Raw genomic sequence first — 56739 nt, forward strand, 5'->3', positions numbered from 1 at the left:
GCGGCCGTGCTGTCGGCGCTGTTCCTGCTCGGCATGGCGCTGAAGAAGCGGGCCCAGCCGGAGGGTTGCAGCCGGCGGCCCAGGGTGCCTCGGGCAGCTTCGCCGCCTCGTCGCGCCCGGTGATCTCGACGGTCGTCGGGGTGCCGAGGCCGGGCATCCGCATCGTCACCCGCCGCAGACCGCCGTCACCGTCGATCCAGTAGGTCAGCGGCGACAACTCACCGTCGGCGCCCGCCCCGTGCGCGGCGTCACCGGAGCGCGGCCCGGAGAACCGGTCGTAGCTCCGGCCGTCGATCAGGTCGCGGCCCAGCCATCGCGGACCGGACTGCGCGAGCAGCAACGGGTTGTCGGGCCGGTCCGCGCCCAGCTGGATCAGCAGTTGGAGGCCGGAGTCCAGGGGGTCCGCCGTGTAACCGCGCGGCGACCAGCCCGGGCGGGGGATGTGCTCGGCCTGCTGCCAGGCCGGGCCGCCGCCTTCACCCGCCTGCGGCGCCAGCCCCAGGCCGGCGCCGTCCCACACGATCAGCCCGTGGTCCAGCTCACCCGTGGGCCCGGTGACCCGGTAACGGCCCGCCGCCCGGTGCGTGCGGTAGTCCACGACTCCCTCCACCCGCACCACCACGCCACCGCCCTCGGCGGCGGTGAGGGTCACCGTCGCCGGGCTCGCCTGGTAGAGGTTGAGGCGCGACACCGCGATGCGCGATGCCTCGTCGACGGTCACCGGCCGGCTGGTGGTGCTGTCGGACACGTTCCGGTAGACGACCACGCCGCCCGTGGCGGCCCCGCACACGGTGACCGCCAGCAGCACCCGGAGCCAGCCGGCCCGCCGCGGCGCGCGGGCGCCGCCGGGCCGCTCCCGCGCCGTGGCGCCGCCGGACTTCCACCGGGCCATGAAACCGCTGGGCTTCCGCCCGGCCGTCTTGTCGCCGCGCTTCGTCCCGGCCGTGCTGTCACCGGGCTTCCGCCCGGCCGTCTTGTCGCCGGACTTGCTCCGGGCCATGACCATGCCTTCTCTCACGTCGGTGACACACTCGGGCGGGTTCGCGAACCCGATGGTCCGCGAACCCGCCCGATCCGCCCCTGCCGGCCGCCGGCCCGTCGGGCTGCGACGGCCGGGCCGGGGTGTTACCGGTGCCGGGCCCTACGCCCGCGCAGTCCTACCAGCACCCCGCCGAGCGCCGTGAGCCCCACGGCGACGAGGGCCATCGGTACGAGCGGCCCCGTGCCGGTGCTCGCCAGGGGCGAACCCGGCGCGGGCCTCGGCGGGCCCGGTGCGGCGGCCGGCACGACGGGCGGCTCCGGCGGGTTCGACGCGGGCGGTACGCCGGCCGTCTCCGTCGGGGTCGGCGTCGCGGCCGGCGTCGTGGGCGACGGGGTGGGCGTGGGGGTGGGCGACGGGGTGGGCAGCAGCCGGTTGACCGCCGTGACCGAGACGCCGTCCGCGAGGTTCTCGGACGTCAGCACCAGCGGACCGAACACCGTGGTGTCCGGCGCCGCGTAGCCCTCGGGCGGGCTGAGCTCCTGCCAGTAGTACGTCCCCGGCTCACCGGCGCCCCGGCACAGGCCGTCGGCGCCGGTGGTGCACGGGCTCCCCAGCTTCGCGTCCGGCTTGTCACCGGTGGGCTGCAGCCCGTCGGTGCCGTTCGTCTCGTGCCACAGCTGGAACCTCGCCCCCGCCAGCGGCTTGCCGTCCTGGTCGTGCTTGACCAGGCGCAGCGCGCCCTCCTGCCGGCGGAACCCGAAGTCGAAGGTGTGGTCGTTCTCGCCCGGCCCGCCGGTGGTCAGCGCCCGCTCGGGGAACCGTCCGCCGTCGGGGACGACGCCCTTGGAGTCGATGAAGTGGTTGTCGCCGACGTCCGCGTCGGTGGGCACCCACTGGTACAGGGGGCCGCCCTTGGCGTAGTCGGCCGGGTTGTCCAGCCTGATGGTGTACTTGGTGCGCGGCTTGAGGCCGCCGTCCACGTCGGAGTCGTCGAAGTAGTACTCGCCGCGGGTGGTCGTCCTCGTCGTGCCGACGAGCTTCCCCGACTCGTCGTAGAGGTGGACGGTCGCGCCCGGGACGGGACGCTGGCCCGGGCGCTGGACGCCGGTGCGCTCCGGGTCGTACCAGACCCGGTTGCCGATCTGCAGCGGCGCCTGGTCGCAGAGGACCTCCAGGTCGCCCATCGACGCGCCCTTGCCGAACGGGGCCACCGTTCCCGGCGGGTTGAGTCGCAGGCCGAACTTCGGGTCCTGCTTCCCGTCGCGCTGGAGGAACGACGTGCCGTACCCCAAGGCGGTGTGGTTGGGGTCGAAGGCGGAGACCGCGATGGTGTTCTCGGCCTTGGAGAGCGCCATGCCGGCGAACGCCGTGTTGCGGTGGCCGCCCCAGCTGGTGTCGAAGAACCGGGTGCCCCGGGGAGAGAGCCCGCAGCCGTTGTTGGTGTCCAGCACAAACGTGCCGCCCGCCGGGCAGGCCTTGTTCAGGTCGCCGCCGGACATGACCACGGCGACGGAGCCCGGTGCGGGGGCGGCCGGGGCGCGGTCGGCGAAGCGGTCGCGGAAGGCCAGCAGCATCGAGCCGTCGCTCTCGAAGGCGATCTCGCCCAGCTCGGGCTCGGGGTTGGCGATGATGGAGGCGCCGCACGGATTGCCGTTCTGCGACGTCGGGTAGGTGCTCGTCCACGGGAACCAGCCCGCGCCGTCGCACGGGCCACCGCCGACGGTCGACTGCCGCGGGTAGTCGAGCGGCTGGTCCAGCACCGGCTTGCCGAACACCCCGGTGGCGAGGTCGAACGGCAGGACGACCGCGCGGAGGTCGGCGACCTTGCCGGTGGACTCGCCGGAGCACACCCCGCCGAGGTAGCCCTTGCCGTCCTGGAGGCCCAGGCCGAAGGGGCGCCAGTCCCCCGCCGCCGGGCAGCCCGGATCCGGGACGGCGTAGGAGGCCTTCGGCGCCGCCGCGGTGGGCGCGGTGGCGTCGTAGCGGTAGAGCCTGCGGTCGTTGAGGTTGACGACGAACAGGTCCCGGCCGTCATCGGTGATCTTGAGGCCGCCCAGGCTCTCCTTGCCCGGCACACCGAGGAAGGCGTCGTCGGTGCCACCGCCGTGAACCGTCGCACCGGCCTCCGGGACGGTGGTGAACAGGGTGGTCCTCTTCTGGGCGAGGTCGGTGACGTAGATCGCCCCGGCGCCGCCCGGACCGTAGTCGGTGGTGCGCTTGGCCAGCGCGGAGGAGAACACCCGCCGGTCGGAGCGGTTCCACCCGATGCCGTAGAGCGTGCCGGTCTCGGCGTCGGTGGCGATGTCCGTGACGTTCACGTCCACGCCGTCCTGGCCGCGCGCGCTGTAGGGGAAGGACACCAGCGTGCGCTGGGCGCCGCCCTCGCGCGAGGTGGGCTGACAGGTCGTCACCAGCGGTGCGTTCTTCTGGCAGTAGTCACCGGGGTTCCACAGCCCCGTGGTGAACGCGACGTTCTTGCCGCCGGAGAGGTCGACGAACTCCTCGTTGCTGCTCAGCTTGTTCGGAGCGCCGTCCAGTCCCTCCCGGGAGGCGAAGGCCGGGAACAGCACGCCCGGCTTCGGATTCACCACCTGGACGCGGTACTTGCCGCCGGACAGCTTCGCCGCCGGGGCGAGGGTGACCGTGCCGTCCGCCGCCGTCGCCCCCTGGACCGCGGTGCCGGCGTCATCGGTGAGCGTCACCGTGACACCCGCGAGGCCGGGTTCCAGCGCCGGCGTCCAGACCCCGCTCGTGTCCACCGCCCGCACCACCCGGACCGTCACCGACCCGTCGCCGGACTGCGGGAACGCCGCCGGCGCCACGGCCAGCGAGCAGCCCGCGATCCCCAGTGCCACTGCCGCGGTTCTCGCCACGGCCCGGCGGCCGGGCGAGCCCGACCGCCCCCAACCCGGCCCGCGCGCGGAGCCGTTCAACCGATCACTTGTAGATGTCATTCCCACTCTCATCGTCGAGGGCCTGCGCCCGGCCGCCTGAGGAGCCGTGTGGAGTGACGGAGCACCCGCCATTCAGCGGAAGCTTAAAGGCGTCGTAAGGAAGGTGCGGGCACAATCGTCATTTTGACGCTCCATCAGGTGACTCTCCCCGATCTCGGCGGCGACCAGGAGGTCCGCGGGCGGTACGTCTGCGGACCGACCCCCGACCCCGACATACCGATGCCGCAAACCTTCCCGGGCAGCTCGCCAGCCGAAGGGGTGAATCCGCCGACGGCTGTCCGCCGCGCACCCTCCCCACCCGACGAGCACCCGCCACCGGCGCGAAGCCGCACGGTCCGCCAGTGCTCGAACGCGCGCTCGCCGCCTGTGCACTGGGCTCCGCCACCCTCGCCGCACTCCCTCGCGACCACCTCGGGGTGTCCCCGGAAGCGCGGGGGGTGCTCGAAAAGTCCCCGTTCGCCCCGGGCACGCCCGACGGAAATCCGCTTGAACGCCGCACTCGAACAGCACCATCATCAGACGCCACCCGACCCGAGGTGACCACGCGAACTCGACCCGTCCACAGCTCACTTGACGCTCACCGCCGGCCAGACGGCGCGCCGGCCGGCCTGAGCACGGGTGCACCGCCGCACCCCGCCGACCACCGCGAGTCCCCGTCAGCCGAGCAGTCCCGGAGGTAGCACCGTGGAGATCCTTCGCCAGGCCGTGTCCGTCATCGTCCACGACCAGCACCGAGATCTGGTCGCGACGCTCCGCTACGCCGCGCACGGCTGGCACGCGACGCCGGCGTGGACGATCCCCGGCGGCAAGGTCGAGGAGGGCGAGCGGCTCGACGAGGCCGCCGCCCGCGAGTTGCGGGAGGAGACCGGGCTGATCACCGATCCCGGGGGCCTACGGCTCGTGCACACGATCCAGGTCCGCCAGGGCTGGGACGGCGAGGGCCCGTTCCTGCTGTCGGTGTTCCTCGCCACCGCCTGGAGCGGTGAACTGACGAACGCCGAGCCGGACAAGCACCTCGGCGCCCACTGGTCCCCGGTCGACGCGCCACCGCTGCCGATGTTCGCCACCGCCCACGCCGCCCTCACGCTCTACCGGGGCGGGGGCCGCGGCTTCTCCACCCACGGCTGGGGCGGCGAAGGGTCCGACCCGCGTGCGCTCGTCGGCGCGTGAGACCGGTGGGCCGACACCGCCGACCGCCCGACCCGCACCTGCCGGACGACGCTGACCTGCGGCTGCGCGCGATCGCGCGGCAGCAGAACGTCGTGGAGGAGGGCGTCGCCGTCCTCCCCGGCAGCGCCGCCCCGTACGCCTACCGGACGGTGCACCGGCCGGACGGCGGAGTCGACCACCACCTCGTCCGCCTCGATCCCCCGCCGCCCCCGCGCTCCCGCCGGCCGGGTGAACCGCGATGACGCCCGCGCCCGCCCCGGCCCCGCCGTGGGACCGCACCGCGGGGATCACCTGCCCCGGTGTGAGGTCCTCGGCGTCGTCTGCCCTGCATATATGACGATTCGTCCTTGTAGGTGCAGTTTCTATACACACCATGGGTAACAGCGCGAATTCGTGCTGTCATAGCTGCGCAAGATCCCCGGCACGCATCGCACCTTCGCGGGAAGGCAGGAAGATGGGCAGATCCACGTTCGCGGCCACGACGATGGCCGCCGCACTGACGGTTTCGGGGTTGCTCGCCGCCGTAGGGAGCCCGGCCCACGCCGAGGCGGGGCAGGACAACATCGGCATGTACAAACAGGAGAAGACCCAGTGGTGCTGGGTCGCCTCCGGGCTGACGATCGCCAAGTTCCAGGGCTACGGCAGCACACAGACGGACTTCTGCACCCGGGCCCAGCCCTCCTACGGCTGCAACAACCAGCCCGCCACACTCGACGACATGGCCAGGGGCTGGAACAGCCTCGGCATGGCCCACCCCGGCTCCGGCCTGAACAGCGCGGCCACGTTCAACCAGGTCTACACCGACGTCAAGGCGGCCCGCCCGGTCGCCGCCCGCATCGGGTGGACGTCCGGCGGTGGCCACATGAACGTCGTCTACGGCTTCGACACGTCGAACAACACCATCGCCGTCGCCGACCCGTGGCCGGACACCGCCACCTACACGTGGTGGAACTACAACGACTACGTCAGCAACAGCTCGTTCAAGTGGACCCACTCCCGGATCGGCATCTCCCGTTAAGGCAGGCGGCATGCACCGAGCAAGAACGTCCAGCAAGGGGGCGGCCTCCCGCCGCTCCCGCCTGACCACCGTCCTGGTACTGAGCGCGGCCGCGCTGCTGACAGTCGCCGGCCCCGCCCACGCGACCGCGCCCATGGACCCGCTCCCGGCGGACATCCCGGACTACCAGGCCGCCCTCGACCTGGTGAAGTCGGCCGACGTCCGCGCCACCATCTGCCGCTTCCTCAGCGTGCCGGTGCCCCAGGGGGACGCGGTCGGCGCACCGCAGGCGATCCCCGACAAGGCCGACCCGTGCGAGGGCCTGCCGACGTTCACCGTCAAGGACCCGTTGGCGCTGAACGAGATCACTCCCGGCTTCGCCGCGGGGACGTCCCTGCCGATCGCCACCGAGGCGGTCAAGCTGAGCTATCTGGTCTCCGCGCTGAACGCCCCGGTCAACGGGCGGAACGCCACCGTCATGCTCGCCCCCACGCAGGGCGGCGGGTGGCATCTGGCGGCCGTGCGCGAGGGCGACAGCGACGCCACGTTCGCGGGCAGTGCCACGGTGGGGACGCTGGTGTTCTCCGAGCCGCAGATCCGCGGCTGGTACCAGCTGAAGCTCACCACGGTCGAACCCCTCAACGACCAGGCGCGGCAGGGGCTGGACGGCCAGTCGGCGGTCTCGCTGAGCGCCTACCAGAAGCTGGTCAAGGCCCGTTACGCCGACAAGCTGCCCGGCTCGGTGTACGACACCACGGGCATGTCCAGCGGCTACGGCGTCGCGAAGAAGTCGGCAGCCACCCCTTCCTCGACACCCGTGCTCGTCGGCGGTTCGGGCGTGGCCCTGGCGCTCGCGGGTGGCGCCTTCGCCCTCCTCCGCCGCCGTCGGCGCGACAACGTCGCCTGAACGCGGCCACCATCGCCCCGACCCCGCCGCCGAACGGGGTCGGGGCGAAGCCGCCCATCGGTGCTGACCCACGACGCCATCGAACGGCACGACGTACCGCAGGGTGAACCCCTCGGAAGAGGTTCGACCGGGACTCGACTTGTCAGGACTGACGAGGCGTCATAGAACGGGGACTGACAGCGACTCAGGTGAATCGCCGGGCGCGCGTCGACGTGATGGCGACGCACGCCCGGCGCCGTCCGTACGGGAGCCGACCATGTCCGACCGGGAGCGGCTGCACGACGCGGTGCTCGAAGTCCGCGAGTCCTACGACCGGCTGAACGAGCAGCGGCTCGGCCGCCGGTGGGACCTCACCGACCACGCGCTCGGTTCCGTGGGCGACGTGGGGGCCCTCGCGAAGCCGGTGATGGCCCACGAGGGCCACCGCACCGACGTGGCGGGCGGCCGCGAGCTGCTCGCCCACGAGCTGTCGGACTGCCTGTTCTCCCTCCTGGTGATCGCCGAGAAGACCGGCATCGACCTCGAAGCCCGGTTCCCGGCCGACATGTCCGCTCTCGCCGCCCGGGTCCGCGCGCAGCTCGCCACGGGAGCGACGCCGCCTCCCGCCACCCCCTGACCCAGCCGGGCGCCACGCGGCACGAGCGACGAACGCCCCGCCCCCGGGGCGGATGCCCCGAATGGTGTTGCGCCTCGCCGACGTGTGGTGGAGCCTCTCAGGCTGGAGGTGGTCCAGGTGACCGACATCAGGGTCTCGCTGTCCGTGCGCGACCTCACCCATGAGGACCTGCCCTCGTGCGGCTGGGCGGGCTCCGCCCTGCACGTGCGCCGGCTCGCCGACCAAGTGCGGCGGGCCGAGCGCGGTGAGGTCGACTACCTGGCCGTGCACGGGCCCGCCGGCCTGCCGGTGGCGATCGGCGGCGTCGACTACACGGTCAGGAGCGGTGCCGGCACGCTCTGGCAGCTCGGCGTCCATCCGGCGCTCCGGTCGTGCGGCATCGGCACTCTGCTGATCGCCTCCGCGGAGGCCCGGATCACCGCCCGGGGCCTGACGGTGGCCGAACTGGGCGTGGAGGAGGGCAACCCCAGGGCCCGCGCCCTCTACGAGCGGCTCGGCTACCGGGCCTACGGCCGCGAACCGGACTCCTGGGAGGTGGAGACCGCGGAGGGCTCGGTCGAACGGTACGAGACCGTGTGCACGTTGATGCGCAAGGACCTCACGTAGCCGAGGACGAGCTGCACCGACGAAGTCGGCTGGGTGCCGCAGGCTCCGCCGAAGTACCCCGTCCCCGTGCGGTGCGTCACCGGGCGGAAAAGCTCACCCCCGGCCGCGGCGCACGCCAGAATCACCTCAGGCCAGTCGGTGCGCCGACACGATCCGAAGGAGCGCCGCCATGACCCGCTACAGTGTCGACCCCGCCCGACACGAGCTGATCGCCGCCTGGGGAACCGGCGGCGGCGACCTCTCCGCCCGCGTCGCCGTCCTTCCCGCCGAGGCCGACACCGCCGCGCTGCTGCGCCTGGCCGGCACGCTCACCCAGCTGTCCGAGGCGGCCTGGCGCACCTACACCCACCCGGCCAGCGCCGCCGACTCCCTGGAGTCCGGCAGCGAGGGATGGCGGCGCGAGCGGGAGCGCGAGGCCTTCGGCGAGGTCGCCGCCGCCGTCGCCCGCCCCAACCTGCCCCAGGGCGGGATGCTGACCGTCTCCTACAGCCCCCTGGTGGAGTCCGCGAACCGGATCGGCCGCGCCCTGGTGGCCCTGGGCGACCCGGAACTCACCGCCACCGTCCTGGCCGAGGCCGCCCAGGAGCTCGCCGCCGTGGAGAGCGCCGAACTCGGCGACCTCTCCGGCCGCGCCCAGCAGGCCGTCCTGCTCAGTCGCGAGGACGCCTCGCCCGCCCAGGTCGCCGCCGCCGACCACCTCTTCCGTCAGGACCCGTTCGGCCCCGCTGAGCTGTTCTCCGGCATCGACCCCACCGCCGCGGCCGTCGCCGCGGCCCACTGGCTCACCGCCGCGGCCGAGATCGCCGCCGAGGCCTCCGGCCACGACCGCGCCACCGTCGTGCTCGAAGCCGACGCCATCGAGGCGCTCGCCCACGAGACCCCCACCCTCGTCCTCGAACTCATCGACGCCGGAGCGTCCCCGCACGACGCCGTCGCCGGGCTCGTCCGGCACGCCCTGCAGGTGGCCGACGGTCTGCTGCCCGACCCCACCGCCCTGCGGGACCAGCTCAACGACTTCGAGGAGGCCCTCGCCGAGTACGCGGAGGGCGACGGCGACGGGGGCCTCGACCCGGAGGACACCGGCCTGCGCCTGACCCCCCTCGACCCGCGGCGCCCCGCCCGCGACCTCCTCGAAGACCTCCTCGCCGGCATCCACGGCTGCTGGCTCCTCCACGACCAGTACACCGACGCCGACCACGACGAGGACGCGACCCCGGAGACCCCCGCCCACGAGGACGACGAGGAGGCCGCGGAGGAATTGCACCAGCAGCGCAGCCGTGGTCAGTTCGCCGCCCGGGTGCGCGCCGTCGCGGCCCGCGATCGCGACCGGCTGGTCTGACGCCGCAGCCGCTGTCGAACCGCCACCGGCGGCGGCCGCTGCGCCGGCGCGACCCGGCGCGACCCGGCGGCGACGGACCCGACACGCCGTCGGGATCGGGGGTCCGCCCGGAACTCGTCAGCGGCCGGGTCCGGGTTCGCCGTAGCGGCGCCCCGCGCGGTCGCCGAGCACGGTGACGGCTGCGGGGAGCGGCGAGTCGTCCGCGGCCCGGGACCCGCGGACGTTGCGGCGCGGATCCTGCCCCGGCCCCGGCAGGATCCGTGCGGCGAGGCCGAGCAGGCGGGTCGTGGTGGCGGGAGCGAGGCCCTGGAGCCGGACGCCCACCTTGGCCGCCGGGGTGAGGACGAGTTCGGGCCTGCGGCGCTCGGCGGCCCGGACGATGGCGCGGGCGGCGCGCTCCGCGTCCATGGACAGCAGGGGGAGCGACGCCGCCGCGGCGAACCAGCTGTACTCGGCGCCGGGCCTGCCGTGGAAGCGGGCCGCGGTGTGCGAGCCGGTCCGCATCAGGCCGGGCAGCACGGTGGTGACACTGACCGCGGCCCCCTCGCCCGCTCCGGCTCCCGCTGCGGCGAGTTCGGCCCGCAGTCCCTGCGACAGGCCGGCCGCGGCGAACTTCGCGGTGGCGTACGGGAGCAGGTGGGGTGCGGCGATGCGTCCGCCGACGGAGGAGATGTTCACCAGCGTGCCGGCCGTACTGGCCCGTAGGTCGGGCAGGGCCGCGAGGGTCAGCCGCAAGGGGGCGAAGAGCATCGTCTCCATCGCCTCGCGGAAGTCCTCCTCCCGCAGCGCGTCCAAGGGGCCGACCTGGATGATGCCGGCGTTGTTGACCAGCACGTCCAGCGGCCCGAAGCGGTCGTGCACCGCGTCCAGCAACGCGCGCGGGGCGGACTCGTCGGTGATGTCGCAGACCACGGACGCCACCTCGGCGCCCTCGGCACGCAGACGGCTCTCGGCGAATCCGAGCTCACGCGGGTCGCGGGCGCAGAGCATCACCCGGCAGCCCCGCCGGGCGAGTTCCTGGGCGATGAGCAGGCCGAGGCCTCGCGACGAGCCCGTGACCAGGGCGGTCCGGTCGGCGAAGCGGTGCAGCGTTCGGGACATGGGGGCTCCCGGGAGCGGTCACGCCGGTGCGGCGTCGGGGACGGGGATCAGGCGGGGGCGGGATCAGTCGGGGCGGGGGGCGGGATCAGGCGGGGACAGGGATCAGGGATTGAAGAGGATCTTGACGGCGCCGTCCTGCTTCTTCTGGAACAGGCGGTAGGCGTCGGGCGCCTCGGCGAGCGGGAGATGGTGGGTGGCGAAGGCCTCCACGCCCAGCGGGTCGTCGTCGGAGAGCAGCGGGAGGATGTCGTCGGACCAGCGGTGGACGTTGGCCTGGCCCATGCGCAGCTGGATCTGCTTGTCGAACAGGGTGAGCATCGGGAGCGGATCGGTCATGCCGCCGTAGACCCCGGACAGGGAGATGGTGCCGCCGCGGCGGACGATGTCGATGGCGAGGTGGAGGGCGTGGAGACGGTCCACTCCGACGTGCTGCATGAGCCGGGCGGCCAGGGCGCTCGGCAGCAGGGCCGTGGACTGCTGGGCGAGGGTCGCGGCCGGCGAGCCGTGCGCCTCCATGCCGACGGCGTCGATGACGGCGTGCGGGCCGCGGCCCTCGGTCATCTCACGGATCGTGTCGGCCAGGCCCTTGCCGTGCCGGTCGAGGTCGAGGACGGTGGTGCCGCGGGCGCGGACCCGCTCCAGGCGTTCCGGTACGAGGTCCACCCCGATCACCTGGCCGGCGCCGCGGTGGGCGGCGATCCGGGTGCACATGTCGCCGATCGGCCCGAGGCCCAGGACGACCAGGCTGCCGCCATCGGGCACGTCGGCGTACTCCACGGCCTGCCAGGCGGTCGGGAGGACGTCGGAGAGCAGGACGTACCGGTCGTCGGGCGGGCCCTGCGGCACCTTGATGGGCAGCGTGTTGCCGAACGGTACCCGCAGTAGCTCGGCCTGCCCGCCGGGCACCTGGCCGTAGAGCTTCGTGTACCCGAACAGTGACGCCCCGGTGCCGTACTCGCGGACCTGGGTCGTCTCGCACTGCGAGTGCAGACCCTGCGCGCAGGTGAAGCAGGTGCCGCAGGAGACGTTGAAGGGCACCACGACCCGGTCGCCGGGCCGGACGGCGGTGACCTCGGGGCCGACCTCCTGGACCACGCCCATCGGTTCGTGGCCGAGGATGTCGCCCGGATCCAGGAACGGGCCGAGGACCTCGTAGAGGTGGAGGTCCGATCCGCACAGTCCGGTGGTGGTGATCTTCACGATGACGTCGGTCGGGTCCTCGATCACGGGATCGGGCACCGATTCGACCCGTACGTTCCGCCTTCCTTGCCAGGTCAGAGCCTTCACGGCCACTCCTCTCGCTGGATTCCCCCTCGGCGCCGCGGCTCGCACGCGAGCCGCGCGAACGCGCGATGCCGGTGCGCGCCCACCGCGAGGCGACTGTTTCCCGCCGTCCCGCACGGCCCGCGCCTGCCCGGGCGCGGGAACGTGAAACGCCCCCCCCGCGCGCAGGGGGTGCGGGTCGCCTCCGTCGCCCTCGCCCGCCGTGCGCGATCGGGCCGAAACTGTTCTGCTGGGTGCGGATGTGCCTTCCGAGCGGATGCCGGCCGGCGCCGCCCGCTTCGGGATGGTCGTCACCACCGGCTGACCCGTGGCGCCCGCGTGGCTCGGCCCTCCCGGGTGGACCCGGGAGGGCCGAGCCACGCTTCGGGCGGGCCGCTCAGCGCCGCTCCTCCGGGCGCTGCGGCTCCTCCCAGCGGGTGTGGAAGACCCCGTCGCGGTCGACCCGCCGGTAGGTGTGCGCGCCGAAGAAGTCCCGCTGCCCCTGGACCAGGGCGGCCGGCAGCCGCTCGGCCCGCAGGCTGTCGTAGTACGCGAGCGCGGTCGCGAAGCCCGGCGCCGGCACGCCCAGCTGGGCCGCCGTCGAGACCACCCGCCGCCAGGCCGACTGGGCGGACCCGAGCGCCTCCGTGAAGTGGGCGTCGGTCAGCAGGGTGGGCAGCTCCCGGTTCCCGTCGTAGGCGGCCTTGATCCGGTCGAGGAACCTGGCCCTGATGATGCATCCGCCGCGCCAGATGGCGGCCATCTCGCCGGGGTCGATCCGCCAGGAGTACTCGGCGCTGCCGGCCTGGATCTGCTGGAAGCCCTGGGCGTACGCGACCATCTTGGAGGCGTACAGGGCCTGCTCGACGTCGTCGGCGAAGCGGTCCGCGGCGGCGCTGTCCAGCCAGGTCTCGGTCGGTCCGGGCAGGCCGCGGCCCGCCTCGCGCAGGGACACGCCGCCGGACAGCGACCGGGCGAAGACCGCCTCGGCGATGCCTCCGACGGGCACCCCGAGCTCCAGCGCGGTCTGGACCGTCCAGCGCCCGGTGCCCTTCTGCTCGGCCCGGTCCAGCACGACGTCGACGAAGGGCCGGCCGGTGTCCGCGTCGGTGTGGGCGAGGATGTCCGCGGTGATCTCGATCAGGTAGGACTCCAGCCGCCCGCCGTTCCAGGTGCGGAACACCTCGGCGATCTGCGGCGGCTGCAGGCCCGCGGCGTGGCGCAGCAGGTCGTAGGCCTCGGCGATCAGCTGCATGTCCGCGTACTCGATGCCGTTGTGGACCATCTTGACGAAGTGGCCGGCGCCGTCCGGTCCGACGTGCGTGCAGCAGGGCTTGCCGTCGACCCGGGCCGCGATGTCCTCCAGCAGCGGTCCCAGCAGCCGGTACGCCTCCGCCGTGCCGCCCGGCATGATGCTGGGGCCCTCCAGCGCGCCCTGCTCGCCGCCGGAGATGCCGCTGCCGACGAAGTGCAGCCCGCGCCCGCGCAGGGCGGCCTCCCGCCGTCGGGTGTCGAGGAAGTGGGCGTTCCCGCCGTCCACCAGCACGTCGCCCTCGTCGAGCAGCGGGACGAGTTCGTCGATGACCGCGTCGGTCGGCTCCCCGGCCTTGACCATGACGACGATCATGCGCGGGCGTTCGATCGCCGCGACGAACGCCTCCGGCGAGTCGGCCGGGACGAACTCGCCCTCGTGCCCGAACTCCTCCAGCAGGGCGGTGGTCCTGGCCCGGGTGCGGTTGTGCACGGCGACGCGGTAGCCGTGGCGGGCGAAGTTCCTGGCCAGGTTGCGGCCCATCACGGCCAGTCCGGTGACGCCGATCCGGGCCTTCGACTGCTCGGTCATGACGTTCTCCTCCTCGGCGGGCTCCTACTCGGCGGACAGCGAGAGGACCTCGTCCTCGGGGACCTCCAGGTACCGCTCCCCCGCGACCTCGATCTCCGAGCCCGAGAACGTGGCGAAGACGATCCGGTCGCCGACCTTGACGTCCACCGGGTGCGGCTTGCCGCTCTCCAGCGGCCGGCCGGGTCCCACCGCCACCACCTCGCCCGTACGGGTGTCGGCGTCGGCGGCGGGTTCCCCGATCGGCCTGACGACCAGGCGATCGTGCTCCGGGTGGAAGTCGGGCATGGGGTGCTCCTCGGTACTGGGCGGTACGGGTGCGGGCGGTGGAACCGGTGGAATCGGCGGAACCGGGCGGCCGACGCGCGGCCGAACCGGTCCGCCTCCGATTCTCCCGGGGTTCCCGGATCCTGCACGGTCTGGCCGCGCGCCTTCGTCCTCCCGGGGCTCGCCGGGTCCTTCCGTGGGCCTCACCCGGAGCACACGCGGACCACACCGCCACCTCGCCCGGACCACACCCGGACAGCGCAGCGCCGCGGGCGGTCGCTCAGCAGTCAGCGGGGCTGGAGCCGGGTGCGCAGGAGGCAGAACTCGTTGCCCTCCGGGTGTCGGCCAGCACGTGCCAGTCCTCGGCGCCGGCCTGGCCGATGTCGACGGGCCTGGCGCCGAGCGCGAGCAGCCGGGCCGGTTCGGCGTCCTGGTCCCGGTCGGTGGGGCTGACGTCGATGTGCAGCCGGAGCTTCCTTCCTCCCGGGCCGGGGGTCACCACTGGGGCTGAGGACCACGGTGGGCTGCGGGCCGCCGGAGCCGACGCCGGGCGGCCCGATCTCGATGCTCCCGTCGGCCTCCCGGCCGAGTTCGACGCAGCCGAGGACCTCGCTCCGGAACGCGGCGAGTTGCTCGGGGTCGGCACAGTCGATGACCAGCTCACTGATGCGGCATGCCCTGCCCGCCAGTGTACGGAGCCGGGCCGGGCGGCCGGCCTCGGTGCTCCCCCGAGCCGCCGGTTCCGTCCCCGGCGGCTCGCAGGCCTCCGACGGGAGGTGGCGGCCTCCCGTCGGAGGCCGGCTCAGTGCCGCTCCGCCGTACCGCGGGCCCAGCTGCCGAGCACGGGGACGCAGCGCTCGGCGAAGTCCTCGTAGTCGGCGGCCGTGTTGTAGACGTGGGTCGAGAGGCGGAAGTAGCCGACGCCGTCGAAGCTGGTGAACGCGGCCTCGACGCCCAGCTCGGCCGCGACCCGGTCGCGCAGGGCGTCGGCTTCGAGGCGGGTGGCAGCCAGGCCGTCGGGGAGCCGGACCAGCCGCAGGGCGTTCACCGGCATGCCGACGTCGACGGCGGCGCTCTTGCCGGTCAGCCTCGTGACGGCCTCGCCGACGATGCGTTCGGCGTAGTCCGCCAGCTCGCGCAGGTAGTCGCGGGCAGCCGCCCAGCCCCAGGTCCGCTCGATGAAGCCCAGCGCCTCCGGGGCCGCCAGGTAGCTGCTGGCGTCGATCGTGCCCTGGGTGTCGAAGCGCTCGGGGAAGGGGGCTTCGGCCGCCCAGGAGTCGATCAACGGGTAGAGCTGGTGACGGAGTTCGCTGCGGACCACCAGGGCCGAGGCGCCGCGCGGGGAGCAGCCGAACTTGTGCAGGTTGCCGACCCAGACGTCGAACTCCAGCCCGGCCAGGGGGTCTTCGGCCAGGCCCGGTACGTGGGCCCCGTCTATCAGCAGGGGGATGCCCAGCTCCCGGGCCGCCGCGCCGATCTCCTTCACCGGCATCCAGCGGGCGGTGGCCGAGGTGATGTGGTCGAGGACGATCAGCGCGGTCCGGTCGGTGACCTCGGCGAGCACCGCGGCGCAGGCCTCCTCGGCCGTGGCGTCAAGCGGCACCCGTGCCGTCCGGACGCTGCCGCCCCAGCGGCGGGCCAGCCGCTCGGCGCCCATGGTGACGGCGCCGTAGCCGTGGTCGGTGACCAGCACCTCGCCGCCGGGCCGGGCCGGGAGGTTGCCGTACACGACGCTCGCGCCCGCGCTGGCGTTGGGCACGAGGGCGAGGTCGCGCGGGTCGACCCGCAGGAAGTCCGCGACCTTCGACCGGGCGGCCGCCACCCGCCCGGGCAGGGCCGGGAACCACACCACCGGCGCCCGGTCCATCTCGGCGCGCAGCCGCTGCTGCTCCTGCTGCGCGGCCTCCGGGACGGCGCCGAAGGAGCCGTGGTTGAGGTGGGTCAGCGCCGGGTCCAGCGTCCAGGCGCCGGCGGCGGGCCGGCCGTCCGGCAGCAGCAGGGGAAGCGGGGCGGGACTCATGTCGTCTCCAGGAGGGTGCCGTCGGTCGCAGGGTGAGGGTCGTCCGGTGGGGCTGCCGGAGAATCCGGTCCATCATGACGTCCGAGGCCTACGGTGCTTACCGCGGCCCCCGGTTCGGGCCCCGGGCCCGGGCCGGCCCGTGGTGCTCGCGCCCTCCGGTGCGGGCGCGGCGCCCGGCCCGGTAGCGTGCCGGGATGGGAAAGATCGTCACGTATCTGGAGATGACCGGGCGCGAGGAGCTGATGCCGGGTCGGGCGGTGCCCGGGATGGAGCTGCGGCGCGAGGAGGGCTTGTCGGCGCTGGTGCGTTCGGTCCAGGCCCGGGTCGGGGCCGCGTACGGCTGGCGCAGTTCCAGCCGGACCGACCAGCAGTGGACGGAGCTGGCGCGGGCGCACCCGCACCGCCAGTACTGGCTGGTCGAACTGTCGGGCACGACGGCCGGGATCGCCGCCCTGGAGCCCCAGGCCGGCGGGGAGGTGGAGATCGTCACGTTCGGGCTCCTGCCGGAGTACGTCGGGCAGGGGCTCGGCGGCCACGCGCTCACCCTCGCCCTGCGGCAGGCCTGGGCGACCGAGCCGTTCGAGGCGGAGTCGGTCCGCAGGGTGTGGCTGCACACCGATTCGAACGACCACCCGACCGCGCTGGGCAACTACTTGCGCCGGGGTTTGCGCGTCCACCGCACCGAGACCGTCGAGGGCGCCTGACCGGGCCGTCTCCCGCCGGCCGCGGCTGCCCCGGCGCCACACCGCGGCGGCCGCGGCCGCCCCCTCCAGCCGGTCGTGCTGCCCGCGCACCGCCTGGATCGCCCGCCCGTGCAGGCCTGCTGTCAGCGGCCTGTGATGCCGTGTCAGTGAGCTGTGTGCGATCCATCAGTGGCCCGGTGGAAGCTCGGAGTGCCTGAAGGGTTCAGGCTTCGGAGGGGAGTTCCCGTGCATGACGTGGTAATCGTGGGCGCCGGCCCGGTCGGTCTGTTCCTCGCCTGTGAGCTCGGCCTCGCGGGCTGTTCGGTCCTGGTTCTCGAACGGGAGGCCGAGCCCGGCTCCCCCTGGCGGGCGGCGCCGCTCGGGAGCCGGGGCCTCAACACCGCGTCGGCCGAGGCGTTCCACCGCCGGGGGCTGCTGGACCGGCTGCGGAAGGCCGCCGGTCTCGATGACGCTCCCGGGTCGGCCCGGCCGCGCCTGGGCGGCCACTTCGGCGGAATGATGCTCGACCCGGCCAGGATCGACGTCGCCGCCCTGCCGTTCCGGCTTCCCGGCTCGGCCACGGAGAGCATGATGGCGTCCCTCCACGTGGTCGAGGGGCTGCTGTCCGAGCGGGCAACCGCACTCGGCGTGGAGATCAGGCGCGGCGTCACGGTCTCGGCGGTCACCCAGGACGACGAGGGCGTGGTGGCCCGGGCGGGCGAGGACGCGTACCCGGCGCGCTGGCTGGTCGGCTGCGACGGCGGACGCAGCGCCGTGCGCCGGCTCACGGGCTTCGACTTCGTCGGCACCGGGCCGCAGCTCACCGGCTACTCGATGCGCGCCACCCTGGCCGATCCCGACGAGCTGGCTTTCGGCTTCAACCTCACGCCGACGGGCCTGTACGTCCGGATGCCCGGCAAGGGCCACCTCGCCATGATGGACTTCGACGGCGGCGCGTTCGACCGCTCGCAGCCGCCCACCCGCGCGCACCTCCAGTCGGTGCTGCGCCGGGTCTCCGGGACGGACGTGACGCTGGGCGAGGTCGACCTGGTGTCGACCTTCACCGACCGGGCGATGCAGACGACGACCTACCGGCAGGGGCGCGTCCTGCTCGCGGGCGACGCCGCGCACATCCACTCCCCGCTGGGCGGCCAGGGGCTCAACACCGGCATCGGCGACGCCGTGAACCTGGGCTGGAAGCTCGCGGCGACCGTGCACGGGCACGCGCCGGACGGACTCCTCGACAGCTACACCCGGGAGCGCCACCCGGTCGGCGCCGCGGTGCTCGACTGGACGCGCGCCCAGGTGGCGGCCATGCGGCCGGACCCGCACGGGCGGGCGATCCAGGCGGTGGTGCGCGAGCTGATCGGCACCCGTGACGGAGCGACCTTCGTGTTCGAGCGGATATCGGGCGCCTCGGTCCGCTACGACCTCGGCGACGAGAACCCGCTGGTCGGGCGCAGCGCCCCGGACTTCCTCCTCGGGGACGGCACCCGCCTCGGCGAGCTGCTGCGGGACGGCCGGGGCGTCCTGCTCGACTTCACGGCCGACCGGCACCTGCGCGAGGTGGCCGGGGACCGGGAGAGCCGGATCCGGTACGCGGCCGGGCCGGCCGCGAACGACCTCGGGTTCGGCGCCGTACTCGTCCGGCCCGACGGCACCGTCGCCTGGGCGGACGGCCACGACCCCGACCGCAAGTCGCTCGCCTCCGCCGCCGACCGGTGGTTCGGCGCTCCGGCGTCCTGACGCGGTCCCGGCTCCTCCCCTCCTCTCCTCTCCCCTGCTCGACCGACTTCCAGGAGCACGCCCATGACGATCAACCTCCGCCCCGGGAGCACGGTGATGTTCACCGGCGATTCGATCACCGACTGCGGGCGGGCGGCGACCGAGCACGGCCTCGGCTCCGGCTACCCGCTGCGGATCGCGGGCGAGTGGGGGCTGCGGCACCCCGAGCGGGCCGTGACCTGGCTGAACTCCGCGGTCCCGGGCGACAAGGTGCGGGACCTCGAAGCCCGTTGGCAGGCGGACGTGCTCGACGCGCGCCCGGACGTGGTGTCGGTCCTCGTCGGCATCAACGACGTCGGCTGGCACACGATCGCCCCGGAGGGGCACGTGGTCCCCGTGGAGGACTTCGCGGCCGGCTACGACCGCCTGCTCGCTCCGCTCGCCGCGGCCGGCACCGAGCTGATCCTCGTCGAACCGTTCCTCCTGCCGATCTGCGCCACCGTCGAGGCGGGCGACGCCCTGGTCGACGCCGGGATCCGGAAGCAGTGGCGGGCCGATCTGGACCCGAAGATCCAGGTCGTGCGCGAGCTCGCCCGCACCTACGGCGCGCACCTGCTCGCGGCCGACGGCATGTTCGCCGAACTCTGCGCGACGGCTGGACCGGAGCACTGGTCCGAGGACGGCGTGCACCCGACACCGCCCGCCCACGCCGCGCTCGCGGCGGCCTGGCTGCGCCTGGTCGCCTGACCTCCGCCGGCGATCGCCGGTTTCCCGTGAGCAGCCAGCCGGACCGGGTTCCTGCGGGAAACCGGTGATCGCCTGTCATGACCCCACCGTTCCCCCTAGCCTGTGAGGGCTCACGGGAGGGGGACACGTTGGAGCGACTCGGGGCCGGGGACCCACGTCAGGCCGGGCCGTACACGCTGATGGGGCGGCTCGGGGCCGGCGGCATGGGCGCGGTGTATCTGGGGCGGTCGGCCGGCGGGCGGACCGTCGCGGTCAAGGTGGTGCGGCCGGAGCTGGCCGGGGACGGGTCCTTCCGGGCGCGCTTCCGGCAGGAGGTCGCGGCGGCCCGGCAGGTCTCCGGGGCGTTCACCGCCCCGGTGGTGGACGCCGACACCGAGGCCGCCACGCCCTGGATGGCGACCGCGTTCGTGGTCGGCGTCCCGCTCCAGGACGCGGTGGCCCGGCACGGCCCGCTGCCCGGGGTGACCGTGCGGACGCTGGCCGCCGGGCTGGCGGAGGCGCTGACCGAGGTGCACCGGGCCGGGCTGATCCACCGTGACCTGAAGCCCGGCAACGTGCTGCTGGCACTGGACGGGCCGCACGTCATCGACTTCGGGATCTCCCGGGCGGCCGACGGCACCGGGCTGACCACGACCGGCGCGGTCATCGGGTCGGCGCCGTACATGTCGCCGGAACAGGCGCTGGGCGAGCCGCTCACCCCGGCGAGCGACGTGTTCGCGCTGGGCTCGACGGTCGCCTACGCCGCGCTCGGCACCCGGCTGTTCGGCGACGGCGCCGGGGCGGCGGTGCTGTTCCGGGTGGTGAACACCGACCCGGACCTGAGCGGCCTGCCGGACGGGATCCGGCACCTGGTCGCCGGGTGCCTCGCCAAGAACCCGAACCACCGCCCGACACCGCGCCAACTGGTCGAACTGGTGGAGCGGATCGGCCGCCCGGACCCGGCGGACGGCTGGCTCCCGCCGGCCGTCGCGACGGACGTGATCACCGCACGCGGTGTGCTGACCGCCCTGCCCCTCCCGGACCCGGGCCCGCCCGGCGCTCCCCCCGCGACGACTCCGCTGCCCGCCGACCCCGGCCCCGGGGCCCGGCCGCCCGAGGACGCGGTGCCCGCCCGCCGCCCGAGCCGCCGGACGGTGCTGTTCGGCGTCGGCGGCGGCGTGCTCGCGGCGGCGGGGACCGCCACCACGATCGCGCTGCTGAACGACCGGGGCGGCCGCGGCGCCACGGCCGGCAGCACAGGCGGCAGCACGCCGTCCGCCCCCGTCCGCCCCTCGGGCGCCGACGTGCCCGAGATCGGGCCGAGCTGGCAGGCTACCCAGCCGAACCCCTGTCCCCAGGTGCTCTCCGCGGACGGCGTGGTGGTCGGCGTCTCCATCCTCAACATCTGGGGAGTGGACGACACCGGCCGCACCAAGTGGACGGTGGACGGCGCCACCGTGGGCGGCGCCTTCGCGATCGACCCGACCACCCCGCGGTCCGTCGCCGGGCTCGACGGCGACCGGCTCTACGCCTTCGGAGGGTCACCCACGGCGCCCGAGCTCCTGGCGTTCACCCTGGCCGAGGGCAGACTCGACTGGCGGCTGCCGCAGGGCCGGAAGAACGCGGCGGGCGTCCTCTCCTTCGCCGGGATCCGCGCCGGCAAGGCCTACTGGCTCGGCTTCGGCGACGGCAACGACCACGGTGACCTGGTCCCGGCCGGCACCCACGTCTGGGCGGTGGACCTCGCCACCCGGCAGAGCCTCTGGTTCCACGGCGAGGACACCATGCTGCTCCAGTCGACGGTGCCGACGGACGACCGGATCGTGGTCTCCGACCTCGACCAGCTGAAGGCCCTGGACGCGAAGGGCGGGACCGTCTGGGAACGCAGGCTCGCCGCGTTCGGCCTCGGAACCGCCGGGAGGTACGTGCTCGCCCCGGACAAGGACGGCACGCTGACCGCCCTGGACCCGGACACCGGCGGCCCGGCGTGGACGGCGAGCGGCGTCGTCGGCGCCTCGAAGCTCGGTGACGGCTTCGCCACCAGCGAGGACGGCCGCCTGCTCTACCTCCTCTGGCGGGACGGGGACGGCGGTTGCTCGATCGGCACCGTGGACCCGGCGAACGGCCGCCCCGGCTGGCGGACCCCGCTGCCGCCCGACTCCCCCGACGCCCCCTTCCTCGGGGCCCGCCTGCTCCGCGCCGACGGCAACCTCTACCGGATGGGCGCCGACGCCGTGCTGTGGGCGCTCGACCCGGCCGACGGCAAGGCCCGCTGGAAGTACTCCGGGCTCAAGGGCCGGGACGCCACGAAGCTGGCCTGGAGCGCCGGCGCCGGACGGCTCTGCGTCTCCGACACGACGACCCGGACGATCACCTCGCTGCCCGCGAAAGGGGCCTGAGCATGCGCCGGCTGGAACCCGCCGACCCCGCCCGGATCGGCCCGTACGCCCTGCTCGGCAGGCTGGGCGCCGGGGGCATGGGGGTGGTCTACCTCGGCCGGTCGGCGGGCGGCCGGACCGTCGCGGTCAAGGTGGTCCGGCCCGAACTGGCCGCCGACCCGGGGTTCCGCGCCCGCTTCCGGGCCGAGGTGAACGCGGCCCGGGCGGCCTCCTCCGCGTTCACCGCCCCGGTCGTGGACGCCGACACCGACGCGCCCGTGCCCTGGATGGCGACCGCCTTCGTGCCCGGGATCGCGCTGGACGAGGCGGTCCGGCTGGTCGGCGCGTTCCCCGAGCACGTGCTGCGCATCCTGGCGGCCGGGATCGCCGAGGAACTGAGGAACATCCACGCCGCCGGGCTGACCCACCGGGACCTCAAGCCGAGCAACGTGCTGCTGGCGCTGGACGGGCCGCACGTCATCGACTTCGGCATCGCCCGGGCGGCCGACGGCACCGCACTGACCGCCGAGGGCACCGTCCTCGGCTCGGCCGCCTTCATGTCGCCGGAACAGGCGAGCGGCGAACGGGCGGGCCCGCCGAGCGACGTGTTCTCGCTCGGCTCGACGCTGGCCTACGCCGGTACCGGCGGGACCGCGCCGTTCGGCGGCGGGCATCCGCTGCAGGTCCTGTACCAGGTGGTGCACGAGGAGCCGGACCTCGCGGCGGTGCCCGCCGGAGTTCGGTTGCTGGTCGCCGCCTGCCTGGCCAAGGCCCCGGGCGACCGGCCGACGCCGCAGCAGCTCGCCGCCTCCCAGGGCGCGGGACCGCTGACCCCGGGGACGTGGCTGCACCCCGCGCTGGTCGCGGCGATCGAGGAGGCGGCGGCCGTGATGGCCCCGTCGTCCGCCGCGGCGGCCCTGCCGCCGTCCGGGCTGTCTCCCCTGCCGCCCCTGCCGCCGCTGCCGCCCGGGCAGCCGGCGGCGGGCCCGGACTCGCCGCCGACCGCGCGGCAGACGGTGCGGCTCGGACCGGTCGACGTCCGGCCCCGGCCCGGTCGACGCAAACTGCTGCTCGGCCTGGCCGGCGGGGTCGTGGTGGCCGCGGCCGGCGGCGGCACGGTGTTCCTCACCGGCGGCGGCGCGCCCGAGGAGCCGAAGACCCCCGGAGCCGGTGGCCCGCCGGCGACGGCGCCGGCCGCCGACCCGACCGACTCCTCGCGCTCGCTGGACACGGACGTGGTGGCGACCCCGCTCTGGACGGTTCCGCTGGTCGAACCGGTGATCGCGCTGACCGGGAGCGGCGACACCGTCGTGGCCGCCGGGATGACGGGCGTGTGGGCGGTCGACCGCGCCGGGCAGACCCGCTGGGGGCCGTTGACCAACTACACCTCGCCGTCCGGCGCCGGCCTCGGCGACCGCCCGGTGGCCGTCGACGCCACCATGGCCTACCTGATGGGCTATGGCGGCCCCGGCAACCTGACGTACGCCCTCAAGGCCATCGACCTCGCGACCGGCGCCGCCGCCTGGACCCTCTCCCCGCCCGACCTGCACGTCTCGCCGTCCGCCTCGGTGGTCGGCCTCCTCGACGGCCTCGTCTACGTCGCCGGGGAGGCGAAGGGCACCTTCCACCTGGCCGACCCGACCGCCCCGGTCACCTACGCGGCGGCCTTCGTCTGGGCGGTGGAGCCGGCCACGGGCCGGCTCCGGTGGCAACTGGTGCGCCCGCACGACGTCCTGGAGAACTCCAGGCTCTCCGTCCCGTCCGCCGGGACCCGCCTGCTGTTCGAGACCTACGCGATGGACCTCACCACCTACCGGAGGACCGGGAAGCTGGAGGCGCTCGACACCGGCAACGGCGGAAAGAGCCTCTGGGAGCAGCTGGCCCCCGGCAGTGGCGCCCTCGTGCCCGGGCTGCCCTACTTCGCCGACGGCCCGCACACCTCGGCCGGCGGCTACTTCCTCCACCTCGCCGACCGGCTGTACGCGGTCGACCCGGCGGACGGCAAGGTGGTGTGGCAGTCGGCCGGGGAGTGGAACTTCCGGAGCGCCGTGGCGAGCCCCGACGGCACCACCGTCTTCGCCGTGGGATCGCACTACGCGAAGGGAGTGGTGGTCGTCCAGTCCTTCGACGCCCGGACCGGCGCCGTCCACTGGTCGGGCTCGCTGCCGAGCGCGCCGCTCCTCGACATGGCGGCGCACTACGCGGACGGCACCGTCTACATCTGGGTCCACGGCAAGGTCTGGGCCCTGGACCCGGCCACCGGCGCACCCCGCTGGACCTTCGGATTCCACCCCAACGGAGGTTCGACGACCCCCGTGCCGTACTGGGCGGGCGGCGGGCGGATCTACGGCCCGACCGACAAGGGACTGGCGGCGATCGCCGCCGACGGCAAGGCGGCCCACGGCTGAACCCGGCCGCCCCGGCCGGGAGCCGGGCGAGGCGGGGAACCCGGTCGGGGCGAGGAACCCGCCGGGCAGCGGAACCGGCCGGGCCGGGTGCCGCGTCGAAGCGAACGAGGGCGCGCCGGTTCGGCGGCAGCGCCGGGACGGGGGTCCGCACCGGTCATGGCATTCGTCATCCTGCTGCTCGTACTCGCCGGCGGGGCGGGCCTGATCCTGTCCGGCGTCAGCAAGCTGAACACCGCCGTACCCACCTGCTACGGCAAACCGATGGTGCCGGGCGACGTCTGCCACCCCAAGGTCACCGGCTCGTTCTCCGAAGGCATGCCCGAGCCCCGCGACGCCACCTACCAGGAGCAGTTGAACAGCCTGACCAGCGGCGGCTGGACGTCCATCGGGCTCGGCGCGGTGCTGATGGTGCTCGCCGTGGTGATCGGCCTCGCCTGGGCCGCCGCCGCGGGCCGCGCCCAGGAGCCGTGAGGCGGCCCGCCGGCATCCGCGCCTCCCGCACCTCGACCGCGGCCGGGCCGGTGCCGTACCCGGTCGCCCGTCCGCCGGGCTGCGTTTGGAGGGCGATCAAGGGGTAGGCGGGGCATGGTGGCGGCACCGATGTCGCCGCCCCTGTCGTCACCGAGCCGAGGAGCACACCCATGACCGACGACGTACTGGTCGAGGACCTGTACCGGTTCGAGGACCTGCTGGTCCCCGAGGAGGCCGAGGTGCTGCGGCGGGTCCGTGACTTCCTGCGGCGAGAGGTCGCCCCGCACGCCAACGAGTGGTGGGGCCGGGCCGCGTTCCCGCACCACCTGATCCCCCGCTACGCCGAGCTGGGCATCTGCGGCCTCGCCTACCGGGAGAATCCCGCCAGCAGCCTGCTGAACGGCTTCATCGCCCTGGAGATGGCCAGGGTGGACGCCTCCCTGTCGACCTTCTACGGGGTCCACGCCGGGCTGGCGATGGGCAGCATCGCCCGTTGCGGCTCGCCGGAGCAGCGCGAGCGCTGGCTCCCGGCGATGACCCGGATGGAGCAGATCGGCGCCTTCGCGCTGACCGAGCCGCAGGGCGGCTCCGACGTCGCCGCCGGGCTGCGCACCACCGCCCGGCGCGAGGGCGACACCTGGGTGCTCAACGGCGCCAAGCGCTGGATCGGCAACGCGACCTTCGCGGACCTGGTGGTCGTCTGGGCCAAGGACGAGGAGAGCGGCCACGTCCTGGGCTTCGTGGTGCACGGTGACAACCCCGGCTTCACCGCCACCAGGATCGAGAACAAGATGGCCCTGCGCACCGTGGAGAACGCGGACGTGGTGCTCACCGACTGCCTGGTCCCCGAAGCGGACCGGCTGCAGCGGGCGGAGGGCTTCCGCGACACCGCCGACGTGCTGCGGCACACCCGGAGCGGGGTGGCCTGGGAGGCGGTCGGGGTGATGCTGGGCGCCTACCGGATCGCCCTGGACTACACCCGTGAGCGCGAGCAGTTCGGCGGCCCGATCGCCCGCTTCCAGCTCGTCCAGGACCTGCTGGTGCGGATGCTCGGCAACGCCACCGCCTGCCTGGGCATGGTGGTGCGGCTGGCGCAGCTGGAGGACGCCGGCACGTTCCGGGACGAGCACTCCGCGCTGGCCAAGGCGTACTGCACCAGCCGGATGCGGGAGACCGTCGGCTGGGGCCGCGAGCTGCTGGCAGGCAACGGCATCGTGCTGGACTACAGCATCGCCCGCTTCGTCGCCGACGCCGAGGCGCTGTACTCCTACGAGGGCACCCGGGAGATCAACACCCTGATCGTCGGCCGCGCCGCGACGGGCATCGGCGCCTTCGTCTGACGCCCGCCCAGGACCCCCGGGCGCCGCCGGATCCTCGAACTCAACGCGGGGTCCACACCCGTCCGGGACGCCGTCGCGGCCAACCTCCGCTCCTGAGCACCGCGTGCCGGAGCCGGAGCCGGATCCGGCCGGGGAGCCCGGGTGGCGGCGGCGGTCGGTCACCGGCTCGCCGCCGCCACCCGGGCGGCGTGGACGACCCGCGCGACCGCCTGGACGGTGTCGATCCCGTACTCCTCGCTGGGGTTGTCCCGGGTGAGGATCGCGATGCGGTACGGCTCGCCCGGGTCGGTGAAGATCCCGAGGCTGTGCACGTGCCAGGCGTGGCGCTCCCGCGGCGCCCAGCCGTTCTTCACGTGGACGGTGGTGCCGTCGGGGGCGCCGAGCGGGGCGCCCCAGGCCTGGTCCTCCTCGACCTGGTTCATCAGGTCCAGGCCGAACGCGCGGTGCTCCGGGGTGAGCACCGGGCCCGGTGCGGCGAAGACGGCGAGCTGCTTCATCTCGTCACCGGCGGTGATCTGGGTGCGCCCCCACCGGTCGCCCTCCGCGAGGACGGTGTCCGCCATGCCGGAGAGGCGCAGGAACTCTGCCAGCCGCGCCCGCCCCAGGTCCCGCCAGAGGGCGGTGGCCGCGTCGTTGTCCGACTGGACGATCATCGGCCGCAGGTTGTCCTCCTCGAACGGCGTCAGCGCGCGCCGTTCGTCCTGGGCGCGGCGCAGCACCGCACCCATGATCGTCACCTTGATGACACTGGCCGAGTCGAACCGCTCCCGGGCCCGGACCGCGCAGGACAGTCCGGTGCCCGGGTCCTCGACCGCGACGGCGACGGTGCTGTGACGCTCCGACACCACGCGGGTGATCGCGCGGGTCAGCTCCTCGGCGGGCCGGGAGTGGGCCACCGAGGAGCAGCGGCCGGACTCCGGGCCTGCGGGGCCGGTGACGGCCGGTGCGGGTTCCGAGGCCACGAACAGCAGGGTCGCGGCGGTGATCAGCCTGGTCGTGGTGCGGCTGCCGGCGGGGAGCGGAAGGGTCATCGCCCGATCATCGCGGACGGGACGGGCGCCCGGCCGATGACGCACCGTGGCCGCCCGGGGCGGCGTGCCGGGGGCGCCGGCCAGGGTCCCGGTGACGTCGCCCCCGGCCCGGGTGGATGCTGGGAGGAGCGAGGCGGACCGATCGGGATCGAGGAGGTCCGGGATGGGATTCATCGGCACGGTGGGGCTGGTGCTCCACCCCGAACGGACCAGCGCACCCACCGTGGCCACCGTGGTCCGCTGGAGCCGGGCGCGGGACGCCAAGGTCCTCGGACTGACGGCGGAGGTGGCCCGGATCGGGTGCGACGCCGTGGCGGTCGGGGCCGAGGAGATGGCCGCCACCGCCGATCTGCTGATCAGCCTGGGCGGGGACGGCACGATGCTGCGCGCGATGCGGCTGGTCGCCGGGGGCCGGGTCCCGGTGCTGGGCGTCAACGTCGGGCGGCTGGGCTTCCTCGCCGAGGTTGACATCCCGGAGCTGCCGGATGCCCTCGACGCGATCGACGATCTGCGGTTCACCGTGGAGTCCCGCTCCGGTGTCCAGGCCACGTTCGGTGACTCCCGGGAGACGGCGCTCAACGACGTGGTGCTGCTGCGCAGCCCCGGGCACAGGTCGGCGGCCGTGGCGGTCCGGGTCCAGGGGCAGCCCTTCGTGTCGTACACCGCCGACGCCGTCGTCGTGGCCACGCCGACCGGCTCCACGGCGTACAGCTTCTCCGCCGGCGGGCCGATCGTCTCCCCCAACGCCGAGGGCCTGCTGGTGACGCCGGTGGCCCCGCACGCGGCGTTCAACCGGTCCGTGTTCCTCTCCGGCGGGGAGCGGCTCGCCCTGGAGGTCCTGCCGCACAGCGGGGACCTCGCCATCGAGGCCGACGGCCTGCTGGTCGGCCGCGTCCGGCCGGGCGACGTCGTCGAGGTGACGATGCTCCCCGCCGCCTCGCGGGTCGTCCGGCTCGGCCGCACCACCTTCTACCAGCGCGCCCAGCGCAAGCTCCGGCTCACCGGCTCGGCGGAACCCGCCTGAGGAAGGCCCTCTCCCGAGGAAGGGCCGACTCCCGACGGTGCCCGGCCGGTGCGCCGCTCGGGTCGGCCGGAGGCGGTCGTCGTCGCCCGAGCCGCTCGTCGGCGGCCGGTGAGGGACCGGCCCCGGCCACGTCACCGGCGGTGTGGTCCCGCCCCCGGGCCTCAGGGGCGCTCAGGACGTGGGCGGGGCGCTCAGCACGTGGGCGCGGGAGGCGTGGACGTCGGCGCGCAGGGCGGTCAGGTCGACGTCGAGGACGTGTCCGTTCCACTTGCGGGGCTCACCGTCGATCAGGACCGCGGCGATGTTGCGGGCGTCGGAGCCGAGGACGAGCGTGCCGATCGGGTCGTTGAGCGGCATGTTGTTGAGGTCCTCGGCCCGGACCACCAGCAGGTCGGCCTTCTTGCCGGGGGTGAGGGAGCCGGTGACGGCGGCGAGGCCGTTGGTGCGGGCGCCCTGGAGGGTGGCGAAGTCCAGCACGTCGTGGGTGGTGATCCGGGAGGGCTGCCGGTCGGTGCCGTGGGCGGCGTTGACGGCGCGCATTCGCTGGATGGCGTGCAGGGTCCGCATCTGGGTGAACATGTCGCTGGCCAGGGCGACTTCGACGTCGATGCTCAGGCCGGGGCGGACGCCGGCGGCGAGGGCCTCGTCCACGGCGGGGATCGCGGTCTCCAGGCCGATCTGGGCGTCGGAGGTGGGGGCGAGTGCCACGGTGGTGCCGGTCTCCCCGATGGCCTTCCAGGCGTCGGAGGTGAGCCCGGTGGCGTGGATCAGAGTGACGTCGGGGCCGAGGATGCCGTGCTCCGCCCAGCGGAGCACCGCCTCGGAGGAGGCCGTGCCGAAGACGGCGTCCACGCTCACGCCGATGCCCAGGTCCTCGGCGAAGCGGGCGAGTTCGGGACCGTAGGCGAGCGCGGGGCCGGCGATCTCCTCGGTGGCCAGGGCTGCCAGGCGCAGGGTGAGCAGTTGGTCGTCGCTGCCGAAGTAGCGGTCCCTGAGCCGGGTGAGGTCGCCGGGCCACTGCTGGTCCCAGGTGCCGAAGTGCGGGCCCATGGAGGCGTGCACGCCGCGGATGCCGGTGTCGAGGAGGGCCTGGACGGCGGCGTCGGAGTGGTCGCCGGTACGGGAGTTGTGGGAGAAGTCGAGCATGGTGGTGATGCCGCTGTCGATCGCGGTCAGGGCGGCCAGCCTGGTCCCGGTGTACATGTCCTCGGGCCGGTAGACGGTGGCGTAACCGGCCAGGGTCGCGGTGACGTAGCCGCCCAGGTCGTCGACGTCCGGCATGATCCGGCGCAACTGGGCCTCCCAGGCGTGGCGGTGGGTGTCGACGAAGCCGGGGCAGAGGATCGTGCCGGTGGCGTCGACGACGACGGCGTCGACCGCGCTCAGGCCGGGCCCGACGGCGGCGACGGTGTCGCCCTCGACGAGCAGGTCGCCCCGGTCGAGGACGCCGAGCGCCGGGTCCATGGTGACGACGGTGGCGCCGGTGAACAGGATCCGCCGCCGGTCGGCGGGCAGGCTCCGGATCCGGGCGAGGGCGGCGTCTTCGGCGGTGGGGCGGGTGTGGGGGACGTGCACGGGGTTCCCTTCCGGCGGTGGGTGCGGCGACTGCCGCGGAGCCAGCCTGCCGCTCCGCCGTGGCCGGAACCAGGCCGCGCCGTCCCCGGGTGCCGGGCACCCACCCGCCGCGACGCGCGCCGGTGTCGACCCGCGCCGACGGATACGGAACACCCGGCCCGCCTCGATGGAGGCGGGCCGGGTTGCGGGTGTGGCGGGAGGACGCGCCGGGTCGGGGATGTGGCGGGAGGACGCGCGGGGTCGGGGGTGTGGCGCGAAGGGGGCGCCGGGTCAGCCGGTGCTGTGCGCCCGGGCGGGTGCCGCCCGCGTCGTCGGGGTGAGCCCGGCCCGGGCGCGGAGTCCGGCCAGGGCGGCGGCAGCGGCGGGTTCGGCCTGGTAGACGACCAGTTGCTGGTGCGGTGCGCCGTTGACGGTGAAGGCGGAGAACTCGATCTCCAGGGCGCCCACCTCGGGGTGCGCGAGCCGCTTCGACTGCTGGGTCTTGGCCCGCACGTCGTGCCGGGCCCACAGCTCGCCGAACTCCGGGCTCCGCGCGCGCAGGGCGGCGACGACTTCGGCGATCCGCGGCGAGTCGGGGTGGTGTCCGTGGGCGGCGCGGAGTTCGGCGACGCAGGAGTGCGCGGAGCGCTCCCAGTCCCGGTAGAAGGAGCGGCCGGCGGGGTCGAGGAAGGCCATCCCGGCCAGGTTGTCGAACCTGTGGAACCCGCTGTGCAGGGCGCCGGCGAGGCGGTTGTACGCCAGGACGTCCAGGGCGGGCCCCAGGACGAAGGCGGGCGTGTCGGGCCAGCTGTCGAGCAGTCGCCGCAGCTGGGGGCCGACGCGTTCGTGCCCGGCGGGCGCGCCCCGGCGTTCCTGGGGTGCCCGGACGAGTCGGCGCAGGTGGTCGAGCGCCTCGCCGTCGAGGTGGAGGGCGGCCGCGACGGCGTCGACGACCTGGGGCGAGGGATTGGTCTCGCGCCCCTGCTCCAGGCGCGTGTAGTAGTCGGCGCTCACGCCCGCCAGCCTCGCGACCTCCTCGCGGCGCAGCCCCGGGACCCGACGGCGGCCGTGCTCCGGCAGGCCCACGCCCTGCGGCCGGAGGGCTTCGCGCCGTGCTCGGAGGTACTCGCCCAAGGAACTGCTGCTGTCGCTCATGACCCGACCCGGTGGAGGAGGAGGCCGGCTCCGTGGGTGCGGCGCGGGAGGCCCGGGCGTCCCGCACCGCGCCCGCGGGGCCGATCCGACGCGGATCGGATCGCCGGGCCGCGGTCCGCGGTGCCCGGCGGCACGAGGTCATTCCTACCCTGTCGGCGGCCGGTGAGCCTGGCCCTGCCGCACCCAGGCAACCCCGCCCCTGGTCCCGGACGTCCCGGTCGCCAACCGGCCCGTCGTCGCCGCCTTTCTGGCGCACGGCTTCGCCGGTGCCGTCGCGGCCCGCTCGGCGACGACACCGTGACCAAGGCGGACCTGTCGACGCCGCGGTGGCCGCCGCACCCTCCTGGTGGCGCTGACACCCGCGGAGCGCGGGCTCCGTCGGCCGGCGGTCAGCCGTTGAGCGTCTTCATGTACTCCGGCGGGTACCGGTCGCCGGTGACCGCGCCGTGGGGTGCGACCGCCTCGATCGCGGCGATGTCCTCGGGGGTGAGGGCCACCTCGGTCGCGGCGACGTTCTCCTCCAGGTAGCTGCGGCGCTTGGTGCCGGGGATGGCGACGGCGCCCTGGTGCCGGACCCAGGCGAGCGCCAGCTGGGAGGGCGTCACGCCCTTGGCGGCGGCGATCCGGCGGACCTCGCGCACGACCTCCAGGTTGCGGTCGAAGTTCTTCCCCTGGAAGCGCGGATCCGTCCGGCGCCAGTCGTCCGCGGCGAAGTCGTCGGGGCTGGTGATCGCGCCGGAGAGGAAGCCGCGGCCCAGCGGGGAGTAGGCGACCAGACCGATGCCCAGCTCCCGCAGCGTCTCCCGCACCCCGTCGTGCTCGATGCCGCGCTCGAAGAGCGAGTACTCGGTCTGCACGGCGGTGAGCGGGTGGACGGCGTGGGCACGCCGGATGGTCCGCGCGGACGCCTCGCAGACGCCGATGTAGCGGATCTTGCCGGCGGCCACCAGCTCGGCCAGCGCGCCGACGGTCTCCTCGATCGGCACCCCGGGGTCGATGCGGTGCAGGTAGTACAGGTCGACGTAGTCCGTGCCCAGGTGCCGCAGCGACCGGTCGAGCGCCCGCCGCACGTACTCCGGGTGGCCGTTGAGCCCGGCCGCCCGACCGTCGTCCGCGAGCTCCACTCCGGTCTTGGTGGCCACCACCGCGTCCGCCCGGCGCCCGTGCAGCGCTTTGGCCAGCAGCTGCTCGTTGCGGAACGGTCCGTAGCTCTCGGCGGTGTCCAGCAGGGTGACGCCGAGCTCCAGCGCACGGTCGATGGTCGCCAGGGACTCGGCCTCGTCGGTGGCGCCGTAGAAGGCGCTCATCCCCATGCAGCCGAGACCCTGTACGCCTACGGTCAGGCCCTGGCTGCCCAGTGCTCGGTCTTCCATGATCTTCCCCTTACGTGACCGGTGACCGGTGACCGGTGACCGGTGACCGGTGACCGGTGACCGGTGACCGGTGACCGGTGACCGGTGACCGGTGACCGGCCGGCCCGGTGCGGGCCGGCGGCAGGTAGTTGACACCTGTACGTTACGCGCGCACCGGCCGTGACGCCCTCGGACGCCTCTCCGGCGCGCCCTCGGGCACGGGGAGCGCGCGAGGCCGGGAGCGCCTCGGCCGGAGCCCTGGGCAGTCGCCTTCCCGGTCTCCCGATGCCCAGTCAGAAACCCGCGCCGCGTGCCCAATTCTCCTGGGCCGGCGCCATGCGGACGGCCACTTGGAAACCTTCGTCCACGACGGCGCGAGCGGGCCGCTCTGGCACACCTGGCAGTACACCGCCGGTGACGACGGGAGCTGGTCGAACTTGCGGCCGCTCGCCGGCGGTGTCGCCGGAGCCCCGGTCGTCGCCCCGAACGCCGACGGCCGCCCGGAGGTCTTCGCCCCCTTCACCGGCGGCAGCATCCGGCACATCCGGCAGGTCACCGCCGGCTCGACCGCCTGGTCGGACTGGCAGTCACTCGGCAGTCCTCGACCGGCCGGCGCGGCCGAGCACGCGACCGGGCGACGGGGCGAGGGCATCCTCCCTCGGAACGGCAGGTCGGTCCGGGGGTGTGCACCAGAGGTCATATTCCACCCGGTTCGGTCAATATTTACTTTCCCGGATTCCCTCTGCATAGTGGCGCCTCGAAACAGTGGTGGATCGAGCCGAGAGGGCTTTCTTGTCTCAGATCAACGAGGTTGCCGCCCGCGAGGTGGAGCTTGAGCGGGTGCACGTCTCCGCCCTGGGCGACCTGTTCGACCAGCGGCTGGCCGGGGTGCGGGAGCAGCTGGCGCGCGTCCTCGCGGCGCCGTCCGACGGCGCGGGCGAGGTGTACGAGAGGGACTTGGCGGCCGAACAACTGGCGCGCGAGGTACGGCGGTTGGAAGGGGCCGAGGACGGGCTGGCCTTCGGCCGGATCGACCTGGCGGACGGGACCGTCCTGCGGATCGGGCGGCTGGGGCTGCAACGGGACTCCGACGAGCTGCCGGTACTGGTGGACTGGCGGGCCGAGGCCGCACGGCCGTTCTACGAGGCGACGCCGGTGCACCCGATGGGGCTGCGGCGACGGCGCCATCTGCGGCTGACGGGCCGGACGGTGGTGGGGGTGAGCGACGAACTGCTCGACGGCTCCGCACCGACCGAGCAGGACGTGGTCGGTGACGGTCCGTTGGCGGCGGCGCTCCAGGCCAGGCGGACCGGCCGGATGGGGGCGGCGGTCGCCACGCTCCAGGTCGAGCAGGACGCGATCGTCCGGTCGCCGCACCGCGGGGTGACGGTGGTGCAGGGCGGTCCGGGCACCGGGAAGACGGTGGTGGCGCTGCACCGGGCCGCGTACGTGCTGTACGCGTTCCCGAGGGCGGCCGAGCGCGGTGTGCTCGTGCTGGGGCCGAACGCGCGGTTCCTCGACTACATCTCCCAGGTGCTGCCCTCGCTCGGCGAGAACGACGTCGTCCTGGCGACGTGCGAGGAACTGGCGGGCGTCGCACCGGGCGCGGCGGACCCCTTCGAGGTGGCGCGCCTCAAGGGGAGTTCCGTACTCGCCGACGCGCTGGCCGCCGTGGTCCGGTCCCGGCAGGCCCCGGGCGGCGACTTCGAGGTCCGGGTCGGCCGGGAGTGGATCCGGCTCCCGGAGGCGGAGGTCGTCCGGGCCCGGGAGTCGGCGCGGAGCAACGGTCTCGCGCACAACCCGGCGCGCCGGCTGTTCAAGGAGCTGCTGGTCGACGCCCTCGTCGACGAGCTGGCCCGCAGCGGCGCCGAGGTACTGGAGGAGATCGACGCCCAGGTCGCCGAGCTGACCGGACTCGACCTCGACCGGGCCGCCGCGGCGGACCTGCGCCGCCTCGGTCTCGACGACGCGCCGGCCACCGGGGCCGACGAGTTCGACGCCGACGCCGTCCGCGCCGACCTGCTGGACGACGCCTCGCTCGACCGGGCCGTCGAAGACCTGTGGCCCCGGCTCACGCCGGGCCAGGTGGTCCACACCCTGCTGGCGGAGGTCGACGATCCGGCCGGGCACCTGCAGCGGTTCACGGACGCCCAGTTGGCCCTGCTGCGGCGCACTCCGGAGGCGCCCTGGACGGACGGCGACGTGCCGCTCCTCGACGAGGCGGCCGGCCTGGTCGACGGCCCGCCGGAGCAGACGTTCGGGCACGTCGTCGTCGACGAGGCGCAGGAACTCACCGCCATGCATTGGCGGATGATCGTGCGCCGCTGCCCGGGCCGGTCGATGACCCTGGTCGGGGACTTCGCCCAGGCGGGCCCGGCGACGGTGGCCCGGGACTGGAAGGAGGCGCTCGGCCCGGACCTCGGACGGCGCTACGACCTGCGCACCCTGACCGTCAGCTACCGGACCACCCAGGAGATCCTCGCCGTCACCGAGGACCTGCTCGCCCGGATCGCCCCGGACCGCACACCGATCCGCTCGATCCGGCACGGCGAGGTGCCGCGCACCCTCGCCGCGGCCCCCGCGTCGCTCGTCACCGCCCTCCTGCGGGAGCTGCGCGAGCAAGGCGCCGCGCACCCCGGCGAGTTGATCGGGGTGATCTGCGCCGACGACCGGACGGCGCAGCTCGCGGCCGCGGGCGTCGAACGGCACGCCCGGCTGGTGCCGGCCTCACAGGCGCGCGGGCTGGAGTTCGACACCGCCGTCGTGTTCGACCCGGACGGCATCACCGCCGCCCGCCCCGGCGGCGAACGCGACCTGTACGTCGCCCTCACCCGCGCCACCAAGCGCCTGTGCACCCTCGCCGCGAAGGCCACCGGCTGACACGGCCCGGCCCCGGCCGTCACCCGACGACCGGGGCCCGCCACCGCCGCCGTCAGACCACCCGACCGGGATCGTCGAGCCAGGCGTGCCAACCGCGTGGGGTGACGGTGAGACCGAGACGGTCGACGCCCGGTTCACCGGCCTCCCGCCACCAAGCCAGGGTCCTCTCGAACTCGTCCCACAGCCGACGACCACCGCACTGGCGGACCTGGTAGGCTTCCTCGCCGTCACGGAAGGTCGTGGCGGCCCAGGCCGGCGTGGTGAGGGAGTACAGCCACAGGGTGTGGCCGTCCTCGTGCGGCTGGACCGCGTGCGTCATGTCGCGCAGGCGCAGCCCGGCGACGAGCGGGAAAGGGGCGAACTTCCCGTGCGGAGGGAGCCCGACGGTGGTGTGGTGTTCCGCCACGGTGCCACCGGCCGCCGGGTGTTCGGGCCGGGCCAGGCGCTGGGAGCGCATCTTCATGAACTCGACCGGCTGCAGGAACAAGCCGGACGCGGTGCCGTCGTCGTGGACGGTGAGGCGGACTAGCGCGTCGGCGTTGGAGTAGTGCGTACCGAACGGCGCCAGGACGAGGCCGCCGACCCGGGTCTGCTCGATCCAGGCGTACGGAATCCGCCGGAGCCCGTACGTGGCGATGATCCGGTCGTAGGGAGCGCTTGGCCGCCAGCCGCCACGGCCGTCGGCGCACACCGTCCCCGGCCGGTAGCCGGCGCGCTCCAGCGCGGTGCGGGCCCGTGCGGACACCTCCGGGTCGATCTCGATGGTGACCACGTTCGCGTCGCCGAGCCGGTGGGCGAGCAGGGCGGCGTTCCAGCCCGTCCCGGTGCCCTGTTCCAGCACTCGCATCCCGGGCTCGACCTCGAGGTCGTCGAGCATGGTGGCAACCAGCGAGGGCATCGACGCGGAACTGGTCGCCACCGCGCCGGGTTCCCGTCCGGTGTGCCGGCCGTCGTCCCACTGGGTGACGACCGGGATGTCTGCGGCAGCGGCCGCGAGCCAGGCGGGCCCGTCGGCGACCCGGTCGACGGGCTGGGCGGTGCCGACGGCCATGTCGTACGCCCAGATCAGATCCGGCAGGAAGAGTGAGCGCGGGGCGGCGTCGAAGGCCGGCACCCACGCGTCGGGGACGGGGAAGGACCGCCCCGGCACGGAGCGGTCCTCCTGCTCGGACGCGAGCGTCACTTGCGGTGCCCTCCGTCGCCGGGGGGCGTGGTGCCGTCGGGCGACGGCGGATCGGGTGGCGGCGTCCAGGGGGTTCCGGGGTGCCTGTCACCACCGTTGCCGTTCCCACCTTCGGTGTTCTCGACCGTGTCCATCACCGGCTCCTCTCCACACGGGAATGGCCGCCGCTCCGCAGTCCCGGGGACCGGCGGTCCCCCGGGTCACCTCTCACGGAGCGGCACCTTTGACAGTACGGAGTGACGGATCGGTCACTCAACGCACTTGCGAGTTCTTGCGGGCCGTCATTCCGCCGGAATCGCACGCTCGATCAGAACCCGGGCCGCGTCGCCGCGCACGGCCATCCGTGACAGCTCGGCGAAGGCCTTCGCGTAGTCGGCCAGCTCGCGTGGCTGGGTGATGCTGATCTCAGCGGTCAGTGTCTCCACCGAACAACCGGCCGTGTCGAACAGGTAGAACGCCTCCAGCGGCCAGACCGCCCGCTCGGCGGCGAAGGGAACGATCCCCAGGCTCAGCGAGGGCAGCGGCATCATCGCCAGGAGATGGCGCAGTTGACCCGTCATCGCGATTCGGTCGCCGATGCGGTAGCGAAGGACCGATTCCTCCAGCACGACGACGAAGCGGTGACCGCCGCCGTACAGGAACCGGCCGCGGGCGACACGGGCGGCCACCGCGTCGCTGATGTCGTCGGTATAGCCCTTGAAGCGGGTGATGCCGGTCAGCAGCGCGGTGGCGTAGGCCGGAGTCTGCAGGAACCCGGGAACGACGTTGGACGCGTAGACCCGGAGCAGGGCGGTCTTCTCGTGGAGGCCGAGACTCTGCTCCTGGGTACGGGCCAGGCCACCACGGTGGCGGCGACGCCACTCCAGGTACATCGAGTCCACGGCGCGGGCGGTCGCGATCAGGTCTGGCACCTGGTCACCCGCGCCACAGGCCGCGCACCAGGCCCTGATGTCGTCCTCGGACGGAGCCTTGCGGCCGTTCAGGATGCGTGAGGTCTTGGACTCGTGCCAGCCGCAACGGGCGGCGAGCCGCTGCCCGTTCAGGCCTGCGTCCAGCATCAGCTCGCGCAGCCGCGCGGCGACAGCCCGCCGGGCGGCCTGGGCTGCGGAGGAGGGCGAGACGGACATGCGCGGGCGGCCGGAGGTGTCAGAGGACGTACTGGTCGTGTGGGATCGCACGGTCCCAGACGGCCTCGAACGCGTCGGCGCAGAGCTTCACCACGGCGGGATCGGTGGTGATCTGCTCATCCGGGTCGGACCACTGCCCGTCCCCGGCGAACAGGTTGAACAGCGCCACCCGGTCGTCGAAGAGCCAGAAGTCGTTGCCCGGCAGCGGGATGGGCGAGGCGAGACGGCGGGGAAGCCACCGGACCTGCTCGCCGGCCGCGAGATTGGTGAACGTCCCCGAGTGCAACCAGCGGGTGTAGTCGCTGACCGGCTCGGAGACGATCCGGGCCCGGCGCACCACCACGCCGCGGGCGGTGGTTTCCGCCATGCGGTCCAGCCACGGTCGCCACCACGAGGCCCGGTCCGCCGGATCGAGGCGGTGGCCGGCCTTCCACGCGGTGATCTTCTCTCGCTCGCCGCCGACGTTGTAGGAGTCCCGCATCTCCAGGTGGACGGCGCTGTGGCGGACACCGTCGAGCAGTGCGTCGAACGTCAGGTCATCGGCGCTCGGCGTCATCGCAGGCCTTCCGCAGGATCGGGATCATGCGAGCCGGGATACGGACCACGTTCTCCGGATCCGGAATGCCGGTCTCGTGGCCGGGCACCCACTCGGTCCCACCGATGGCGTCCAGCAGCGCGGTGTCGGCGCGCCAGCCCTGCACCACGATCTCGTCCGATGTCCTGTCCACCCAGACGGTGGGCGACCCCTTGTCCTCTGTCTCCGGGTCGATGCCGACGAACTCCAGGTGCACGACGCCCTCCCAGTACCAGATCGCTTGCCACGCCGTGCGCCACGGTTTCGCAGACATGACGACCCGTCAAGGGCGCGCGGCCGTAGACGTGCGCCCTTCCCGCGATCCCCTGGCGTGACAGGGGCGACGGAGCGCGACCGGCTCGGTATGGCACCAGCCGCGTTCGTCGGATCCTCAGCGGGCGAAGGTGGCGGCCCTGGCGGCGCGTTGGGCGAAGACGGTCTCGCGGCGGTCCGCCGTCTGTCGGAGTGCGTCCTTGCGGTCCCGCTTCGACAGCCGGTCCAGGTACGTGTGGCCGTCGAGGTGGTCGCTCTCGTGCTGCAGGCACCGGGCGAAGTAGCCGGTCCCCTCGATGACGAGCGGTTTGCCGTCCTGGTCGAACCCGCGCACGACGGCGTGGTCGGTGCGGGGGACGGCCATGGCGGCACCGGGCACGGAGAGGCAGCCCTCCATGTCGTCGACCAGTCGGCGGTCGCCCGGCTCCGGCAGCTCCAGGACCGGGTTGAGGATGTGGCCGACGTGCCGGATCCCGTCGTCGTCCGGGCAGTCGTAGACGAAGAGCCGCAGGTCGACGTCGACCTGGTTGGCGGCCAGGCCGGCGCCTTCGGCCACGTGCATGGTGAGGAACATGTCGTCGATCAGTGCCGACAGTTCGGGCGTGCCGAACTCGGTGACCTCCCGGCACGGGCGGTGCAGGATCTCCTCGCCCGCCTCCGTGACCCGGCGGACCGAGCCGCGTTCCGCCTCGGGTGACAGCGCCGGGTAGGAGTCCACCGGTCTGCCCTGGACCCGGACCCGCCGGTCGACGGGACCGGGCCGCTCGTGACGAACGGACATGCTGTCTCCCCCACTCACCCTCTGGCCCACCCTGCGATGGACCGCTTGCCAGTCACTTTGCAAAGTAGCAGACTTTGCAAAGTGACTGAAGAAGACGTCAACACCCCGCCCGGTCGGTCCCGGCGGGCCGAGGACCGGCTGCCCGCACACGAGGTCCGCACGGCCCTGCTGGAGCTGCTCGCCGAAGTCGGCACCGTCACGGCGACCGAGGCGGCGACGCGACTGGGGCACAGCTCCGGGCTCTGCTCGTTCCACCTGAGGCAGCTCGCCCGGCACGGACTCATCGAGGAAGCGCCGCACACCGGGGGCCGCGCACGGCCCTGGCGTCTGCGGCAGGAGGCGCCGGAGGCCAATGCGCCCTCGGCGGAGGAATTCGGCGACCTGGCCCGGGGGCTGGAGGACGAGAGCTGGCGACGATGGCTCGGCCAACGCGAGCTGGCGCCCGCCGCATGGCGGCACGACGAGGCGTTCAGTGCCGTCGCCTACCTGACGCCCGAGGAGATGAGCGGGGTCGCGGCCGCGGTCCGGCAGGCGCTCGCCCCCTACCAGCACCGCGAACAGCGCCCCTTGGCCCGGCCCGAGGGCGCCCGGCCGGTGGCCCTCATCACCCGGCTGTTCCCCCTGCTCCCCGATCAGCCGGGCGACGAGGGCCGGCGGGGCTGAGCGGCCGGCAACCGCCGGGCTCGGCATACTTGGCCGGACCCCGGACGCACCTGCCCTCCCCCGCGGTGCGTGGGGGCCGCCGGTGCGGATCGCCGACCCCCGAGGAGAGCCGTGTCCACCACCCCGCAGCCGGCGCCGGACGGCACGCCGGAGGTGACCCCGGCCGCGAGCCGGGCCCGCTGGCGGCAGGTGCGCGACCACCTGAACCGCCACCGCTTCGAGCTGACCCGGGCGGCCGCGGCCGAGCAGGCCGCCCGGCGGTTCGCGCCGGGCGGGCGGCTGCTGGCGCGCGAGCACTGGATTCCCGAGGCGCCCGTACCCCTGGAGCGGGTGCGGCTCCGGTGGCAGGAGCGGACCCCGGCCGCCCCCGTCGACGGCCGCGGCCCGGAGCTGGACGCCACCCGCGCCCGGCGCGACGACGGCACCCCGTACCCCTGCTACGCCGACGCCGTCCGCGACCTGGCCAGGCCGAAGCTGTTCGAGGACCGGAGTTGCTACCGCCTCCTGGCGGTGGCGCCGGACGCGGCCGCGCCCACGCTGACCTTCGGCCGCGGCACCTACTTCGACGTCATCAACGTCTGCGAGGCCGCCGCACACGAGTACGCCGCCGCCGCGCTGGCCGGGCCCGGCCGGCCCGTGCCGGCCGGCGGCGCCACGCCGCTGCGGGCCGCCCTCGGTGATCCCACCGATCTCGACCGGCGGCCGGTCATGACCGCCGTGAGCACCCTGGTCATCCGCCACGACCGGCGGACCGGCGCGGCCGAGTTCGTCCTGCACCGGCGCGACCCGGCCAAGGTCGCCACCGGCGGCGGCCTCTTCCAGGTCATGCCCGTGGGCATGTTCCAGGCCTCCCACGACGCGCCGTGGAACGAGGCCAACGACTTCGACCTGTGGCGCGCGGTCGTGCGCGAGCTCAGCGAGGAACTGCTCGGCGGCAGCGAGGACTACGGCAGCGGCGCGGCCCCGATCGACTACGCCGGGTGGCCGTTCAACCGGACCCTGACCGAGGCGCGCGCGGCCGGCACGCTCCGGGTGTCCTGGCTGGGCCTGGGCATGGACCCGCTCACCTTCGTCACCGACCTGCTGACCGTCGCGGTGTTCGAGGCCGAGCTGTTCGACACGGTGTTCGCGCGGATCGTCTCCACCAACGACGAGGGGCACCGCGTACGGCTGGACGACGGCGCCGGGCACGCGGTGGGGATCCCGTTCACCGCCGAACAGGTCGAGCGCCTCACCACCAGCGAGCCGATGCAGCCGGCGGGCGCGGAACTGCTCCACCTCGCCTGGCTGCACCGGGAGACGCTCCTGAACGGGCCCGCGTAGCCCCATGACCCGCGACCCGCGACCTCATGACCTCGTGGCCGCGTGATCGAGGGGCCCGGTTCCGTTGGCGGTGAGACGGGCCGTCGCGGCGGCCCGCGGCCCCCGGTTGCCCCGCGGGCGATCGGGAGCTTTAATAAATGAACAGGCATTTATTAATGAGGGGGTAGCGATGGCAGGACGTCCCCGAGGCGTGGACGACGTGGTGATCCTGCGCGCGACGGCCGAGGTGATCGGCCGGGTGGGCCCCGCCGGGCTGACGCTGGCCGCCGTGGCCCGCGAGGTCGGGCTGGTGCCCGGCACCCTCGTGCAGCGGTTCGGCTCCAAGCACGGCCTGCTGGTGGCGCTCGCCGAACAGTCCGTCAAGGACGCGGACGCGTTGCACGGCCGGGTGCGGGAGGCGCACCCATCGGTCCTCGGGGCACTGGCCGCGCTGGTCGTCGAGTCGATGGCTCCGATGGCCACGCCGGAGAGCTTCGCCAACCACCTGGCCTTCCTGTGCACGGATCTCACGGACCCGCAGCTCTACGAGCCCGCCCTGGCCGCCCACCGGGCCCAGGAACGAGTGATCCGGGCACTGCTGGCGGAGGCCGTCGCCGCCGGCGAACTCCGGGCCGGGACGGACGTCGCGGCGGTGGCCGGGTCCGTCCAGGCGGTCACCGCCGGCGTGGGCCTCGTCTGGGCGCTCGACCGCCGGGGCACCCTCGCGCAGCGGCTGCGCCGGGAGCTCGACGCCCTCCTGGCCCCGCACCAGCCACCCCGGCACCGCCACGACCTGGAGGAAGCATGACGAACGACACCCGGCCGCTGGCGGGGAAGGTGGCGCTGGTCGCCGGCGGGACCAGGGGCGGCGGGCGGGGCATCGCCGTCGAGCTCGGGGCGGCCGGCGCGACGGTGTACGTCACCGGCCGCAGCAGCACGGCCGGGCGCTCCGACCTGGACCGTCCGGAGACCGTCGAGGAGACCGCCGAGCGGATCACCGCCGCCGGCGGCGTCGGCATCCCCGTCCGCACCGACCACAGCCGCCCGGCGGAGGTCCGCGCCCTGGTCGACCGGATCGCGGCCGAACAGGACGGCCGGCTCGACGTCCTGGTCAACTCCGTATGGGGCGGGGACCAGCTGACGGACTGGACGCACCCGCTGTGGGAGCAGGACCTCGACACCGGCCTGCGGCTGCTGCGGCGGGCGGTGGAGACCCATGTGATCACCAGCCGCTTCGCACTGCCGCTGATGGTCGCGCGCCGGAGCGGTCTGGTCGTGGAGGTCACCGACGGCAACACCGCCCGCTACCGCGGCTCGTTCTTCTACGACCTCGCGAAGTCCGCGGTGATCCGCCTCGCCGTCGCGCAGGCCGCCGAGCTGAAGGCGCACGACGTCGCGGCCGTCGCGATCACGCCGGGCTTCCTGCGCTCGGAGGCCGTGCTGGAGCACTTCGGGGTGACGGAGGCCAACTGGCGCGACGGCGTCGCCCAGGACCCGAACTTCGCCCACTCGGAAACCCCCGCCTACCTGGGGCGGGCGGTCGCCGCGCTGGCCGCCGACCCCGCCGTCATGGCCAAGACCGGCCGGGCGCTCGCCACCTGGGGCCTCTACCGGGAGTACGGGTTCACCGACACCGACGGCACGCGACCGGACTTCGCCGCCCACTGGGCCGACTCCCTGGAGGCGGAGTTCGGGCCGCTGGGAGATCCGCTCTGACCGTCGCTCCGACCAGCCCGCCGTCCCGACCGTGGGCGCCCGCTCCGACGGGCCCGCCCTCCCGACCCGCCGCTGGGCGCCCGCTCGAACCGAGCGGGCGCCCAGTGGCTTCCCCGGGGCGGACACGGCGCCCGCGCGCCCGCCCGGCACCACGGCACGCCCCCCAGTTGAACATGTTCAAACCCGTGCGCCATGATGATCCCGAACGGGAGCCCCCGACCCCGACCGAGGGGTTCGGGCCACCCCGCCGTGCCCCGCCCTGCCCCGGCGCACCCGCGCTCGCCGGCAGCGGAAGAAAGGACCGTCCACCGTGCCGACTCCTTGGCAGACAAGGCTGACCGCCTCCGCGATCGCCCTGATGTGGGGCTACGAGGGTCTCTGGTGCAAGATCTTCCCCGGCCGCGCCGACCAGCGCGCCATCGTGGAGGGCCTGCCGTTCCTGCCCGGGAGCGCCGTGACGCCGCTGCTGATCACCATCGGCCTGGCCGAGCTGGCCCTCGGCGCCTGGGTGCTCAGCGGACGCCGGGCCAGGCTCGCCGCGATCGTCCAGACCCTGCTGGTCGTCGGGTTCAACACCGGCGGCCTGCTGTTCGGCGCCGACCGCATCCCCGAACCGGGCCGCCTCGTCGTCCAGGACATCGCCTTCCTGGCCCTGGTCTGGACCCTCCCCGCCGCCCGGCGCGACCGCACCCGCCCGATCGCGGTCGCCGCATGAGCACCGCCACGCCCTGGACCGAAGGCCGACTGCTCAGCCTCCAGACCCGCCGCCCGCGCGTCCTGTTCGGCCGGATGTACGAGGACCCGGCCGTCGAACTCGGCGCGTTCCCGGCACCGGGCGCCCGCGTGCTCTGCATCGCCTCGGCCGGCGACACCGCCGCCGCACTGGCCGTCGCCGGGTACGAGGTCACCGCCATCGACCTCAACCCCGTCCAGCTCGCCTACGCCCGCGGCCGGCTCACCACCGCCGCGCCCGCGGCCACCGGCTCCGCGGAACACCTGCTCGCCGCGGGCCGGGCGGCGGCCGCCGCCGTCCTCCCCGCCTGGCGACCCGCCGCCCTGGAACGCTTCCTGCGCCTGGACGACCCCGCCGCCCAGGCCCGCCACTGGCGCCACCGGCTCGACGGACCCGGCCTGCGCCTGCTGCTCGCCGCCGCCCTGCGCCCCGCCGGCACGCTCGCCACCGCCGTGCGGCCCGCCTTCCGGGACGTCCTGCCCCACCGCTTCGACAGCGCCCTGCGGGCCCGGCTGGCCCGCGGGGTCGCCCGCCACCCCAACGCCGACAACCCCTACGCCTGGCGCCTGCTCCTCGGCCGCGACCTGCCCGGGCCGCCCGCCACCCCCGCCGAACCGGCCGCGGCCCCCGTCCGGCTGCTCGTCGGCGACGTCCTCGACCACCTCGAACGCTCCCCCGCCGGCCACTACGACGCCGTCACCCTCTCCAACGTCCTGGACGGCCCCGGCCCGGCCTTCGCCCGGCGCCTGCGCGCCGCCGTCCAGCACGCCGTCCGCCCCGGCGGAACCGCCGTCCTGCGCAGCATCCGCGAACCGGGCCGCGCCGGCCCGGGCGCCGCCGCCGAGGACCGCTCCCTGCTCTGGGGCGTCATCCGGGTGCTCCGGCTCTGAGGGCCCCCGGTTCCGAGGACCACTCAGCTCCGAAGACCACCCGGCTCCGAAGGCCCACCGGCTCTCAAGACCCCGGCTCTGAAAGCCCCGGCCCGCAAGGCCCCCGGTTCTGAAGACCACCCACCGCTTCGCGCCCACCACCGGAGTCGACCGTGCGACACCTGCTCCAACGCCACCCCTTCCCGATGCGCACCCACTTCGCGCACTCCCTCGTCCTCACCTACGCCCTCCCGCCGCACCTCCTCGCGCCCCTCGTGCCGCCCGGCCTCGCCCTCGACACCTACACCGACCCCACCGGCACCGAACACGGCTTCGTCGCCGCCGCCGTCGTCGACACCCGCGCACTGCGCCCGGCCGCCCTGCCCGCCCGCCTCGGCCGCGACTTCATCCTCACCGGCTACCGGATCTTCACCCGGTTCCCCACCCCGGGCGGGCGCACCATGCGCGGACTGCGGATCCTGCGCTCCGACACCGACAACCGGCTGATGGCCGCCGGCGGCAACCTCTTCTCCCGCTACCACTACCGCTCCGCCAGGATCGGCACCCGGGTACTCGGCGACACCCTGGAGTTCAAGGTGCTCAGCACCGACGGCCGCGCCGACCTGCATGTGCGCGCCGACCTCGCGAGCAGCCCCGCACCCCTACCGCCCGGCAGTCCGTTCGCCGACGCCCGGGCCGCGCGCCGGTTCGCCGGACCACTGCCCTACACCTTCGAGTACGAGCCGGAAACCCGCTCCATGATCGTCGTCAAGGCCACCCGCACCCACTGGGACCCCGTCCCGGTGGCGGTCGAGGTCCCCCGGCTGACCTTCTTCGACCACGACCCCTTCACCGGCAGCCGCCCCGTCCTCGCCAACGCCTTCCACGTCGCCGACGTCGACTACGGCTGGGAGGCCGGCCACCGCCGTGCCCTCGACGGAGCCCGCCGATGAACGCCCGGCCCGCCGGGCCCGCGCGGCGCCCCTCGGGTGTCCGCGAGGTGATCCGCTACAACTGGCCGATGTACGCCGCCGGCGCCGTCACCGCCGCCACCGGCTGGGCGCTGGCCCGTCACCTCCCCGGCCGGCCCGCCGCCCTCGCCCGCGCCGCCTCGGCCGGCGCCGCCGCGCTCCTCACCACCAGCACCCTGGCCACCTGGCACGTCTACGACCGCTCCGAACTCCACTCCTACGACTGGCTGTCCGAATTGCTCCCCGACGGCCCGGGCGACCACCTGGTCGTCTGCACCGGACTCGACGAGGCCAGCCGGCCGGTCGCCGCCCGGTACCCCACCGCCCGCCAGCTCGTCGCCGACCTCTACGACCCGGCCCTGACCACCGAGGGCTCGATCCGGCGCGCCCGTCGCCACGCCCCGCCCGCCCCCGGCACCGTCTCCGCCCGCCCCGACGCCCTGCCCGCCGCCACCGGCTCCCTCGACACCGTGCTCACCGTCCTCGCCGCCCACGAACTGCGTCGGCCCGCCGACCGCACGGCACTGTTCACCGAGGCCGTCCGCACCCTGCGGCCCGGCGGTACCCTGCTGCTGGTGGAGCACCTGCGCGACCTCGCCAACACCGCCGCCTACGGCCCGGGCGCCTGGCACTTCCAGCCGCGCGCCACCTGGCTGCGGCACGCCGCCGAGGCCGGACTGCACCCGGCCGCCGAACGCCGGATCGCCACACTGATCACCGCCTTCGCCTTCCGGAGTCCCGCCGCATGACCGAACTGTTCACCCTGGAAGCTCAGTTGAGGCTGGTCGGCGCGGCCCTGGTCGGCATGGGCCTGTTCCACGCCGTCCTGCCGCGCATCGTCCAGTGGCCGGCCGACCTGTCCGGCGCCAGCCTGCTGACCCGCCAGGTCTCCTACGTCCACCTCTTCTTCATCGCGCTGACCTGCGCGCTGCTCGGCCTGATGCCGCTCTGCCTGGCCGCCGACCTCCTCGCCGGCACCCGCCTGGGCACCGCCCTGCTGGCCGGGCAGACGCTCTTCTGGGGCCTGCGCTGGCTGTTCGAGTTCGCCGTCTTCTCCCCCAGGCTCTGGCGCGGCGACCCCCTGCGGACCGCCGCGCACATCGGCCTCTCGGTCCTCTGGACCTGGGTCGCCGCGGTCTTCGCGCTCGCCCTCTGGCGGGTCCTCTAGGGTCCGTGCCGAAGCCCCGGCGGGCGGCTCCCGCCCCGACGACCACCCGGCGGAACCGCCTGTGACGGGACCGTCGTCCGGTCCCGCCCGAGTCGCGCGGAACGGACCGACCCCCGGGCCCGTTCCCTGCGACCGCGCCTCGTAGGCCGATCCGCGGTGGAGCACTCGCCCGCCGCGCCATTCCTTGACGGCTCCTCCGATGAGGCCGCGGACGAAGAGGCGTTGGAGGAGGACGAAGCCGATGACGACGGGGACGGCGGCGAGGACGGAGCCGGCCGTCAGGAGGTCCCAGCGGGGATCGAACCGGTTCTGGAAGCGGGCGAGTCCGACGGGCAGGGTGCGGAGTACTCCGCCGGGCGGAAGGACCCGCCGCGGCGGCGGCCGGGCGGGCCGGTGGTGGCCGGTCCGGCGGCGCCGGCTCGCGGGGCACGGGGTGAAGGTATTCGATATACGAAACCACCTCACGGCGCCTTCGGGCACCAAACGGGACACAGTGCCACCGGGCCGTTCGTCGCCGGAGAGATATCGCATACGATGAACGAATGAGCAAGAAGGGCTGGGCTGAGCCGATACCGCCCGTGAAGAGCAAGGCCGACCTCGTCTACGGCAGCCTGCACGACGCGATCGCCCGGGGCGACCTGCGTCCGGGCCAGCGCATCAACATGGACGAGCTGGCCCGCAACCTCGGCGTGAGCAAGATCCCCGTCCGCGAGGCCGTCAAGCGCCTGGAGGCCGACGGCCTGGTCGTCTCCCGCGTGCACGCCGGTGTCACCGTCGCCGAGATCGACAAGACCGAGATGCGCGGGGTCTTCCTCGCCCGGGAGGCCATCGAGGGGCTGGTCGCCCGGCTGGCGGCCGAGCGGGTCACCGACGCCCTGCTGGCCGACCTCGACGCGGCCCAGCACGACATGCGCGCCGCCCTGGCCACCGGAGCGGTCGGCCGGCTGCCCGAGCACAACTCGGAGTTCCACCGCGCACTGGCCCGGGCCGGCGGCTACCGCGTCCTCGGCGAGCTCGCCGAGCAGCTCCTGCTGACCATCCGCCGGCACCGAATCACCGCCCCGATGGACCTCCACAACTGGAAGGCCGTCATCGAGGAGCACGACACGATCATCGCCGCGCTGCGCAGCGGGGACCCGGAGGCGGCCGAGCGGGCCGCGCGGGCCCACATCGGCTCGCAGGCCGACCACGAGGTGGCCGAGGAGGACTGAAACGGCCCCGGACGGACGGCGGCCCCGCCCTTCCACCCCGCCGAGCGCGGCGGGGCGGAAGGGCGGGGCCGGATCGTCGTCGGTCAGCGGGCGCTGCCGAGGTCGCGGTCCTCCTCGTCGCCCCGGAGCATCAGGGTGGTCTCCTCCAGGCGGCGGAACCGGCCGTCGGCGGCGAACTCGGCGAACACGTACACCTCCATGCGCACGGTGGAGCCGTCGGTCTTGGTGACGTCGACCACGTGGCGGTCGGCGTAGCGGTCCCCCTGGACCAGCTCGTCGAGGACCTCGACGCGGCCGCTCGCGACGACCTCGCGCAGGTGGGCGATGTGGGCGGTGAACTCCGCCCGGTCCGCCCAGCTGCCGTCGGTGCGCTGGCGGTAGTCGGGGGCGAAGTGCCGGTCGACGGCCTCGGCCAGGTCGAGCCCGGGGGTGAAGAGCAGGTCGGTGAGCGCGGTGGCGATGTCGGTTCGCGTGGCGGTGGTCATGACGGGTCCCCTTGGGCGTCGGAGTGACGCGTGAGCGTCGGAGTGACGAGACTTTGCGTGCGTCGAGCACGCATCTGAACAGTACCCCATGGTGCGTGCGTTGCGCACGCTATTCTTGGACGCATGCCGAACGACGTGGGACACGAGATCGCCGACGCACTTGCCGTCGTCCTCCGACGCAGCTCTCGCACACACCTCTACGAGCTCCTGACCAGCGGCCTGGACGGGGCGCTGGACGCCGTCACCTACCCCGTCCTCAGCGCGCTCGCCCGCACCGGGCCGTGCAGCGCCGCCAGACTCGCCGAGGAGATCGGCCTCGACCGCTCGGGCGTCACCCGCCGCGCCAGCCGCCTCGAAGAGGCCGGCCTGCTGCGCCGCGTCCCCGACCCCGACGACGGGCGCGCGACGCTGCTGACCCTCACCGACGCCGGAGAGCGCGTCATCCGGACCACGCGCGAGCGCCTCGCCGCCCACATCGAGGCCTCGCTGGCCGACTGGCCCGCCGACGAGGCCCGGGCCTTCGCCCGCGGCTTCCACCGCTTCGTCACGGGCAGCCTGCTCCGACCGGAGTGACGCGGCCGGGGTACGGGCCTGGGTACGGCTAGCGCCGCATCAGACAGCCTTCGCCCTGTTCAGCGGACGACATCGTGATTTCGCCCCGGCTACGGGCTCTGGTGTCGACGACCTTAGGGTGGGGCTCCAGCTGGTCTGATGAGGAGCGAGTTGCGCAGATGTCTTCGGAGAGGGAACGACGGCGGATCCTTCGCGACGCCTACAAGGCAGAGCGCAAGCGTGATGAGTGGAACCTGCTCGGCATCGACCGTGAACAGCTCGACGGCCTCCTCGGTCACGTCGAAGAGCGTCTCGCGGAGACCGGATGTGATCACACGCTGAGGCACTCCCGTTCCTGGGCCGACTCCTGTTCAGTGGCGTGGCCCGAGCTGGAAGCGGGCCTGCTGGCCGATGGCGGCGGTTGCGACTGCGAGGTGCTCGCGAACGTGGATCCAGACGAACGGGTCTGATGCGGCTCAGGCGACGTTCGCCCTGGTGACGACCTCGCGTAGGCGCTCGTCGGTGGCGTGCTTGTTCCGCCCGATGATGCAGCGGCGGATCATGCTGCCCCCGGGCCTTGTGGCTGGGGTGGTCGGTGCCGTCGAGGGCGAAGTAGCGCAGAGCGGTGAACTGGGTCTCGATCCGGTCGAGCCAGGAGCTGTTGGTCGGGGTGTAGGCGATCTCCACGTTGGTCGCGGCCGCCCATGTCCCGACCCGCTGACACCGCCTCGTCGTCAGGTGCGGCGAGGAGTTGTCACAGACCATCGCGATCCGCACGTCCGCCGGATGCAGTGAGCGCAGGAAGCGGCAGAACCCCAGGAACTTGGTGCGGTTCCTGGTCTTCTTGATGTGGCGGGTCCTTGTGCCGGCCGCCGCGCTCGGCCCCCTGCCTGCCGGGGTGGGGCTGGAGGTTGAGCGGCCCGACCGGCATGGCGGCTCGGGTGGCACCGGGAGGGAGTGGACCCGGGCGAGGAGGGCTGCCGCGCCCGGGTCCACTCCCGACGACCCGGCCGGGGACCGGCGGCGTCGACCGTGCCCGACCGGGCGAGTCGTACCGGGCCGGAGCGGCCCGCGCCCGTAGGGTCCCGAACGATGGCCGGCAACGAACCCGACTTCGACGCGATCGCGGACGAGCTCCACACCCTCGCCCCGCAGGACTTCACGGCGGCCCGGAACCGGCACGCGGACGCCCTGAAGAAGACCGACCCGCAGCTCGCCAAGCAGGTCCGTGCGCTGCGCCGCCCCACCCAGGCCGCCTGGGCCGCCAACCTCCTCGCTCACCGGCACGGCGACCTGGTCGGGCAGCTGCTGGACCTCGGGCAGGCGCTGCGCGACGCCCAGGAGCACCTCGCCGGGGACCAGTTGCGCACGCTCACCGAGCAGCGGCGGCAGCTGGTGCGGGCGCTGACGGGGCAGGCCGAGCGCGACGCGGCGGAGGCCGGACACCCGCTCGGCGCCGACGCCGTCGCCGAGGTGGACCGGACGCTGGGCGCCGCGCTGGCGGACCCGGACGCCGCCCGCGCCCTCGCGGCGGGGCGGCTGACGGCTCCGCTGGACCCGGTGCTGTGGCCGGGCGCCGGGAAGCCGGACAGCGGGAAGCCGGGCGCCGGGAAGCCGGGGAGCCGGAAGCCGGGGACCGGGGCCGCGACGAAGAAGGCCGCCGGGACGTCCCCCGCGTCGGCGCGCGGCTCGCGTCCCACGAAGGCACAGGCCGCGGCCGAACGGCGGCGCCGGCGCGAACAGGAACAGGCCCGCAAGGCCTTGGCCGGCGCGGAACAGGCCGCGGACAAGGCCGATGCCCGGGCCGCGGACGCCGCTCGGGCCCTCGACGAGGCGGAGTCGGCCCGCCGACGGGCGGAGACCGAAGCAGAGCAGGCCCGGGCCGCGCTCGCCGGGGCGCAGCACCGCGAAGCCCTCGCCCGGGAACGCCTCACGCGCGCCGAGAAGCAGGCGCGATCCGCCGAGGACGCGGCGCGCACCGCCGACGACCGGGCCGCCAAGGCCCACGAAGCCGTCCAGGAGGCGGCCGAGCGCCTGCGGGTGTCGCGGAGCGACGACGACCAACAGCCGGGCTGAGCGCCGCCGGTCCCGCGTGCACGACCCGCGCGAGGGCGAGGACGCGCTGACCATGGTCACCCGCCTCCGCCGGGACTCCTGCCCGAAAGTGAAGGCGGCGGAGGGGGCTGTCCCCCGGGCGGGTCCGGGGGTGTGCTGTCGTGATCTTCGGCCGCCAGGTTCCTAGCGTTGGTCACATGACAGCTCATCACCTTCCCTTCGGTCCGGCCGCCGTGGCACGGCCGGTCGCCCGCCGGGCCACGGCGGCGGGCCTCGCCCTCGCCGCCTGCCTGACGGTGGCGTCCGCCGTGACCGCCCCCGCCGCCGGGGCGGCGTCCGCCTCCGCCGACAGCGCCGCCTCCACCCCCCGGGGCCTGGAGCGCTACTACCACCAGCCCCTCGACTGGCGCAGCTGCGTCCAGGGCCCGGACGACCAGGTCGGCGCGGGCCTGGAGGAGGCGGGCGCGACCTGCGCCGACGTCACCGTGCCACTCGACTACGGCGACCCCCGGGGCCGTACGATCACCGTCGCGATCTCCCGGATCAAGGCCACCGACACCCGCCACCGGATCGGCCCACTGCTGCTCAACGACGGCGGCCCGGGCGGCCAGACCCTCGGGAGCCCGCCGCGTGTCCACACGGCGCTCAAGGAGACCGCCGGCCGCTACGACATCATCGGCATGGACCCGCGCTTCGTCGGCCGCAGCACCCCGCTGGACTGCGGCTGGCCGGTCGGCACCAACCTCGTCTCGGCCGGGCTCGGCCGGGCGAGCTTCGACCGGCAGGTCGTTCTCCAGAAGGACCTCGCCGCCAAGTGCCGGGCGGCGGCCGGACCGCTGCTGCCGCACGCCGGCACGCGCAACACGGCCCGCGACATGGACGTCATCCGCGGTGCGCTCGGCGAGCGGAGGATCTCCTACCTGGGGGTCTCGTACGGGACGTACCTGGGCACGGTCTACACCCAGATGTTCCCCGGCCGCTACGACCGGGTGGTACTCGACGGGGCGCTCGACCCGCGCACCTACGGGCCGGTGCTGCTCCCCCACCTGCTGGCGGAGAACGAGCAGGCGCTCGCCGACTGGGCGGCCTGGACGGCGGACCGCCACGACACCTACCGGCTCGGCCGGACCGCCGAGGAGGTGACGGCGGGCATCCGGCGGCTCGTCGAGGCGTCCGCGCGCGCCCCGCTGACCGTCGGCAGCGGCGCCGACACCTTCCGACTGGACGACACCCGGGTGCCGTTCCTGCTCTTCGCCGGACTCGCGGACGACACCGACGCCGCACGCGCGAGCCTGGCCGAGCAGATCGCGGTGCTCACCGAGGCGGCGGCGGGGCGGCCGGCCCTGCCGTCGGCGGCCTTCACCGCCGTCCTCCGGTTCGCGTTCACCGGGGAGGCGTCGCCCACCGGCAGCTCCCAGCAGGCGGTCATGTGCGCGGACGCCCCGGCGCCGCGCGACCCCGAGGTGTACTGGCGGGAGATCGAGCGCAGCCGGGCCGAGCACCCGCTGTTCGGCCCGCTGGTCCACAACGTCAACCCGTGCGCCTTCTGGGACCGCCCGCGCGAGGCCCGCACCGAGGTGCGGCGCGACGCCGAGGTGCTGATAGTCGCCGCCACCGGCGACCCGCGCACCACCTACCGGGACAGCGTCGCGCTGCACGGGCTGCTGCCCGCCTCCCGGCTGCTGACCTTGGAGGGTGCCAACCGGCACGCCCTGTACGGCCTGTACGGCAACGCCTGCGTGGACGACACGGTCAACGCCTACCTGGCGGGGGGCCGGCTGCCGAAGGGCGACCGGACCTGCGCGAAGTAGCGCTCCGCTCCGGCCGTCCCCGCCCCGGGACGGCCGGAGCCGGGCGCGGGTCGGCCCCGCTCCGCGGCGCCCTCACTCCTCGCCGAGGACCATCCACTTCTCCGGCTTCTCCATCGGCACGAACCCGGCCTTGGCGTAGACCTCGTGGGCGTCCGCCGTGGCCAGCATGACGCGGCGCAGCCCGTAGGGGGCGAGGTGGTCGCGGACGGCGGCGGCCAGGGCCGTGCCGAGCCCCCTGCCACGGGCCGAGGGCTCGATGTACACGTCGCAGAGCCAGGCGAAGGTGGTCCGGTCGGTGACCACCCGCGCGTAGCCGAGCTGGGTGCCCGCAGCCCGGTCGTAGACGCCGAAGTTGAGGGAGGCGGCGATCGCGGAGTCCTGCTTCTCCCGGGGGCGGCCGCGTGCCCAGTAGGCGTCCTGGGACAGCCACCGGTGGATCAGTTCGGCATCGAGGCGTGCCGGGTCCGTCGAGATCTCGTAGCCGTCGGAGAGGTCATTCGTCATACCGGAATCCAACCAGGCCGGGCCCCCACCGATCCAGGTGCGGGCCCGGTGGCCGGGCGTCCGGCCACCGCCGCGCGGGCGCGCGTCAGAGGGTGATGGTCTTGTACTCGGTGTAGGTGCCGAGGCCGACGGCGCCGAACTCGCGGCCGATGCCGCTGGCCTTGAAGCCGCCGAAGGGGCCGTCGAAGCCGACACCGGCCCCGTTCACGGTCACCGTGCCGGTCCGGATCCGGCGGGCGACCGCCAGGGCGTGCTCCTCGTCGGCGGACCAGACGCCGCCCGACAGGCCGTACTCGGAGTCGTTGGCGATGCGGACGGCGTCGTCCTCGTCCTCGTAGGGGATGACCACCAGGACGGGGCCGAAGATCTCCTCCTGGGCGATGCGCATGGCGTTGTCCACGTCGGCGAAGAGGGTGGGGGTCACGTAGTTGCCGCCCTCCAGCCCCGCCGGGACCTCGGTGCCGCCGGTGACGAGGCGGGCGCCCTCCTCGATGCCGATCGTGATGTACCGGCGGACGCGCTCCTGCTGGTCGGGGCGGATCATCGGTCCGATGAAGGTGTCCGGGTCCGCCGGGTCACCGACCTTCAGGGACTCGACGAGCGCCTTGAGTTCCGCGACCACCTCCTCGTAGCGGCTGCGCGGGGCCAGGACGCGGGTCTGGGCGATGCAGGACTCGCCGTTGTTGAGCAGGGAGGAGAACTTCAGCCCCTGCACCGCCCGGTGGATGTCGGCGTCGGCCAGGATGACGGCCGCGGACTTGCCGCCCAGCTCCAGGCTGACCCGCTTGAGCTGCTCCCCCGCGATCGCGGCGATGCGCCGGCCGGCCGGGGTCGAGCCGGTGAAGGCGATCTTGTCGACCTCGGGGTGGGAGATCAGGTACTCGCTGGTCTCGCGGTCGGCGGGCAGCACGCTGATCACCCCGGCGGGCAGCCCCACCTGGGCCAGCAGGTCGGCGAGGAGGCCCATGCTGAGCGAGTTCTCCGGCGAGACCTTCAGGACCACCGAGTTGCCGGCGAGCAGCGCCGGGATGATCTTCGTGGTCGCGGAGGAGAAGGGCGAGTTCCACGGGATCACGGCGGCCACCACGCCGACGGCCTCACGACGGACCACGCTCCGCACCGGCGAGGCCGGGTCGGAGGGCGGCAGGGTCTCCTCCCACCCGAACTCCTCCGCCGCCTTCAGGTAGGCGTTGGCCTGGCGGGTCAGGCCCGGCTGGCCGGCCCGGGTGAACCAGCCCGCGGAGCCGTTCTCGGCGGCGATCAGGGCAGCGATCCGCTCCGCCTGCCGCTCGCGCAGCGCGTTGAAGCGCCGCAGCGCCGCCACGCGCTCCAGCGGCGGGGTGTCGCGCCAGGTGCCCTCGACGAACGCGGCCCGGGCCGCCGCCACCGCACGGTCGACGTCCGCCCGCCGGGCCTGCGCGGCGCGGCCGATCACCGTCCGGTCGTGCGGGGACCGGATGTCGAGCAGGGCGGCCTCACTCGGCTCGGTCCAGGCGCCTGCGATGAAGAGCCGGTCATAGACGATCACGCTTCCACTCCTTCGCTATCTGTCACTCGACAGTAGCACTTACTCGCTGTTTCAGCTCGCTGTCGCGGCATTTGTTGGCGGGGTGGTGCCGGCGGTCCGTCCGACCGCCGAGGTCCGATGCCGCGCGGACCGGGGGCCTCGCCCCGTCACGACGGTTCCGCACGGCGTCGGCGCGCGGCATCAGTCATTCGACTGCGGGCCCGGACACGCCCGGAGGGGCTCGGCGCGGCCGCCGCCCCGACCGTCAACTGACTGATGTGCCGGCCCGCCGGGAACGGAAGAGTGCGGTGCGCCGGGCAGGACGGACACCCGCCCCGTCCGGGGACACATCCGCGTCACACGGAAGGCTCGACATGATCGACAGGCGTAGCTTCAACAGGGCCCTGGGACTGGGTGCCGGTGCGGCCGCGGTCTCGATGGCCACCCTGCCGGGCACGGCCGACGCCGCGCCCGCCCCCGGCGGCCCCGGCGCGGCCCCGGTCGTGCCCACGATCACCCCGGGCACGCACACGTCCTTCCCGCGGCTGAAGCAGGCCGAGGCCGGGCTGCTGAACGTGGGATACGCCGAACTCGGCCCGGCGCACGGACCGGTCGTGCTCTGCCTGCACGGCTGGCCGTACGACATCCACAGCTACGTCGACGTCGCCCCGCTCCTGGCCGGCCTCGGGTACCGCGTGATCGTCCCCTACCTGCGCGGACACGGCACCACCCGGTTCCTGTCGCCCCGAACCTTCCGCAACGGCCAGCAGGCCGCCATCGCGATGGACGTCATCGCCCTGCTGGACACCCTCCGGATCGACCGCGCCGTGGTGGCCGGGTTCGACTGGGGGTCCCGGACCGGGGACGTCCTCGCGGCCCTGTGGCCCGAACGGGTCAAGGCCCTGGTGTCGGTGAGCGGCTACCTCATCACCAACCGCCAGGCGCAGCTGGACCCGATCGCGCCGGCGGGCGAGCACACCTGGTGGTACCAGTACTACTTCGCCACCGAACGCGGCAGGAAGGCCATGGAGGACAAGGGCCTGCGCCACGATCTGACCCGCTTCGTCTGGCAGCAGGTCTCCCCCACCTGGAAGTTCGACGACGCGACCTTCGAGCGCACCGAGGCCGCCTTCGAGAACCCCGACTACGCCGCGGTCGTGATCCACAACTACCGCTGGCGGCTCAGCGTCGCCGACGGCGAGCGCCGCTACGACCGCTACGAGGACCGGCTGGCCCTGAAGCCGACCATCGGGGTGCCGACGATCACCCTCGACCCCGCACTGGACCCGTTCACCGCTCCCGGCGACGGCGCCTCGTACCGGGCCATGTTCACCGGGAAGTACGAGCACCGGACGCTCGGCGGCATCGGCCACAACCTGCCCCAGGAGGCGCCGACCGCGTTCGCCCAGGCCGTCGTGGACGTGGACCACTTCTGACGGCGCGCCGCCGGGAGGGGACCGGCCCCTCCCGGCGCAGGTCCCCGCGCTACTGACACAGCGACGAGGTGGTTGCGAGCCGAAGCTGCACACCGCCGCTAGACTCCCCCCGTGAGAGCTGACGCCGCGCGGAACATCGAAGCCGTCCTGACGACGGGAGCGCGGATGCTGGCCGCCGACCCGGGCGCGAGCATCGCGAGCATCGCGGCCGAGGCGGGGGTGGACCGGCGGACCGTCTACCGGCGCTTCAGCTCCCGCGAGGAACTCCTCACCGCGATCCACTCCGCCCGCCTGGACGCCGTCGAGCGGGCCATCGCCGACGCCCGTCTGCGCGAGGCCCCCGTCGCCGTGGCCCTGCACCGCTACGTGGAGAACGTCATCGAGGTCAACCGCGCCTGGCCGGTGGACCTGGCCCGGATGCTCGCCGACGAGGAGACCCGCAGGCGCCGCGACAGCTCCGTCGCCGAGGTCGGGGACTTCCTCCGACGCGCCGTCACCGAAGGGCTGCTGCGCCCCGGCCTCCCCGAGGGCTGGGTCGCCGCCCTGCTGCCCCAGCTCGTGCACCTGGTGACACGTCAGGCGCCCGACCTGGCCGCCGGACCGGCGGCCGACCTGGTGGTCGACACCCTGCTGCGGGGGGCCGGCGCGCCGTGACGCGCCCGGCCCGGCGCGGCGGCCCGCCCCCCGCGGCCGGTCCCGACCGATCGCCCACACACGGTGCTATGCTCGACGGCGGAAAACCCATCTGACGGAAAGCGTGGAGCAGACATGGCGGGTGACGACGACATCTCCGGGTGAGACCCGGTCCTGAAGCCGTCGGCGGGCATCGGTGCCCCGGGCCAACGGCTTCGTTCGTCGTTCCCCTTCCCCCTGTCTGCTCGCAGGCCGAGGTGTCTCCGCCTGCCCATCCTCCGGGTTGTCCTCATGTCCGATGCGTCCATCGTCTGCTCCCAGCTCTCCTTCTCCTGGCCCGACGACACCCCCGTCTTCCAGGACCTCTCCTTCGCCCTCGGCACCGGCCGCACCGGC

At 74.2% G+C, this 56739-nt stretch carries 53 protein-coding genes and 1 pseudogene (1 of these 54 only partly in view); 33 read left to right on the plus strand and 21 right to left on the minus strand.

What is annotated here, in order from left to right:
- Window positions 1-1000, minus strand: a 1000-nt coding sequence (locus ABZ495_RS27660) for a hypothetical protein (protein WP_359838622.1), incomplete at its 3' end; no start/stop codon positions are given.
- Window positions 1001-1125: 125 nt separating this feature from the next.
- Complete coding sequence (locus ABZ495_RS27665) at window positions 1126-3837, minus strand: SdrD B-like domain-containing protein (RefSeq protein ID WP_359838624.1); 2712 nt, start codon at window positions 3835-3837, stop codon at window positions 1126-1128.
- Window positions 3838-4620: 783 nt separating this feature from the next.
- Here ABZ495_RS27665 and ABZ495_RS27670 point away from each other — a divergent pair.
- The 7 genes from ABZ495_RS27670 (at window position 4621) to ABZ495_RS27700 (ending at window position 9571) form a co-directional block, all read left to right on the plus strand.
- On the plus strand, window positions 4621-5106 hold the full coding sequence (locus ABZ495_RS27670) for an NUDIX domain-containing protein (protein ID WP_359838626.1): 486 nt from the start codon (window positions 4621-4623) through the stop codon (window positions 5104-5106).
- A 5-nt stretch (window positions 5107-5111) separates the two neighbouring features.
- Entirely contained in the window at window positions 5112-5348 is a 237-nt protein-coding gene (locus ABZ495_RS27675) for a hypothetical protein (RefSeq protein ID WP_359808523.1), read from the plus strand.
- 212 nt (window positions 5349-5560) lie between these two features.
- Window positions 5561-6124, plus strand: a complete 564-nt coding sequence (locus ABZ495_RS27680) for a papain-like cysteine protease family protein (RefSeq protein ID WP_359808525.1) — start codon at window positions 5561-5563, stop codon at window positions 6122-6124.
- A 10-nt stretch (window positions 6125-6134) separates the two neighbouring features.
- Window positions 6135-7010, plus strand: a complete 876-nt coding sequence (locus ABZ495_RS27685) for a hypothetical protein (RefSeq protein ID WP_359808527.1) — start codon at window positions 6135-6137, stop codon at window positions 7008-7010.
- Between the two features lie 256 nt (window positions 7011-7266).
- Window positions 7267-7626 carry a nucleotide pyrophosphohydrolase gene (locus ABZ495_RS27690; RefSeq protein WP_359808528.1) on the plus strand — a complete coding sequence of 120 codons (360 nt, stop codon included), beginning with the start codon at window positions 7267-7269 and terminating at the stop codon, window positions 7624-7626.
- A 117-nt stretch (window positions 7627-7743) separates the two neighbouring features.
- Window positions 7744-8232, plus strand: a complete 489-nt coding sequence (locus ABZ495_RS27695; RefSeq protein WP_359808530.1) for a GNAT family N-acetyltransferase — start codon at window positions 7744-7746, stop codon at window positions 8230-8232.
- Window positions 8233-8401: 169 nt separating this feature from the next.
- Window positions 8402-9571 (plus strand): hypothetical protein, encoded by a 1170-nt coding sequence (locus ABZ495_RS27700; protein WP_359838628.1) that lies wholly within the window; start codon window positions 8402-8404, stop codon window positions 9569-9571.
- A gap of 117 nt (window positions 9572-9688) precedes the next feature.
- On the opposite strand, the gene ABZ495_RS27705 is transcribed toward ABZ495_RS27700, so the two are convergent.
- The 6 genes from ABZ495_RS27705 to ABZ495_RS27730 all read right to left on the minus strand — a co-directional run bounded on the left by ABZ495_RS27705 (window position 9689) and on the right by ABZ495_RS27730 (window position 16062).
- Window positions 9689-10672 carry an SDR family NAD(P)-dependent oxidoreductase gene (locus tag ABZ495_RS27705; protein WP_359838630.1) on the minus strand — a complete coding sequence of 328 codons (984 nt, stop codon included), beginning with the start codon at window positions 10670-10672 and terminating at the stop codon, window positions 9689-9691.
- Between the two features lie 102 nt (window positions 10673-10774).
- Complete coding sequence (locus tag ABZ495_RS27710) at window positions 10775-11959, minus strand: zinc-dependent alcohol dehydrogenase (protein WP_359838632.1); 1185 nt, start codon at window positions 11957-11959, stop codon at window positions 10775-10777.
- A 373-nt stretch (window positions 11960-12332) separates the two neighbouring features.
- Window positions 12333-13778, minus strand: a complete 1446-nt coding sequence (gene gndA / locus ABZ495_RS27715) for an NADP-dependent phosphogluconate dehydrogenase (protein WP_359808537.1) — start codon at window positions 13776-13778, stop codon at window positions 12333-12335.
- Between the two features lie 24 nt (window positions 13779-13802).
- On the minus strand, window positions 13803-14063 hold the full coding sequence (locus tag ABZ495_RS27720; protein ID WP_329485443.1) for a co-chaperone GroES: 261 nt from the start codon (window positions 14061-14063) through the stop codon (window positions 13803-13805).
- Between the two features lie 259 nt (window positions 14064-14322).
- The gene (locus tag ABZ495_RS27725) at window positions 14323-14541 is read right to left on the minus strand and encodes a VOC family protein (protein WP_359838633.1); all 219 of its coding nucleotides are present in this window, start codon (window positions 14539-14541) and stop codon (window positions 14323-14325) included.
- A gap of 303 nt (window positions 14542-14844) precedes the next feature.
- Window positions 14845-16062 carry an aminotransferase class V-fold PLP-dependent enzyme gene (locus tag ABZ495_RS27730; RefSeq protein WP_359838635.1) on the minus strand — a complete coding sequence of 406 codons (1218 nt, stop codon included), beginning with the start codon at window positions 16060-16062 and terminating at the stop codon, window positions 14845-14847.
- A gap of 194 nt (window positions 16063-16256) precedes the next feature.
- Between ABZ495_RS27730 and ABZ495_RS27735 the strand changes: the two genes are divergently transcribed.
- The 7 genes from ABZ495_RS27735 (at window position 16257) to ABZ495_RS27765 (ending at window position 25793) form a co-directional block, all read left to right on the plus strand.
- Window positions 16257-16766, plus strand: a complete 510-nt coding sequence (locus ABZ495_RS27735; RefSeq protein WP_359838637.1) for a GNAT family N-acetyltransferase — start codon at window positions 16257-16259, stop codon at window positions 16764-16766.
- Between the two features lie 225 nt (window positions 16767-16991).
- Window positions 16992-18491 carry an FAD-dependent oxidoreductase gene (locus tag ABZ495_RS27740; protein ID WP_359838639.1) on the plus strand — a complete coding sequence of 500 codons (1500 nt, stop codon included), beginning with the start codon at window positions 16992-16994 and terminating at the stop codon, window positions 18489-18491.
- A 63-nt stretch (window positions 18492-18554) separates the two neighbouring features.
- On the plus strand, window positions 18555-19217 hold the full coding sequence (locus ABZ495_RS27745) for an SGNH/GDSL hydrolase family protein (protein WP_359838641.1): 663 nt from the start codon (window positions 18555-18557) through the stop codon (window positions 19215-19217).
- A gap of 128 nt (window positions 19218-19345) precedes the next feature.
- Entirely contained in the window at window positions 19346-21595 is a 2250-nt protein-coding gene (locus ABZ495_RS27750; RefSeq protein ID WP_359838643.1) for a PQQ-binding-like beta-propeller repeat protein, read from the plus strand.
- Window positions 21596-21597: 2 nt separating this feature from the next.
- The gene (locus tag ABZ495_RS27755) at window positions 21598-23982 is read left to right on the plus strand and encodes a protein kinase (protein WP_359838645.1); all 2385 of its coding nucleotides are present in this window, start codon (window positions 21598-21600) and stop codon (window positions 23980-23982) included.
- 156 nt (window positions 23983-24138) lie between these two features.
- Window positions 24139-24453, plus strand: a complete 315-nt coding sequence (locus tag ABZ495_RS27760) for a hypothetical protein (protein WP_359838647.1) — start codon at window positions 24139-24141, stop codon at window positions 24451-24453.
- Window positions 24454-24623: 170 nt separating this feature from the next.
- Window positions 24624-25793, plus strand: coding sequence for an acyl-CoA dehydrogenase family protein (locus ABZ495_RS27765; RefSeq protein ID WP_359808548.1), 1170 nt, complete (start codon window positions 24624-24626; stop codon window positions 25791-25793).
- A gap of 158 nt (window positions 25794-25951) precedes the next feature.
- On the opposite strand, the gene ABZ495_RS27770 is transcribed toward ABZ495_RS27765, so the two are convergent.
- Window positions 25952-26824: a serine hydrolase gene (locus ABZ495_RS27770; RefSeq protein ID WP_359808549.1), complete on the minus strand. Its 873-nt coding sequence runs from the start codon at window positions 26822-26824 to the stop codon at window positions 25952-25954.
- 163 nt (window positions 26825-26987) lie between these two features.
- Between ABZ495_RS27770 and ABZ495_RS27775 the strand changes: the two genes are divergently transcribed.
- Window positions 26988-27848, plus strand: coding sequence for an NAD(+)/NADH kinase (locus ABZ495_RS27775; protein ID WP_359838649.1), 861 nt, complete (start codon window positions 26988-26990; stop codon window positions 27846-27848).
- A 171-nt stretch (window positions 27849-28019) separates the two neighbouring features.
- Here the strand turns inward: ABZ495_RS27775 and ABZ495_RS27780 are convergent, their stop codons facing one another.
- The 3 genes from ABZ495_RS27780 to ABZ495_RS27790 form a co-directional block, all read right to left on the minus strand.
- A complete protein-coding gene (locus ABZ495_RS27780; RefSeq protein WP_359838651.1) occupies window positions 28020-29423 on the minus strand; it encodes an amidohydrolase family protein in 1404 nt (467 codons plus the stop codon).
- 270 nt (window positions 29424-29693) lie between these two features.
- Window positions 29694-30557, minus strand: coding sequence for a helix-turn-helix transcriptional regulator (locus ABZ495_RS27785; RefSeq protein ID WP_359838653.1), 864 nt, complete (start codon window positions 30555-30557; stop codon window positions 29694-29696).
- Between the two features lie 389 nt (window positions 30558-30946).
- Entirely contained in the window at window positions 30947-31930 is a 984-nt protein-coding gene (locus ABZ495_RS27790) for an aldo/keto reductase (RefSeq protein ID WP_359838655.1), read from the minus strand.
- A gap of 771 nt (window positions 31931-32701) precedes the next feature.
- On the opposite strand from ABZ495_RS27790, the gene ABZ495_RS27795 reads away from it, so the two are divergent.
- Entirely contained in the window at window positions 32702-34789 is a 2088-nt protein-coding gene (locus tag ABZ495_RS27795) for an ATP-dependent DNA helicase (RefSeq protein WP_359838657.1), read from the plus strand.
- A 52-nt stretch (window positions 34790-34841) separates the two neighbouring features.
- Here the strand turns inward: ABZ495_RS27795 and ABZ495_RS27800 are convergent, their stop codons facing one another.
- From ABZ495_RS27800 to def, 5 genes are all read right to left on the minus strand, one after another.
- Window positions 34842-35972, minus strand: coding sequence for a methyltransferase domain-containing protein (locus tag ABZ495_RS27800; RefSeq protein ID WP_359838659.1), 1131 nt, complete (start codon window positions 35970-35972; stop codon window positions 34842-34844).
- Between the two features lie 281 nt (window positions 35973-36253).
- Complete coding sequence (locus tag ABZ495_RS27805; RefSeq protein ID WP_359838661.1) at window positions 36254-37099, minus strand: helix-turn-helix transcriptional regulator; 846 nt, start codon at window positions 37097-37099, stop codon at window positions 36254-36256.
- 19 nt (window positions 37100-37118) lie between these two features.
- Window positions 37119-37655 (minus strand): DUF6879 family protein, encoded by a 537-nt coding sequence (locus ABZ495_RS27810; RefSeq protein ID WP_359838663.1) that lies wholly within the window; start codon window positions 37653-37655, stop codon window positions 37119-37121.
- Entirely contained in the window at window positions 37636-37890 is a 255-nt protein-coding gene (locus tag ABZ495_RS27815; protein ID WP_359838691.1) for a hypothetical protein, read from the minus strand. The genes ABZ495_RS27810 and ABZ495_RS27815 overlap by 20 nt, the downstream gene beginning before the upstream one ends.
- 174 nt (window positions 37891-38064) lie before the next feature.
- Window positions 38065-38727, minus strand: coding sequence for a peptide deformylase (gene def, locus ABZ495_RS27820; protein ID WP_359838665.1), 663 nt, complete (start codon window positions 38725-38727; stop codon window positions 38065-38067).
- Window positions 38728-38808: 81 nt separating this feature from the next.
- On the opposite strand from def, the gene ABZ495_RS27825 reads away from it, so the two are divergent.
- From ABZ495_RS27825 to ABZ495_RS27870, 10 genes are all read left to right on the plus strand, one after another.
- Entirely contained in the window at window positions 38809-39390 is a 582-nt protein-coding gene (locus ABZ495_RS27825) for a helix-turn-helix domain-containing protein (RefSeq protein ID WP_359808561.1), read from the plus strand.
- Window positions 39391-39501: 111 nt separating this feature from the next.
- The gene (locus ABZ495_RS27830) at window positions 39502-40713 is read left to right on the plus strand and encodes an XRE family transcriptional regulator (RefSeq protein WP_359808563.1); all 1212 of its coding nucleotides are present in this window, start codon (window positions 39502-39504) and stop codon (window positions 40711-40713) included.
- A gap of 169 nt (window positions 40714-40882) precedes the next feature.
- Window positions 40883-41500, plus strand: a complete 618-nt coding sequence (locus tag ABZ495_RS27835; protein ID WP_359838667.1) for a helix-turn-helix domain-containing protein — start codon at window positions 40883-40885, stop codon at window positions 41498-41500.
- Window positions 41497-42408, plus strand: a complete 912-nt coding sequence (locus ABZ495_RS27840) for an SDR family oxidoreductase (RefSeq protein WP_359838669.1) — start codon at window positions 41497-41499, stop codon at window positions 42406-42408. Before ABZ495_RS27835 ends, ABZ495_RS27840 begins: the two co-directional genes overlap by 4 nt.
- Window positions 42409-42718: 310 nt before the next feature.
- Window positions 42719-43123: a DoxX-like family protein gene (locus tag ABZ495_RS27845; protein ID WP_359838671.1), complete on the plus strand. Its 405-nt coding sequence runs from the start codon at window positions 42719-42721 to the stop codon at window positions 43121-43123.
- Window positions 43120-44031: a hypothetical protein gene (locus ABZ495_RS27850; protein ID WP_359838673.1), complete on the plus strand. Its 912-nt coding sequence runs from the start codon at window positions 43120-43122 to the stop codon at window positions 44029-44031. The genes ABZ495_RS27845 and ABZ495_RS27850 overlap by 4 nt, the downstream gene beginning before the upstream one ends.
- Window positions 44032-44183: 152 nt before the next feature.
- Window positions 44184-44963 (plus strand): DUF2071 domain-containing protein, encoded by a 780-nt coding sequence (locus ABZ495_RS27855; RefSeq protein WP_359838675.1) that lies wholly within the window; start codon window positions 44184-44186, stop codon window positions 44961-44963.
- Window positions 44960-45730, plus strand: coding sequence for a class I SAM-dependent methyltransferase (locus tag ABZ495_RS27860; RefSeq protein ID WP_359838676.1), 771 nt, complete (start codon window positions 44960-44962; stop codon window positions 45728-45730). Before ABZ495_RS27855 ends, ABZ495_RS27860 begins: the two co-directional genes overlap by 4 nt.
- A complete protein-coding gene (locus ABZ495_RS27865) occupies window positions 45727-46149 on the plus strand; it encodes a hypothetical protein (RefSeq protein ID WP_359811722.1) in 423 nt (140 codons plus the stop codon). Before ABZ495_RS27860 ends, ABZ495_RS27865 begins: the two co-directional genes overlap by 4 nt.
- Window positions 46150-46691: 542 nt before the next feature.
- Entirely contained in the window at window positions 46692-47360 is a 669-nt protein-coding gene (locus ABZ495_RS27870) for a GntR family transcriptional regulator (RefSeq protein ID WP_359811725.1), read from the plus strand.
- 83 nt (window positions 47361-47443) lie between these two features.
- On the opposite strand, the gene ABZ495_RS27875 is transcribed toward ABZ495_RS27870, so the two are convergent.
- Window positions 47444-47845, minus strand: coding sequence for a nuclear transport factor 2 family protein (locus tag ABZ495_RS27875; protein WP_359811728.1), 402 nt, complete (start codon window positions 47843-47845; stop codon window positions 47444-47446).
- Between the two features lie 123 nt (window positions 47846-47968).
- Here ABZ495_RS27875 and ABZ495_RS27880 point away from each other — a divergent pair, with 123 nt between their 5' ends.
- Together ABZ495_RS27880 and ABZ495_RS27885 are read left to right on the plus strand one after the other, a co-directional pair.
- Entirely contained in the window at window positions 47969-48418 is a 450-nt protein-coding gene (locus tag ABZ495_RS27880; RefSeq protein ID WP_359811730.1) for a MarR family transcriptional regulator, read from the plus strand.
- A 158-nt stretch (window positions 48419-48576) separates the two neighbouring features.
- The gene (locus ABZ495_RS27885) at window positions 48577-48867 is read left to right on the plus strand and encodes a DUF2695 domain-containing protein (protein WP_359838678.1); all 291 of its coding nucleotides are present in this window, start codon (window positions 48577-48579) and stop codon (window positions 48865-48867) included.
- 6 nt (window positions 48868-48873) lie between these two features.
- On the opposite strand, the pseudogene ABZ495_RS27890 reads toward ABZ495_RS27885, so the two are convergent.
- A pseudogene (locus tag ABZ495_RS27890) lies at window positions 48874-49316 on the minus strand (IS630 family transposase); the annotation flags it as partial.
- Between the two features lie 173 nt (window positions 49317-49489).
- On the opposite strand from ABZ495_RS27890, the gene ABZ495_RS27895 reads away from it, so the two are divergent.
- Together ABZ495_RS27895 and ABZ495_RS27900 are read left to right on the plus strand one after the other, a co-directional pair.
- The gene (locus ABZ495_RS27895; RefSeq protein ID WP_359838680.1) at window positions 49490-50473 is read left to right on the plus strand and encodes a hypothetical protein; all 984 of its coding nucleotides are present in this window, start codon (window positions 49490-49492) and stop codon (window positions 50471-50473) included.
- 176 nt (window positions 50474-50649) lie between these two features.
- Window positions 50650-52263, plus strand: coding sequence for an alpha/beta fold hydrolase (locus tag ABZ495_RS27900; protein ID WP_359838682.1), 1614 nt, complete (start codon window positions 50650-50652; stop codon window positions 52261-52263).
- 72 nt (window positions 52264-52335) lie between these two features.
- Here the strand turns inward: ABZ495_RS27900 and ABZ495_RS27905 are convergent, their stop codons facing one another.
- Entirely contained in the window at window positions 52336-52767 is a 432-nt protein-coding gene (locus ABZ495_RS27905; protein ID WP_359838683.1) for a GNAT family N-acetyltransferase, read from the minus strand.
- 85 nt (window positions 52768-52852) lie between these two features.
- Window positions 52853-54295, minus strand: a complete 1443-nt coding sequence (locus ABZ495_RS27910; protein WP_359838685.1) for an aldehyde dehydrogenase — start codon at window positions 54293-54295, stop codon at window positions 52853-52855.
- A 353-nt stretch (window positions 54296-54648) separates the two neighbouring features.
- On the opposite strand from ABZ495_RS27910, the gene ABZ495_RS27915 reads away from it, so the two are divergent.
- The 3 genes from ABZ495_RS27915 to ABZ495_RS27925 form a co-directional block, all read left to right on the plus strand.
- Window positions 54649-55710 (plus strand): alpha/beta hydrolase, encoded by a 1062-nt coding sequence (locus ABZ495_RS27915; RefSeq protein WP_359838687.1) that lies wholly within the window; start codon window positions 54649-54651, stop codon window positions 55708-55710.
- 165 nt (window positions 55711-55875) lie between these two features.
- A complete protein-coding gene (locus ABZ495_RS27920) occupies window positions 55876-56364 on the plus strand; it encodes a TetR family transcriptional regulator (RefSeq protein ID WP_329491987.1) in 489 nt (162 codons plus the stop codon).
- A gap of 270 nt (window positions 56365-56634) precedes the next feature.
- A protein-coding gene (locus ABZ495_RS27925) for an ABC-F family ATP-binding cassette domain-containing protein (RefSeq protein WP_359838689.1) crosses the window boundary here: on the plus strand, window positions 56635-56739 show its 5' end (the start). 1530 nt of this gene lie beyond the right edge of the window; 105 of the gene's 1635 nt are visible here — the first part of the coding sequence; the start codon lies at window positions 56635-56637; its stop codon lies beyond the right edge, outside the window.

It is taken from the genome of Kitasatospora sp. NPDC005748 (assembly GCF_040630735.1).
Taxonomy (GTDB): domain Bacteria; phylum Actinomycetota; class Actinomycetes; order Streptomycetales; family Streptomycetaceae; genus Kitasatospora.

Coding starts and splice junctions, on each gene's coding strand:
- ABZ495_RS27680 (WP_359808525.1), top strand. CDS start 5,561: ATGGGCAGATCCACGTTCGCGGCCACGACGATGGCCGCCGCACTGACG.
- ABZ495_RS27685 (WP_359808527.1), top strand. CDS start 6,135: ATGCACCGAGCAAGAACGTCCAGCAAGGGGGCGGCCTCCCGCCGCTCC.
- ABZ495_RS27690 (WP_359808528.1), top strand. CDS start 7,267: ATGTCCGACCGGGAGCGGCTGCACGACGCGGTGCTCGAAGTCCGCGAG.
- ABZ495_RS27700 (WP_359838628.1), top strand. CDS start 8,402: ATGACCCGCTACAGTGTCGACCCCGCCCGACACGAGCTGATCGCCGCC.
- ABZ495_RS27705 (WP_359838630.1), bottom strand. CDS start 10,672: ATGTCCCGAACGCTGCACCGCTTCGCCGACCGGACCGCCCTGGTCACG.
- gndA (WP_359808537.1), bottom strand. CDS start 13,778: ATGACCGAGCAGTCGAAGGCCCGGATCGGCGTCACCGGACTGGCCGTG.
- ABZ495_RS27720 (WP_329485443.1), bottom strand. CDS start 14,063: ATGCCCGACTTCCACCCGGAGCACGATCGCCTGGTCGTCAGGCCGATC.
- ABZ495_RS27730 (WP_359838635.1), bottom strand. CDS start 16,062: ATGAGTCCCGCCCCGCTTCCCCTGCTGCTGCCGGACGGCCGGCCCGCC.
- ABZ495_RS27735 (WP_359838637.1), top strand. CDS start 16,257: ATGGGAAAGATCGTCACGTATCTGGAGATGACCGGGCGCGAGGAGCTG.
- ABZ495_RS27745 (WP_359838641.1), top strand. CDS start 18,555: ATGACGATCAACCTCCGCCCCGGGAGCACGGTGATGTTCACCGGCGAT.
- ABZ495_RS27755 (WP_359838645.1), top strand. CDS start 21,598: ATGCGCCGGCTGGAACCCGCCGACCCCGCCCGGATCGGCCCGTACGCC.
- ABZ495_RS27760 (WP_359838647.1), top strand. CDS start 24,139: ATGGCATTCGTCATCCTGCTGCTCGTACTCGCCGGCGGGGCGGGCCTG.
- ABZ495_RS27765 (WP_359808548.1), top strand. CDS start 24,624: ATGACCGACGACGTACTGGTCGAGGACCTGTACCGGTTCGAGGACCTG.
- ABZ495_RS27770 (WP_359808549.1), bottom strand. CDS start 26,824: ATGACCCTTCCGCTCCCCGCCGGCAGCCGCACCACGACCAGGCTGATC.
- ABZ495_RS27775 (WP_359838649.1), top strand. CDS start 26,988: ATGGGATTCATCGGCACGGTGGGGCTGGTGCTCCACCCCGAACGGACC.
- ABZ495_RS27785 (WP_359838653.1), bottom strand. CDS start 30,557: ATGAGCGACAGCAGCAGTTCCTTGGGCGAGTACCTCCGAGCACGGCGC.
- ABZ495_RS27790 (WP_359838655.1), bottom strand. CDS start 31,930: ATGGAAGACCGAGCACTGGGCAGCCAGGGCCTGACCGTAGGCGTACAG.
- ABZ495_RS27805 (WP_359838661.1), bottom strand. CDS start 37,099: ATGTCCGTCTCGCCCTCCTCCGCAGCCCAGGCCGCCCGGCGGGCTGTC.
- ABZ495_RS27810 (WP_359838663.1), bottom strand. CDS start 37,655: ATGACGCCGAGCGCCGATGACCTGACGTTCGACGCACTGCTCGACGGT.
- def (WP_359838665.1), bottom strand. CDS start 38,727: ATGTCCGTTCGTCACGAGCGGCCCGGTCCCGTCGACCGGCGGGTCCGG.
- ABZ495_RS27835 (WP_359838667.1), top strand. CDS start 40,883: ATGGCAGGACGTCCCCGAGGCGTGGACGACGTGGTGATCCTGCGCGCG.
- ABZ495_RS27840 (WP_359838669.1), top strand. CDS start 41,497: ATGACGAACGACACCCGGCCGCTGGCGGGGAAGGTGGCGCTGGTCGCC.
- ABZ495_RS27850 (WP_359838673.1), top strand. CDS start 43,120: ATGAGCACCGCCACGCCCTGGACCGAAGGCCGACTGCTCAGCCTCCAG.
- ABZ495_RS27860 (WP_359838676.1), top strand. CDS start 44,960: ATGAACGCCCGGCCCGCCGGGCCCGCGCGGCGCCCCTCGGGTGTCCGC.
- ABZ495_RS27865 (WP_359811722.1), top strand. CDS start 45,727: ATGACCGAACTGTTCACCCTGGAAGCTCAGTTGAGGCTGGTCGGCGCG.
- ABZ495_RS27870 (WP_359811725.1), top strand. CDS start 46,692: ATGAGCAAGAAGGGCTGGGCTGAGCCGATACCGCCCGTGAAGAGCAAG.
- ABZ495_RS27875 (WP_359811728.1), bottom strand. CDS start 47,845: ATGACCACCGCCACGCGAACCGACATCGCCACCGCGCTCACCGACCTG.
- ABZ495_RS27880 (WP_359811730.1), top strand. CDS start 47,969: ATGCCGAACGACGTGGGACACGAGATCGCCGACGCACTTGCCGTCGTC.
- ABZ495_RS27885 (WP_359838678.1), top strand. CDS start 48,577: ATGTCTTCGGAGAGGGAACGACGGCGGATCCTTCGCGACGCCTACAAG.
- ABZ495_RS27895 (WP_359838680.1), top strand. CDS start 49,490: ATGGCCGGCAACGAACCCGACTTCGACGCGATCGCGGACGAGCTCCAC.
- ABZ495_RS27900 (WP_359838682.1), top strand. CDS start 50,650: ATGACAGCTCATCACCTTCCCTTCGGTCCGGCCGCCGTGGCACGGCCG.
- ABZ495_RS27905 (WP_359838683.1), bottom strand. CDS start 52,767: ATGACGAATGACCTCTCCGACGGCTACGAGATCTCGACGGACCCGGCA.
- ABZ495_RS27915 (WP_359838687.1), top strand. CDS start 54,649: ATGATCGACAGGCGTAGCTTCAACAGGGCCCTGGGACTGGGTGCCGGT.
- ABZ495_RS27920 (WP_329491987.1), top strand. CDS start 55,876: ATGCTGGCCGCCGACCCGGGCGCGAGCATCGCGAGCATCGCGGCCGAG.